The following is a 45810-nucleotide window of genomic DNA, read 5'->3' on the forward strand; positions in this document are numbered from 1 at the left end:
CACGCGGCGCTGGCGACCCACCCGGGCCTGTACCTGTCGCCGGTCAAGGAGCCCAAGTACTACCTGACCGACGGCCGGCCCCCGCCGCGCAGCGGCCAGCGCGGCCCCGGGGACGCGCACAGCGCCCAGGAGTGGATCTGGCGCCGCTCGGAGTACCTGGCGCTGTTCGCCGGGGCCCCGGCCGGGACGCCGGCGGGGGAGAGCACGCCCTTCTACCTCTACGACCGCGCCGCGCAGGCCCGGCTGGCCGCCGACGTGCCGGGGGTCAAGGTCGTCGCGATCGTGCGCGACCCGGTCGACCGCGCCTACAGCAACTGGGTGCACCTGCGCGCCGACGGCCTGGAGCCCGAGGCCGACTTCCTGACCGCGGTCCGCCGCGAGGAGCAGCGGGTCGCCGACGGGTGGGCTCCCTTCTGGCACTACCGCGGCCTGTCCCGCTACGGCGAGCAGCTGAGCAGCCTCTACGGGCACCTGCCGCGCGAGCAGGTGCTGCTGCTGCGCTACCGCGAACTGGTCGACACCCCGCGCGCGACCCTGGACCGGGTGAGCGTCTTCCTCGGCGCCGAGCCGGGGCTGGCGCACGCCGTGCCGCCGGAGAACGTCAAGCCGCACGTCGGGGACGACCCGCGGCACCGGGCGCTGGCCCGGGTGGCCCGCGCCGGCGCGGCCCTCGGCGCGCACGTGCCGCCGCGGGTGTGGCGGCAGGCGAGCCGGCCGTTGCTGGCCGCGCTGCACGCCGGGTCGGTGGCCCGGCCGCCGATGCCCGTCGAGGTCCGCCGGGAGGTGCTGGCGCCCCTCCTGGAGGACATCGCGCTGCTCGAGGAGCTCACCGGGGAGTCGTTCGCCGACTGGCGGCGGGACAGCGGCCGCGGGGACTTCCGGTCCCGGGCGGCCGGGCGGGCCTAGTCGCCGGCCGCTCCACCGGCGGCCTCGGCGGCGGCCCGCAGCGCGGTGGCGATCTCCTCCTCCGCCCGGGCGGCGTCGACGCCGAGGCCGGTGAGCAGCCCGGCGCCGGCCTCCTGCTCGAGCAGGGCCAGCAGCAGGTGCTCGGTCCCGACGTAGTCGTGACCGAGCCGCAGCGCGGTCCGGAAGGTGCCCTCGAGAGCGGCCTTGGAGCTGTCGTCGAACGGGATCAGCGCCGGGACGGGCGCGCCGGAGCCCGGCGGCAGGGTGGCGGCGGCCGCCTCCCGGACCCGGTCCAGCGACCCGGCGTGCGCGGCCACCACCCGGGCGCCGATGCCCTCGGGCTCGCGGAGCAGGCCGAGCACCAGGTGGGCGGGGGAGACCTCGACCGCCCCGGCGGCGCGTGCCTCCTCCTGGGCGGCCACCACGACGTTGCGGGCGCGGGGGGTGAACCGGCTGAACCCCTCCTGCGGGTCCATCGGCTTGTCGGCCCGGCCGACGAAGCGCTTCTGCGCCGCCTGCTTGGTCACGCCCATGCTGCGGCCGATGTCGGTCCAGGAGGCGCCCTGTCGGCGGGCCTGGTCGACGAAGTGGCCGATGAGGGAGTCGGCGATCTCACCGACGGCGTCGGCCACGAGCACCGCGTCGGTGAGCTGCTGCAGGGGGTCGGAGTGGACCTTGCGGATGGAGTCGATGAGGTCGTCGAGCCGGACCGGGATCTGCACGGGAGGCGTCATGCCGTCAACCGTAGGTTGACGCCCCGTGCAGCGTCAACCCGAAGTTGACGCTCACGACGTCGTTGAACGTTGGAACACTTGCCGAGGCGGCCGGGTTGCCGCCGGCAGGGGCACGCCCGTGCCCCTCACTGCTCCGCCGGAGGTACACATGTCGATCGTCGTCACCGGGGCCACCGGGCACCTGGGCCGTCTCGTCGTCGAGGAGCTGCTGGCGCGCGGCGTCCCGGCGGAGGACGTCGTCGCCGGCGGCCGCCGGGTCGAGGAGCTGACCGGCCTGGCCGCCCGCGGGGTCCGGGTGGCGCGGATGGACTACGACGACGCGGCGACGCTCGACGCCGTCCTGTCCGCCGGCGACCGGCTGCTGCTGGTCTCCGGCAGCGACCCGGCGGCCCGCGTGCAGCAGCACCGAACGGTGCTCGACGCCGCGGCCCGTGCCGGCGTCGCGCTGGTGGCCTACACCAGCATCCTGCGCGCCGACGACAGCCCGCTGGCCCTCGCCGGGACGCACCGGCAGACCGAGGCCGACGTGCGGGCGAGCGGCGTCCCGTTCGTCCTGCTCCGCAACGGCTGGTACACCGAGAACTACGCGCAGGCCCTGCAGGAGGCCGCGGCCGCCGGCACCGTCTCCGCCAGCGCGGGCGACGGCCGGGTGGCCAGCGCGACCCGGGCCGACTACGCCGCCGCGGCCGCCGCGGTCCTGGCCGGCGACGGGCACGAGGGCCGCGTCTACGAGCTCTCCGGCGACACCGCCTGGACCTTCGACGAGCTCGCCGCCGCCTGCGCGGAGGTGCTCGGCCGCGACGTCACCTACCGGCGGCTGAGCACCGACGAGCACGTCGCCGTCCTCACCGGGGTCGGGCTGGACGAGCCGACGGCGCGCTTCGTCGCCGGGATGGACGCCGCCATCGCGCAGGGCGCCCTCGACTCGACCACCGGCGACCTCTCCCGGCTGGCCGGCCGGCCGACGACCCCGCTGACCGAGGCGCTGCGCCCGCTCGCCTAGAACCGGGCGCCGGCCAGGGCCTCCCGCGCCCCGGCCGCCAGCCGCGTGACGAGCTCGCCGGCCGGCACCGGCTCGGCGAGCGCGTGCGCCTGGCCGGCCCACAGGTGCAGCTGCTCGGCGTCCCCGGCCGCCCGCGCCGCCGCCCGCAGCGGCTGGGTCAGCGCGTGCACCTCCGGGTAGGCGGCCGGGGCGTCGGCGGGCAGCTCCGCCGTCGCCCGGTTGACCAGGGCGCGGGCCCGCCGGCCGGTGAACACCCGCGTCACCGTGGTCGGCCGGTCCTCGGCGAGCACGGCGGCGTGCACCGGCGCGGTCCCGGCCTCCGGGCACCGCAGGAACGCCGTCCCCAGCTGGGCGAGTGACGCGCCGGCCGCGAGCACGGCGGCGACACCGCGGCCGTCGGCGATCCCGCCGGCGGCGACGAGCGGCAGGTCGCTCACCCGCCGGACCATCGCCAGCAGCGGCAGCAGCCCCAGCTCGGCGGGCTCGGCGTCGGAGCCGCCGCCGCGGTGCCCGCCGGCCTCCCAGCCCTGCACGACGAGGGCGTCGGCGCCGGCCGCGGTCGCGGCGACGGCGTCCTCGGGTGAGGTGACGGTCAGCCAGACGGGCACGCCGGCCGCGTGCAGCGCCTCCACCGAGCGGGCCGGGGGCACGCCGAAGGCGAACGAGACGACGGCCGGTCGCAGCCGGGCGAGGACGGCGACCTTCGCGTCGTGGTCGTCGTCGGTGTGCACCGGGTCGCCGAGCCGGACGCCGAGGGCGGCCGCGCGCGGCGCGAGCAGCTCCGCGTAGGCGGGGACCCGGGCGGCCTCCTCCGGCGGGGTCGGCGTCGGGCTGAAGACGTTGACGCCGAAGGGCGCCGGGCTGAGCGCGCGCAGCCGGCCCACCTCCTCGACCACGGCGTCGGCGCTGCGGTAACCGGCGGCGAGGAAGCCCAGCCCGCCGGCGTCCCCGACGGCCGCGGCCAGTGCGGCGGTGGACGGCCCGCCGGCCATCGGGGCGGCGACGACGCGGGCCGGGACCGGGGGCAGGGGCAGCGGGGTCACGCCGGCCAGCCTGCCCCCCGGCCGGTCAGCCGTCCTCGCGGTTCGGGCTCTCCAGGCGGAAGAAGGTGCTCTGGTTCCCGTCCTTGCGCTCCTCCTGGTAGATGAAGTTCAGCTCGCGGGCGTCGAAGGTGGCGAACCACTCGTCCCAGCTGACCTTGCGCAGGTCGTCGTCGTCGCCGCCGAAGTCCAGCCGCAGCACGCCGAGGTGGTCGCCGTGCTCGGTGCCCGGCACGGTCGCCGGCTCGCCGCCGCGCTCCTCGGCCCACTGCCGGATGACCTCGTGGCTCGTGGTCGCGAGGCTGCGGCCCGGGCGCTCGGGGTCATCGTCGGGGGAGGTGACCTCCTGCGAGTACTTCAGCGACTTCGAGGTCTGGTCGCCGGTGCGCAGGTGCCCGCCGTCCGGCCCGGCGTCGCCGGGCTCGCCCGCGCCGCCGGAGCCGCCGCCGGAACCGCCGTCGGAGCCGGACCCGCCGGCCGACCCGCCGCCGCGGGCCTGCTCGGACAGCGCGGAGACCAGCTCCTCCTTCTTCATCGACGACGTGCCCTCGATGCCGGCCTCCTTCGCGCGGTCGCGGAGCTCGTCGACCTTGAGGTCGCGCAGCCCGGTCTCGCTCAGGTCCGGCGTGTTCGGTGTCGTGTTGGCCATGACCGGGGGCTACCCGCCCCGGCGTGCCCACACGCGGCGGGCGTCGGCCAGCCGTGACCGGGGTAGGTGCGGACGGTCCTGCTCCGCAGCCCCGACCCCAGGGAGAACGGCATGACCACGAAGGTGGAGAAGTCGATGCAGGTCGACGTCCCGCTGCGCACCGCCTACGACCAGTGGACCCAGTTCGAGGAGTTCCCGCAGTTCATGGGCGGTGTGCGGGAGGTGCGCCAGCTCGACGACGCCCACCTGCACTGGGTCGCGGAGATCGGCGGCGTCCGCCGCGAGTGGGACGCCACGGTGCTCGAGCAGGTCCCCGACCGGAAGGTCGCCTGGGCCGCCACCAGCGGGGCGACCAACGCCGGCGCCGTCTGGTTCGAGCCCGCCGGGCCGGACTCGACGATCGTGCACCTGGAGCTCGAGTACGAGCCCGAGGGGCTGGTGGAGAAGGCCGGCGACGCGCTCGGCGTCGTGGAGCAGCAGGTGCGCTCGGACCTCGAGCGGTTCAAGGCGCTGGTGGAGCGGGAGGGCGCGAGCGGCGGCTGGCGGGGTTCGGTCAACCCGCACCTGGACGCCGGTGTGCCCGGCGCCGCCGCGGCCGTGGGCTCGCACGGCGACAGCGGCAGGGCAGGCGTGTCCGGGAAGGCCGTGGCCGCCGGTGCTGCCGCCGCGGTGGCCGGGGTCGCGGCCGCGGCGGTCGCGGCGAGCCGGTCCTCCGGCGAGGAGGAGCAGCCTCCGGGGCAGCCTGCTGCGGTGCCGCCGCCGGTCGTGGCCGAGACGGTCGCGGTCGAGCACGGCGTCGCGGTCGAGCACGGCGTCGCGGTCGAGCACGGCGTCGCGGCGTCCGCCGAGGAGGGCGCGCCCGCGCAGCCGCCCGTCGTCTTCGAGGAGGGCGTGCTGCTCGACGGCCCGGAGGACCCCGGCGGACCGGACGCGCGCGACCGGGTTTGACCCGCCGGGCCGCGGGGGCACCTGCGCGGCCATGGCTCCGGACGGCGTCTCCGCCGAGATCACCCTGACCGTCGACGGGCAGCAGCAGCGCCTGACCGTCGACACCCGGACGACGCTGCTCGACGCGCTCCGCGAGCGGCTGGGCAACACCAGTCCGAAGAAGGGCTGCGACCACGGCCAGTGCGGGGCGTGCACCGTGCTGCTGGACGGCGACCGCGCGCTGAGCTGCCTCGCCCTGGCGGTCGCCCACGACGGAGCGGAGGTCACCACCGCCGACGGGCTCGCCGGCGACGGCGGCTTGCACCCGGTGCAGCAGGCCTTCATCGACCACGACGCCTTCCAGTGCGGGTACTGCACGCCCGGCCAGGTCTGCTCGGCCGTCGGTCTGCTGGACGAGGTGCGGCGCGGCTGGCCCAGCCACGCGAGCGCGGACCTCACCGCCGAGCCGCGGCTCACGCACGACGAGGTGGCCGAGCGGATGAGCGGCAACCTCTGCCGCTGCGGGGCCTACGCGAACATCGTCCCGGCGGTGCAGCAGGCGGGCGGCGCGGCGTGAAGCCCTTCGCCTTCGCCCGGCCGGCCGACGAGGCCGAGGCCGTGCGCACCGTGGCCGCCGAGCCGGGCGCGGTGTTCCTCGCCGGCGGCACCAACCTCGTCGACCACCTCAAGCTCGGCGTCGCCCGCCCCGACCTCGTGGTCGACGTCCGTCGGCTGACCTCCCGGGAGGTGACCGACACCGACGACGGCGGCCTGCGGATCGGCGCCGCCGTCACCAACAGCGAGCTGGCCGCCGACCGCCGGGTCCGCGAGCGCTACCCGGTGCTGGCGCAGGCGCTGCTGGCCGGGGCGACCGGGCAGCTGCGCAACCTCGCCACCGCCGGCGGCAACCCGCTGCAGCGCACCCGGTGCGTCTACTTCACCGACGTCAGCACCCCGTGCAACAAGCGGGAGCCCGGCAGCGGCTGCTCGGCCGTCGGCGGCTACACCCGCTACCACGCCGTCCTCGGGGTGCCCGCCGCCCTGCCGGACCCGGGCGACCCGGCCACCTGCATCGCCACCCACCCCTCCGACATGGCGGTCGCCCTGGCCGTGCTCGACGCGCGGGTGCAGGTGCTCGGCCCGGCCGGCACCCGCACCGTCCCGTTCGCCGAGCTGCACCGGCTGCCCGGCGACGACCCCTCGCGCGACACCGTGCTCGAGCACGGCGAGCTCGTCACGGCCATCGACCTGCCGCCGCTGCCGGCCGGCGCGCGCTCGGCCTACCGCAAGGTCCGCGACCGCGCGTCCTACGCCTTCGCGCTGGTGTCGGTCGCCGCCGTGGTGGCCGGTGGGGAGGTGCGGCTCGCCCTCGGCGGGGTGGCGCACACGCCGTGGCGGGCGACCCGCGCGGAGGAGGTCCTGGCCGGGAGCCCGCTGACCGACGACGCCGTCCGGCACGCCCTGGAGGTCGAGCTCACCGCCGCCCAGCCCCAGCCCGGGGTGGACGGCGGCAACGGCTTCAAGATCCCGCTGGTGACGCGCACCGCCGTCGCCACCGTCCGCGACCTGACCACGGAGGCACGGGCATGACCGAGCTGCTGGAGCCCCGCGCGATCGGCCGCGACACCGTCCGCCGCGACGGCGAGGCCAAGGTGCGCGGCACCGCCACCTACGCCATCGAGACGCCGGTCGAGCACCCGGCGTTCGTGCACCCGGTGCAGGCGACGGTCGCCCGCGGCCGGGTCACCGGCGTCGACACGTCCGCCGCCGAGGCGCTCGACGGCGTGCTGACCGTCCTGACGCACGAGAACGCCGAGCGGCTGGCCTCCACCGACGACCGGGAGTTCGCCGTCCTGCAGGGCGACGAGGTGGCCTTCCGCGGGCAGGTCGTCGCGCTCGTCGTCGCCGAGACCTCGGAGCTGGCCCGGCAGGCCGCCGACGCCGTCCGGGTGACCTACGCCGAGCAGCCGCACGACAGCACCCTGCGGGAGGACCACCCCGAGCTGTACGCGCCGGAAAAGGTCAACGCGGGCCATGAGACCGACACCGCCGAGGGCGACGTCGCCGCCGCGATGGCGACCGCGCACGTGACCGTCGAGGAGACGTACTCCACGGCGATGTACCACAACAACCCGCTCGAGCCGCACGCGACGACGGCGCTGTGGGACCCGGCTGCGGACGTCCCGTTGACGCTGTGGGACTCCACCCAGGGCGTCCACCCCGACCGGGCCGCGGTGTGCGAGGTGTTCGGGCTGGAGCAGGAGCAGGTCCGGGTCGTCTGCCCGTACGTCGGCGGCGGGTTCGGCTCGAAGGGCACCCCGCACGCGCACGTCTTCCTCGCTGCGATGGCCGCTCGCGCGCTGCCCGGCCGGCCGGTGAAGCTGGGCCTGACCCGGCAGCAGATGTTCTCCCTCGTGGGCTACCGCACCCCGACGATCCAGCGGCTGCAGCTGGCCGCCGACCGCACCGGCCGGCTGCAGGCGATCGCGATCGACGTGGTCGAGCAGACCTCGCGGATCAAGGAGTACGCGGAGCAGACCGGCGTCCCCACCCGGATGATGTACGCCTCGCCGAGCCGGCGGACGACGCACCGGCTGGCCCCCCTCGACGTGCCCGTCCCCTCGTGGATGCGGGCGCCGGGGGAGTGCCCGGGCATGTTCGGCCCCGAGGTCGCGATGGACGAGCTGGCCGAGCGGCTGGGCATGGACCCGGTCGAGCTGCGCATCCGCAACGAGCCCGAGGCCGACCCGGAGACCGGCAAGCCGTGGTCGAGCCGCAACCTCGTGCAGTGCCTGCGCGAGGGCGCGCAACGGTTCGGCTGGGCCGACCGCCCCCCGGCCCGGCACCGCGACGGCGCCTGGTTCGTGGGCACGGGCGTGGCGTCGTCGGTCTACCCGACGATGCGCCAGGCGACGTCGACCGCGCGGATCCGCTTCACCGACGGCCGGTACGTCGCCGAGATCGGCGCCGCCGACCTGGGCACCGGCGCCTGGACGGTGCTGCCGCAGATCGCCGCCGACGCGCTCGGCGTGGACCTCGACGACGTCGACGTGCGCATCGGCGACACCCGCTACCCGATCGCCTCGGTGGCCGGCGGCTCTTCCGGCACCAGCACGTGGGGGTCGGCGCTGACCGTGGCGGCGCGGGAGTTCCGCTCGAAGTACGGCCGGTCGCCGTCGGACGGCGACGAGGTCTCCGGGGACGTCGACCAGGCGGCGCAGGACGACGCGCACGCCGCCTACGCCTTCGGCGCCCAGTTCGCGGAGGTGCGGGTGCACGCCGACACCGGCGAGATCCGGGTGCCGCGGCTGCACGGCGTCTTCGGGGCGGGCCGGATCATCAACCCGCGGACGGCGCGGTCGCAGTTCCTGGGCGGGATGACCATGGGCCTGTCGATGGCCCTGCACGAGAACAGCGTCTGGGACGACCGGATCGGTCAGGTCGCCAACCACGACCTCGCCGAGTACCACGTGACCGTCAACGCCGATGTCGGCGACATGCAGGCACATTGGCTCGACGAGCACGACCCGCACGTCAACGCCATGGGCAGCAAGGGCATCGGCGAGATCGGCATCACCGGGACGGCGGCGGCGGTGGTCAACGCGGTGCACCGCGCCACCGGCATCCGCGTCCGCGACCTCCCGGTGACGCTGGACAAGGTGCTGAGCGCCCTGCCGTGACCGGGCCGGCCGGCTGCGTGCCGGCCGGCCCGGGCGGTCAGGCGATCCGGCGGGCGCTGTTGTAGCCGCCCATCGAGTCCACCGACGCGATCTGCACCGGCTGCCCGTACGTCGAGGCGTGCACCATCTGCCCGTTGCCGATGTACATGCCCACGTGGCTGACCGGGCTGTAGAAGAACACCAGGTCTCCGGGCTGGAGATCGGCCCGCGACACGGGTGTGCCCATCTGCGACTGCATCCGGCTGGAGTGCGGCAGCGAGACGCCGGCCGCCCGGTAGGCGAAGGACGTCAGTCCCGAGCAGTCGAAGGAGTCCGGCCCCGCCGCGGCCCACACGTAGGGATCGCCGCGCTGGGCCAGCGCGGTGTCCACGGCGACCTGCGCGGCCGCGCCCGGCGCCCGGACCGACACCGGCGGCGGGGGCGCGGCGGCCGGGGCCGCCGGGCGCGCCGGCTGGGCGGGGGCCGGCGCGGGTTCGGCGGGCGCGGGATCCGCGGACTCCCCGGCGGCCTGCTCGGCGGCGGCCTCCGCGGCGTCCTCCGCGGCCTGCTCCGCGGCGGCCCGGGCGGCCGCCTCGGCGGCAGCGCGCTCGGCGGCCTCGCGCGCCGCGCGCTCCTCGGCGACCAGCCGGTCGTAGTCGGCCTGGAAGGCGGCGACCTGCTCCTCGAGGTCCGCCTGCTGGGCGCTGACCTCGTCGAGCAGCGACTGCGCCTGGCCGGCGGCCGCGTCGGCCTCGGCGCGCGCAGCCGTGGCGGCCTCGTCGGTGGCGACCGCCTCGCCGAGGACGCCGTTGTTGTGGTCGGCGATCGTCTGCAGGGTGCCCAGGCGGTCGAGCAGCTCGTCGGCCGACCCGCTGGAGAGCATCGCCTCCGCGGCCCCCAGCGGGTCGCCGGTCCACACGCTGCGGGCGACCTCCCGCACCTGCGCCCGCGCGTCGGCGAGGGCGGACTCGGCCGCGGCGACCGCCCCGGCGGCGGCCGTGGCGTCGGACTGGGCGGCGCGCAGCCGCTCGCGGGCCTCGTTGAAGTCCTCGGTGACCACCTCGAGGTCGTGGGCGCGGGCGGCGAGGAGCGCGCCGGCCTCCTGCGAGGTGGTGGGCGCGGGATCGTCCGGAGCGGCGAGCGCCGGCGCGGGGGTCCCCACGAGGGCGCCGGCGGCGGCGAGGGCGAGGAGGGTGCGGGTGCCGGGGAGCCGGCGGGCGGGGACGTGCGAGGGCGCCATGGGGCGGCGGTGTTCCTCTCTTCCACGGCCGCCTACCGGGTGAGCTGACGGGTTCGGGCGGGAAGACGCCCGGCACCGCGGCCCGGCCGGGCCGCTGGGTGCTTCACCCCGGGACTGCGGTGGGTCCCCGGTCCTCCGCCCGGCCGGCTGCCGGGAGGTGGTTCGGCGGCGCCCGGCCGGCTGTTCCTGGTGGAACGGGACGCACCGCCCGGACCCGGGGAACGCTAGGCGGGGCCGACGACGACCCGCCCGGTCGCGGAACGGATCCGGACGTCTCCGCCGGCCGGGCAGCGCGCGTTCGTCACGCTGGGCAGCCGCCGTGCCCGGCACCGTGACGGCAGCGGACCGGCACTCAGCCGGCCTGCGCCGCCCCGGCCGCGCGCCGCACCAGGTCGTCGTAGGCCGACGGGTGGTCGGCGTCGACCACGGGGTAGCCGGCGTCGGAGGAGTGCTGCTCGGTGCCGGGGTTGTGCACGTCGGACCCGTCGGCGAGGAAGAAGTGCGGGCTGCCCTGCACCTCGCCGGCGTGCGCCCGGTAGTCGGCCATCATCGGTCCACGGGCCCGGCCGTCGTCCAGCGCGGCGGCCAGCGCGTCGGCGTCCACCGCGTCGCAGCCGCGGGCCACGTCCACGACCTCGTGCAGCATCGAGATGCACCGGCTGTCGCGGAAGAACGCCAGGCGCAGGGCCATGTCCAACTGCTCGGCGGCGGCCGGCGACTGTGCTTTGGCCGCGTGCACCGCCTCGTTCGCCAGCAGCACCGTCACCGGCCAGTCCGAGGGCTGGCCCTGCCACGGGGTGATGCCGAGGTCGGGCTCGAGCTGCCCGACGACCGGCAGCTCGGCGTTCAGCATCCGCATCGGGATCGCGAAGGAGTTGACGTCCTCAAGCAGGAACAGCCGGTGGTCGACGCGCACGGCGTCGTCGAGGCCGAGGCGCGAGCGGGCGGCGTAGAAGCGGTGCAGGGCCACGGTGGACCAGGCGCAGACCACATCGGTGTAGACGGCCACGGTCCCGGGCGCGACGTCGACGGTCATGGGGCCGCACGTACCCGGCGGCGGCCGCGGTGCACGTCGTGGTTGCGGCGCCCTCGCGCCGGGCGGCTCACCCGACGAGGCGGTCGCCAGAGCCGACGTCGTCCTGACGATGGTGCTGGACGCCGGCACGGTGTGGCTGCAGACGTCGACCGTCGGCATCGAAGGCGCCGACAGGACGGTCGAGCTGGCGGGCGAGCTGGACCTCGTGCTGGTCGACTGCCCGGTCCTCGGCACCAGGGAGCCGGCCGAGAAGGGCGCGCTCGTGCTGCTCGCGTCCGGCCCGGAGGAGGTCCGCGAGCGGCTGGCGCCGGTGCTCGACGCCCTCGGCTCGAAGACGCTCTGGCTCGGCGCGGCCGGCGCCGGCAGCCGGATGAAGATGGCCGGCAACGCCTGGCTGTTCATGGTGACCGCGGGCGTCGCCCAGTCGGTCGCGCTGGCCCGCGGGCTCGGCCTGGACCCGGCGGACTTCCTGCGCGCCATCGAGGGCGGCCCGCTGGACACGCCCTACGCCCACCTCAAGGGCGGTCTCATGATCGAGGGCGACTACCCGGTCAGCTTCGGCCTGACCGGAGCCGCCAAGGACGCCCGGCTGATCCGCTCCGCCCTGCAGGCGGTCGGCCTGTCCGACCGGCTCACCGCCGCCGTCCTGGAGACCATGGACACCGCCGCCGACCGGCTGCCCGACCCGCACGTGGTCGACCTCTCCGCCCTGGTCACGGGCCTCGAGCCCGGGAGCTGACCGTCCCGGGGTCCGGTCGTGGCGCCGGACCCCCGGGACGGCGCGGATCAGGCGGAGCGGTCGGGATGGAGGAGGACCTTCGTCCACCCCTCGGCGCGGTCGTCGAAGTGGCGGTAGCCGTCGACGGCCTCGTCGAGCCGCAGCTCGTGGCTGACGATCCAGGACGGCGTCGCCCGGCCGCTGGTGATGAGGTCGCGCAGCTGCCGGTTGTAGCGCTTGACCGGTGCCTGGCCGGTACCCATGGACTGCCCCTTCGTGAAGAAGGTGCCGTACTGCCACGGGATCCGGCCCTCCTTGGCGAGGTCGGTGGCGGCGCCCGGGTCCTGCGGCATGTAGACCCCGACGACGCCGATCCCGCCGGTGGACCGGACCACCTGCGCGAGGTTGTCCAGCACCAGCTCGGGGTGCTCCTGGCCCGAGGGATCGTGCGCCTGGTAGCCGACCGCCTCGACGCCGCGATCGACCCCGCGGCCGCCGGTCGCGTCCAGCAGCTGCTCCACCGGGTCGTGCGCGCTGAAGTCGACCGGGGTGGCGCCGAACTTCTCGGCCAGGGCGAGCCGGTCGGTCTCCTTGTCGACGACGAACACCTGCGAGGCGCCGCGGAGCACGGCACTGTGCGCGGCCATCAGGCCGACGGGGCCGGCGCCGAACACCGCGATCCGGTCACCGGGCCGGAAACCGGAGAGCTCGACGCCGTGCCAGCCGGTCGGGAAGACGTCGGAGAGCATCGTGTAGTCGTTCTCGTGCTCGGTGCCCTCGGGAAGGGTGAGCAGGTTGACGTCCGCCCACGGCACCCGCAGGTACTCCGCTTGGCCGCCGTCGTAGGGGCCCATGTTGGCGTAGCCGTAGGCCGCGCCGTCCATGCCCTCGGTGGGGTTGGCCCGCAGGCAGAACGACGTCCAGCCGGTTAGACAGTTGCGGCAGGTGCCGCAGGCGATGTTGAACGGAACCGAGACCCGGTCGCCGACCCGGATGCGGTCGACACCGGGCCCGACCGCCTCGACGACGCCCATGTTCTCGTGGCCGAGGACCTTGCCCTCCTCCACGCTCGTCCGGCCCTCGTACATGTGCAGGTCCGAGCCGCAGATGTTGGTGGTGGTGATGCGGACGACGGCGTCGGTGGGCGCCTGGATCGTCGGGTCGGGCACCTCCTCGACGGCGACGGACTTCGGGCCGCGGTAGACGACAGCCTTCACAGGGGGACCTCCTGGGGGTTCGGGGAGCGGTGCGCGCAGACGCGACGGGACACCGGGGACCGGGCAGCGGCGGCTCGTCTCACGAACGGTGCCGGACCCCGGGACTACCCAGCACTGGTTGGCACACGCACCGATCCGGGCGTGTACCTGCGAGGACGAGGGGTAGGTGGTGCACGACGGAACACCTGCCGAGGCAGGGACCGGCCGCCGGGACGAGGCGGCTGCCGGCCGTTCCCCGACCCCCATCGCGAGGAGCCCCCGTGGCGCTGTCCTACCCGACCCAGCCCGGCGACATCGACCACCTGATCGCCGATGACCACGCCGTCGTCGAGCGGCAGTTCCAGCACCTCGAGGCCGGCCGCGGCAACCGGCGCGTGCTCGTCGATCAGATCTCGCTGGAGCTCGCGCTGCACGCCTTCGCCGAGGAGACCGTGCTCTACCCGATCTGGCCCGAGGTCGGCATGCGCGACGAGCACGACGACGCCGAGCACGAGCACCAGGAGATCAAGGAGCTGCTCGTCGTCCTGGGCCGCACGGAGCCCGGTGAGGCCGAGTTCGAGCAGGCGCTGACGAAGCTCATGGAGGTCGTGCGTCACCACGTGCACGACGAGGAGGACGAGGAGCTGCCGGAGTTCCGGCAGAAGGCCGGCGCGGAGCGGATGGCGCAGCTGGGCGGGGAGTTCCTGGCCGCCAAGCGGCAGGCGCCCACCCGGCCGCACCCGCACGCCCCCGACGAGGGCATCGCCGAGCGCATCGCCGGTTTCCTGGCCAAGCCACTGGACCAGGTGCGCGACCTGCTCTCGGGCCGGCAGAAGGAGATGGCCACCGACCCCTCGGGGCTGTTGAACCCGCAGGCGCAGGCGATCGTCGACGCGCACTCCTCCCTCGGCCCGCTGCCCTTCGAGATCCTCGAGCCGGCGCAGGCCCGCAAGCAGCCCGGCCCCGACGACGCCGTCAAGAAGGTGATGGCGGAGAAGGGGATCGAGGGCCCCGAGCCGGTCGGCTCGGTCGAGGACCGCACGATCCCCGACGCCGCCGGCGGGCAGATGCGGCTGCGCGTCTACACCCCGGCCGACGCCAGCGCCGGCCCGCTGCCGGTCGTGATGTGGGTGCACGGCGGCGGCTGGGTGCTCTTCGACATCGACACCTACGACGCCTCCTGCCGCGGTATCGCCAACAAGACCGGCGCGATCGTCGTCAGCCCGGACTACCGGCGGGCCCCGGAGGCGGTGTTCCCGGCCGCCCACGACGACGTCCTCGCCGCCTGGCACTGGACCGCCGAGCACGCCGCGGAACTCGGCGGCGACCCGAGCCGGATGGCGATCGGCGGCGAGTCGGTGGGCGGCACGATGACCGCGGCCACCTGCCTGCAGCTCGCCGGCTCCGGCCCCCGGCCCATGGCCGCCGTCTGCGTCTACCCGCTCACCACCGGCGAGCAGATCGGCGAGTCGATGGAGGACGCCGCCGACGGCCGGCCGCTCAACCGCCCGCTCCTGTCGTGGATGGCGATGCACGCGTTCCAGGGCGTGCCGGAGGGGGCGAAGGACCCGCGGGTCGACCTGCTCAACTGGTCCGACGAGCAGCTGCGGACCATGCCGCCCACGCTGGTCATCACCGACGAGCGCGACGTGCTGCGCAGCGAGGGCGAGCTGTTCACCGAGAAGCTCCAGGCCGCGGGCGTGCCGACCACCCACCGCTACTACGCCGGCGTCATGCACGAGTTCTTCGGCGCCGCCGCCGTGCTCGACGAGGCCGAGCAGGCCCAGCGCGAGGCGGCGCAGCACCTGCGGCGGGCCTTCGAGGCCCCGGTGACCGCCGGGGCGGGCCGGTGACGGGGCAGCCGGCCACCCACGAGACCCTCGGCGGGCTCGAGGTCGTCCACCTCTTCCCCGGCGCGATGCCCACCGGCGTGACCGTCTCGCACACCGGCCGCGTCTTCGTCTGCTACCCGAAGTGGGGCGACGAGGTCGGGTTCACCGTGGGCGAGCTGCGGGACGGCAGCGAGGTCGCGTTCCCGGGCCAGGAGCTCAACGACAACCGCTCCGACGCCGACCCCGAGCGGTTCGTCTCGGTGCAGAGCGTCGTCGTCGACCCGGCCGACCGGCTGTGGGCGCTCGACACCGGCAGTCCGATGTTCCAGCCCACCGAGCACGGCGGCCCGAAGCTGGTCTGCGTCGACCTGGCCACCGACGAGGTGGTGCAGACCATCCTGTTCCCGACCGACGTCGCGCTGCCGACCACCTACCTCAACGACGTCCGGTTCGACCTGCGCCGGGGCGACGCGGGGACGGCGTTCATCACCGACTCCTCCGACCAGGGGCCGAACGGGATCATCGTGGTCGACCTGGCGTCGGGGGAGTCGTGGCGCCGGCTGCACGAGCACCCGAGCACCAAGGCGGTGCCGCCGCCGGACCTGCGCATGGTGGTGGAGGGCCAGGAGTTCACCGAGCGCGCCGAGGACGGGACGACGTCGCCCATCTGCATGGGCGCCGACGGGATCGCCATCTCCGCCGACGGCGACCGGCTCTTCTACTGCCCGATGGCCGGCCGCCGCTGGTACAGCGTCTCGGTCGACGCGCTGACCGACCGGACCCAGGACGACGACGCCGTCGCCGCCACCGTCCGCGACGAGGGCGACAAGGGCTGCGTCAGCGACGGCCTGGAGACCGACGACGCCGGCCGGCTCTACGTCACCGACGGCGAGCACGACGCGATCCACCGGCGGCTGCCCGACGGGAGCTGGGAGACCGTCGTCTCCGACCCGCGGCTGCTGTGGCCCGACACGATGTCCGTCGCCGACGGCTTCCTCTACGTCACCGCCAACCAGCTCTACCGGCAGGACAAGTACCGCGGGGGCGAGGACGAGCGGCGCAAGCCCTACGTCCTGTTCCGGACGCCGATCGACGCCGGCCCCGTCCGCCTGCGCTGAGAGCTGCGAGGTCAGTGGCGGGCGTTCACCCCGTCGACGTCCTCCAGCGCCGACCGGTTCCCGGCCTGCTGGGCGGAGACGACGCTCAGGGACCCGTCGGTCTCCAGGACGACGGCGGCCACGGACGACAGATCACCGGAGCCGGTGGCGCGGACGGCCTGACGCAGTTCGCTCATGGTGATCCGTTGCTGCCGGAGCGCCTCGGGGCGCGGGACGCCGTCCTCGAGCAGGAGGGTGGGTCGGGCGGTGACCACGCTGCGGCCGCCCGGCAGCGAGGTGGTCGTCCGGGCGACCGCGAACTGCAGGGCGGCCAGCAGGGCCAGCGCCACGGCCCCCTCGCTCCAGGAGACGTCGCTGCTGAGCAGGATGGTGGCCAGGGTCGACCCGAACGCCACGCTGACCACCAGGTCGAAGGCGTTCAGCTTGGCCAGCGTCCGCTTGCCGGACACCCGCAGCACGACCAGGAGGGCGGCGTAGGCCGCCGTCCCGACGGCGAGGACGCGGACGATGTCGGACCAGGAGTCGAACCACATGCAGCTGCCCCTACCCAGGCCTCGAGCGGTCGCCCCTGAGGGGCTCGGCGGATGACGGACGGACTCGGCTGGGTGGTGACCGCGGTCGGCGCGGTGCTGGTCCTGGTGGTGCTGCGTGACATCTTCCACACGATCTGGCACCCCAGCGGCAGTGGCGGGCTCAGCGACGCGCTCATGCGCGGGGTCTGGCGGGTCGTGGGCCGCCGGCGTACCTCAGGCACGCTCTCCGGCCCGCTGGCGATGGTGGCCGTCGTCCTGGCCTGGGTGGTGCTGCTCGTCGCCGGCTGGGCGCTGGTGTACTGGCCGCACTTGCCCGAGGGGTTCGTGTACGGCACCGGGCTCGTCCCGTCGTCCCGGGCCGCGCTGGGGGACGCCGTCTACCTGTCGACGGTCACACTGGCGACGCTCGGCTTCGGGGACATCGTCCCGGTGACGGGGTGGCTGCGCGCCGCCGTGCCGGTGCAGGCGCTGGTCGGCTTCGGGCTGCTCACCGCCGCCGTCTCCTGGATCCTGCAGGTCTACCCGGCGCTGACCCGGCGGCGTGCGCTGGCGGTCCGCCTGTCGCTCCTGCGCCGCGTCGACACGCCGGGTCTCGTGGCCGATCGGCGGTCGGCGCTCGCACCGCTGCTCCTCCACGACGTCGCGGCCGCGCTCGCCCAGTCGCGGGTCGACCTGACCCAGTACAACGAGACCTACTACTTCCGGGACGGCGACCCCGACGCCTCCCTGCCCGCCATGCTCGGCGTGGCGCTGTACCTGAGCGAGCAGGCCCGGTGCTCGCCGGAGGCGGACACCCGTTACGCCGGGGGGTTGCTGGCCGCTGCGGTCGGGGACTACCTGCGCGTGGTGGACGAGGAGTTCCTCCACCTCGGTAGCGAGGTGCAGGCGCTCGCCTCGGCCTACGCGGCGGACCACGGCCAGGAGGTCGCGGACGCGCCGTGACTACTCGTCGGCGTGAGCGGGCAGCACGGGCGCGCACGGAACGACCCGACCGTCAGGAGGACCGCCGTGGGGCGCATCGACCGGATCGCCGAGCCCTGGGGGACACGCACGCCGTACGGGCCGGGGGAGACCTGGCCGACGCGCGTCGACTCGTACCTCGACGGCGACCTGACCGAGGACGACGTGGACCGCTGGGTGCAGACCGCGTCGATCCTGCACTCCAACGGGGACGCCTACGACATGGCGGTGAAGGACGGCCGGATCGTCGGCGTCCGCGGCCGGGCCGTCGACCGGGTCAACCACGGGCGGCTGGGCCCCAAGGACCTGTTCGGCTGGCAGGCCAACAACTCCCCGGACCGGCTCACCCGGCCGCTGATCCGGCGGGACGGCGAGCTGGTCGAGTGCGACTGGGACACCGCGATGGACGCCGTCGCCGGCCGGTGCCGGGAGCTGCTCGACGAGCGCGGCCCGAGCTCGATCGCCTTCTACACCACCGGGCAGTTGTTCCTGGAGGAGTACTACACGCTCGGGCTGATCGCGCACGGGGGGATCGGCACCAACCACGTCGACGGCAACACCCGGCTGTGCACCGCGACGGCGGCGGCCGCGCTCAAGGAGACCTTCGCCTCCGACGGGCAGCCCGGCTCCTACACCGACGTCGACCACGCCGACGTCATCTGCCTGTACGGGCACAACATGGCCGAGACCCAGACCGTGCTGTGGACCCGGGTGCTGGACCGGCTCGCGGGGCCGAACCCGCCGCAGGTCGTCTGCGTCGACCCGCGCGAGACCCCGGTGGCCCGGGCGGCGACGGTGCACCTGGCCCCGCGGCCCGGCACCAACGTGATGCTGATGAACGCGCTGCTGCACGAGATCATCGGCAACGGCTGGGTCGACCAGGCCTACGTCGACGCCCACACCGTCGGCTTCGAGGAGCTGGCGGAGCGCGTCCGCGACTACCCGCCGGAGGTCGCGGCGGAGGTGTGCGACGTCCCGGTGGAGCGGATCCGGGAGGCGGCGCGGGTCATCGGGCACGCCGAGCGGCTGCTCTCCACGGTGCTGCAGGGCTTCTACCAGTCCCACCAGGCCACTGCCGCCGCCGTCCAGGTCAACAACGTCAACGTCGTCCGGGGCATGCTCGGCAAGCCGGGCTGCGGGATCCTGCAGATGAACGGCCAGCCCACCGCGCAGAACACCCGCGAGGCCGGCGCAGACGGCGACCTGCCGGCCTTCCGGAACTGGTCCAACGACAGCCACGTCCAGGACCTGGCCCGGGTCTGGAACGTCGACCCGATGGACATCCCGCACTACTCGCCGCCGACGCACATCATGCAGCAGCTGCGCTACATCGAAGAGGGGTCGATCCGGTTCTTCTACGTCACCGCGACCAACCCGGCGGTGTCGCTGCCGGAGCTGACCCGGATCCGGTCGCTGCTGTCGCAGGAGCGGCTCTTCCTCGTCGTGCAGGACATCTTCCTGTCCGAGACCGCCCAGCTCGCCGACGTCGTCCTCCCGGCCGCGACGTGGGGCGAGAAGACCGGCACGTTCACCAACGTCGACCGCACCGTGCACCTGTCGGAGAAGGCGGTCGACCCACCGGGGGAGGCACGGCCGGACCTGGAGATCCTCGTCGACTTCGCCCGGCGGCTGGACCTGCGGGACAAGGACGGCGCCCCGCTGGTGAAGTGGAACGACCCCGAGGGCGCGTTCGAGGGGTGGAAGGAGTGCAGCCGTGGGCGGCCCTGCGACTACACCGGGCTCTCCTACGACAAGCTGCGCGGCGGCAGCGGCATCCAGTGGCCCTGCAACGACGAGAACCCCGACGGCACCGAGCGCATCTACGTCGACGGGCGGTTCTGGGCCGAGCCGGACCACTGCGAGAGCTACGGCCGCGACCTGGTCACCGGAGCCCCGCTGGACGAGACCGAGTACAGGGCGCTCAACCCGTCGGGGAAGGCGGTGCTCAAGGCCGCCGGGTACCTGCCGCCCCACGAGCTGCCCGGCGAGGACTTCCCGTATCAGCTGATCACCGGCCGCACGCTGTACCACTTCCACACCCGCACCAAGACCGGGCGCGCCCCGCAGCTGCAGGCCGCCGCCCCGGAGGTGTGGGTGGAGATGTCGGCCTCCGACGCCGCCGACCACGGCTGGACCGAGGGCGACCTGCTCGAGGTGGCCACCCCCCGCGGGCGGGTCCAGGCCCGGCTGCGGATCAGCGGCATCCGGCCCGGCGTCCTCTTCCTCCCCTTCCACTACGGCTACTGGGACGAACCGGGCGGCCACGGACCCGACGGGGAGCGGGGGCGCGCGGCGAACGAGCTGACGCTCACCGACTGGGACGCCTGCTCGAAGCAGCCGATCTTCAAGACGGCGGCGGCCGCGGTGACCCGCCTGGCGGAGGCCACCGGGCCCGCGCCGGCTCCCACCACGAGCGGCTCGCAGCCGGTGGGAGCGGACGTGCCGCCGACCCGCGGCGGGGACGCCGCGCTGGCGACCGAGCGGGACGGTGTCCGGTGAAGCTCGGGCTGGCCATCGAGGAGCTGCACCGCTCGGAGAACCACCTGGCGCGGGTCCTGCTCGCCGTCTCCGACCGGCACAAGGCCGATCACGAGGTCTTCTACGTCGCCGGCGACATCGCCCGATGGTCCCAGCGGCACGTCACCGAGCTGGCCCGCATCGGCCGCGACCTCGGCGTCGACCTGGACCCCGAGCCCGAGGGCGAGCCCGGCATCCTCGAGCGGCTCCAGCAGGCCACGTCCGACCTGCTCGGCCGCCGCCCCGAGCCCGGCCTGCTGCTGCTCGCCGATCTCCGGCACGTGCACCGCGAGGCGGCCGGGGTGTCACTCGACTGGGAGCTGCTCGCCCAGGCCGCGCAGGGTGCCCGGAAGCGGGAGCTGCTGGAGCTGGCCGAACGCTGCCACCCCGACACGCTGCGGCAGATGCGCTGGGCCAACGCCAAGCTGAAGGAGTCCGCGACCCAGGCGCTGGTGAGCTGATGTCCGAGCCCGTGGGCACGCGCGTCGTCCTCCGGCCCCTCGCCACCCCGCTGCCGCTGGGCTTCCTGGCCCTCGCGCTGGCCACGACCGTCTTCGCCACGGTGCAACTGGGCTGGGTCCCACCGACCGAGGGGCGGGTGGCCGCCCTGACGGCGCTGGTGGCCACCGTGCCGCTCCAGCTGACCGTCGCCGTCGTCGGCTTCCTCGCCCGGGACCCGGTGGCCGCCACCGGCATGGGCGTGCTCAGCGGCACCTGGGCGGTCGTCGGCCTGGCCACCCTGACCTCCCCGCCGGGCACCGCGAGCGACGGCCTCGGCGTGCTGCTGCTCTGCTCCGGTGTCGCGATGCTCGTGCCGGCGGTCGCGGGCGTGGCGAAGGCGGTGCCCGCCGCGGTGATGGCCCTGGCCGGCATGCGGTTCGCCGTCACCGGCGCCTACCACCTGACCGGGTCGGCGACCTGGCGCGAGGCGGCCGGCTGGGTCGGCCTGGCGCTCGCCGTGCTCGCGGTCTACGCCGCCCTCGCGCTGGAGCTCGAGGGGGTGCGCGGCCGCACGGTCCTGCCGCTGGGCCGCCGCGGGCCGGCCGCGGCGGCCGTCCGCGGGGACGGCGGGCTCGCCCCGGCCGACCTGGCCGGCGAGCCGGGGGTCCGCCCGCAGCTGTAGGACCTCAGCCCAGCGCGGCCAGCAGGTCGCGGCAGGCCTGCTCGCAGCTCCGGCACGCCTCGGCGCAGACCCGGCAGTGCTCGTGCATCTCCGCGTGCTCGGCGCACTCGTCGCCGCAGGCCCGGCAGGCGGTGGCGCAGGCCTCGAGCACCGCCCGTGCCACGGCCGAGTCGTGCCCCGCGGCCCGGGACAGCACCCGGGCGGTCACGGCGCAGACGTCGGCGCAGTCGAGGTCGGTCCGGATGCAGTGCCGCAGGTCGGCGACCGACTCCTCGGCCAGGCAGGCGTCGGCGCACGCCGTGCAGGCCTCCGCGCAGGCCAGGCAGGCGTCGATGCAGGCGGCGAGCAGCTCGGCGTCGGGGCCGCTGCCGGCGTGCGGGTGGGTGGCGAGCATCTGCGCGGTGACGGTCATGGGGACGCCGTACCCGCCACCGGGGGGGTTCAGTGCAGGTGCGCGCGCCAGTCGGCGGGCACCCGGCCGCGCGGTCCGGGCGCGGGCTGGTCGAGCGGGTGGTGCTGCGGCGGGGCGAGCTCGGCGCCGCGCACGGGCCGCTCGGCGGTGAAGTCCCAGAACCAGTCCTCGCCCGGTTCGTAGCTGCGGATGACCGGGTGCCCGGCCTCCGCGGCGTGCGCGCGGGCGTGCCGCGACGGCGAGGAGTCGCAGCAGCCGACGTGCCCGCAGGCGGCGCAGCGGCGCAGGTGGAACCACCAGCCGCCGGTGGCCTCGCACTCCACGCAGCCGGGGCCGCTGGGCGGGACGGACGGGTCGACGGCGGGCGCGCTCACGGTGCCACCGTAGGCAGCGCGGGCCTGCGGCAACAGGCTGTCGGGGAGGGCCGCCCGAGGGCTAGCGTGGGCCGCCCGCCGATGCCGCCGGGCGCCCCTGCACACCCGCGACAGGAGGCCGCCCATGAGCCGACCCGTCCTGCTCACCGTCGACGACGACCCGCAGGTCTCCCGCGCCGTCGCCCGGGACCTGCGCCGCCGCTTCGGCGAGGACTGCCGCATCGTGCGCGCGTCCTCCGGCGCCGAGGCCCTGGAGGCGCTGCGCGAGCTCAAGCTGCGCGGCGAGCCGGTCGCCGTCCTCCTGGCCGACTACCGGATGCCGCAGATGAACGGCATCGACTTCCTCGAGCAGGCGATGGACCTGTTCCCGCGGGCCCGCCGCGCGCTGCTCACCGCCTACGCCGACACCGACGCCGCGATCGCGGCGATCAACCTGGTCGACGTCGACGCCTACCTGCTCAAGCCGTGGGACCCGCCGGAGGAGAAGCTCTACCCGGTCGTCGACACGATGCTCGACGCCTGGCGGGCCAGCCCGGCCGCCGCGGCCGAGGACGTGAAGCTGGTCGGCCACCGCTGGTCGCCGGCGTCGTTCCGCGCGCGCGACCTGCTGGCGCGCAACGCCGTCCCCTACCGCTGGTTCAGCGTCGAGGAGCCCGAGGGGCAGCGGCTGCTCGAGGCCGCCGGGGCGACCGCGGACGAGGTCCCCGTCGTCGTCACCCCCGACGGGCAGGTGCTGCGCGCGCCGGCCGACGCGGAGCTCGCCGCCGTCGTCGGGCTCACCGTCGACCCGCGGGAGGAGTTCTACGACCTGGTGGTCGTGGGCGGCGGCCCGGCCGGGCTGGGCGCCGCGGTCTACGGCGCGTCGGAGGGGCTGCGCACCGTGCTGGTCGAGCGGGAGGCCACCGGCGGGCAGGCCGGGCAGAGCAGCCGGATCGAGAACTACCTGGGCTTCCCCGACGGCGTCTCCGGCGGGCAGCTGGCCGACCGTGCCCGCCGCCAGGCCGGCAAGTTCGGCGCCGAGCTGCTGCTCACCCGCGACGTCGTCGCGCTGGAGACGCACGGGCCCAAGCGGGTGCTGCGCTTCGCCGACGGCAGCGCCATCGCCGCGCACGCCATCGTCCTGGCCACGGGGGTCTCCTACCGCAGCCTCGGCGTCGACGGCGCCGACGACCTGACCGGCCGCGGCGTCTTCTACGGCTCCGCGCTCACCGAGGCCGCGGCGTGCAAGGGCCGGGACGTGTTCGTCGTCGGCGGCGCCAACTCCGCCGGGCAGGCCGCCGTCTTCTTCGCCCGGCACGCGAAGTCGGTGACGATGCTGGTGCGCGGCCCCTCGCTGGAGGCGTCCATGTCGCACTACCTCATCGAGCAGATCGCGCAGATCCCCGAGATCACGGTGCGCACGTGCACGACCGTCGTGGGCGCGCACGGCAGCGATCACCTGGAGTCGCTGACCCTGCGCGACGAGCAGACCGGGGCCACGGAGACCGTGCCGGCCAGCCACCTGTTCGTCTTCATCGGCGGGGCGCCGCGCACCGGCTGGCTGGACGGCGTCGTGGTCCGCGACGAGCGCGGGTTCATCCCGACCGGGCCGAGCCTGCTGACCGACGGCGACCGGCCGCGCGGCTGGGCGCTGGACCGCGACCCGTGGCTGCTGGAGTCCAGCGTGCCGGGGGTGTTCGTGGCCGGCGACGTGCGCGCCGACTCCGTGAAGCGGGTCGCCTCCGCCGTCGGCGAGGGCGCGCTCGCGGTCACGCTGGTGCACCGGTACCTGGGGGAGCGGTGACGGCCGCCGTGTCGTCGGGGAGCGGGGCCCGGCTCGCGCCGGACGAGCTGCGCGGGCTGTTCCTGTTCGAGGACCTGGACGCCGACCAGCTGGCCTGGGTGGCGGCCAACGGCGACGTCGTGGAGTGCCCGGCCGGCACCGAGGTGTCCGTGGAGGGCGAGCCCGCGGAGTGCTTCTTCGTGCTGCTCGCCGGGACGATGACGATGGTGCGCCGGGTCGGCGGCAGCGAGGTCGAGACGGTGCGCACCGACCACCGCGGCGTCTACTCCGGCGCGGTGCAGTTCTACGCCGGGGACCGGATCACCCAGGTGTACCCGGCCACGGTCCGGGCGGTGACCGACTGCCGGTTCCTGGCGCTGCCCGCCGGGCCGTTCGCCGCGGTGTTCCGGCAGTGGTACCCGATGGCGGTGCACCTGCTGGAGGGCATGTTCGTCGGCAACCGCAACGCCGCCGAGCTGGTCGGCCAGCGGGAACGGCTGCTCGCGCTGGGGAAGCTGACGGCGGGGCTCACCCACGAGCTGAACAACCCCGCCGCCGCGGCCGCCCGGGCCACGGCCGCGCTGCGCGAGCGGATCTCGGGGATGCGGCGCAAGCTCGCCAAGCTCTCCGACGGGCACATCCCCGGCGAGATGCTCGGCGCGCTCACCACGCTGCAGGAGGACTTCGTCGCGCGGATGGGCCCGGCCGCCGAGCTCGGCCCCGTCGAGCGCGCCGACCTCGAGGACGATCTCGGTGACTGGCTCGAGGAGCGCGACGTCGAGCGCGCCTGGGACCTCGCCGGCGTGTTCGTCGGCGCCGGGCTGGGCCCGAACGACCTCGAGCGGGTGGCCGACGCCGTCGGCCCGGACTTCCTCCCGGCGGCGCTGCAGTGGCTGGCCTACACGGTGGAGACCGAGTCGCTGGTCACCGAGATCGCCGAGAGCACCGGGCGGATCTCGGCGCTGGTCGACGCGGCCAAGCAGTACTCCCAGATGGACCGCACCCCGCACCAGGCCACCGACCTGCACGTGGGCCTGGACGCCACGCTGACGGTGATGAGCGGCAAGATCGCCCCCGGTGTCACCGTGGTGAAGGACTACGACCGGTCGCTGCCGCCGGTGCCCGCCTACGCCGGGGAGCTCAACCAGGTCTGGACCAACCTGGTGCACAACGCGCTCGACGCGATGGGCGGGTCGGGCACCCTCACCCTGCGGACGGCGCGCGACGGCGATCGCGTGCTGGTGGAGATCGGCGACACCGGCCCAGGGATCCCCGACGCGCTGCGCCGGCGGGTGTTCGAGCCGTTCTTCACCACCAAGCCGGTCGGCCAGGGCACCGGCCTGGGGCTGGACGTGTCGTGGCGGATCGTCGTCAACCGGCACGGCGGCGACCTGCGGGTCGAGTCACAGCCGGGCGACACCCGGTTCCAGGTGCGGTTGCCGCTCGAGGAGCCGGCGGGCCGGTGACCGACGCGGTGCGGCCGGCCGGGCTGGACCCGGCCGGGTTCGACGTGGCCGGGTTCGACGTGGCCGGGTTCGACGTGGCCGGGTTCGACGTGGCGGGGCTCGACCCGGCCGGCGACCCGGTGCTGGCCGGCGAACTGCTGGTGTTGCAGCACGAGGCGTACGCGGTCGAGGCCGCGCTGATCGGCGACGACCGCATCCCGCCGCTGCACGAGGACCTCGCGGCCCTGCGGGCGGCGCCGCTGCGCTGGGCCGGGGTGCGGGCCGGCGGCCGGCTGGCCGGGGCGGTCGCCTGGACCGACGAGGCCGGCCTGGTCGACGTCCACCGCCTGGTCGTGGCGCCGGCGGCCGCCCGCCGCGGGATCGGGTCGGGGCTCGTCCGCTGGCTGCTCGCGGCGGCCGGCGCGCGGCCGACCGTCGTCGCCACCGGCCGGGACAACGCCCCGGCGCGGGCGCTCTACGAGCGGCTCGGCTTCGTGCCGACCGGGGACCGCGAGGTGCTGCCCGGGTTGTGGGTCACCGGCTACCGGCACGACCCCTGACGGCTCCCGCCGGGGCCGGCATCCCGCCGTCAGCGTCGACGGCGGGGGAGGAGGCCGTCGAGGAAGGCCGACCACAGCACGCTGCCGAGCGGCTTGCGGCTGACCCGGCCACCCCGTGGGCGGGCGACGCTCCCGGTGGCTCTCCTGGCCGGCGCCCGTCGCGCCCGCTCGGGGAGCCGGCGGGGTGGCTGGTCCCGGCGCTGTGCCTGGTCCCGGCGCTCTGTCTGGTCCCGACGCTGTGTCGCCTTCGTCATGGCGGCGTCCCGTCTCCGTGTCGCTCGCCCGCGCGGGGCCGCGGACGACGCGGCCCGCTCATCCTCCCGCCGGATGCGGTCGCGGGGTGCCCGTCGCGTCCGGGCACGCGGGCCGCCGGAGCGGTCCGGCGATCCCGTGACGCCGCGGGACGGCGCGGTGACCCAGCGACGCCGCCGTGCACCGCGCACCGAGCGCCGGACGACCACGTCCCGCGTGCGGCCCGGCCGGGGGGACGATCCGCCCGTGGCGTGCAGGACGCCACGCCCAGGGGACCGGGGAGGGGACCATGACGACGTCGATCCCGGGGATGCCGGGGAGCGACCCGCTGCGCCCGCTGACCGACGAGCTCGGCGCGGTGGTGCACCGGGAGGTGGAACGGGTCCGGCGCGAGGTCACGCGCCCGTACCGGGAGTCCCGTGAGGGTGTGCGGTTGCTGGGCGGGGCCACGGTGCTGGGCTCGATGGCGGCCGGCGCCGGCACGGCGGCGGTCATCCGGCTGCTGGACCGCCGGATGCCCCCGGTGGCGTCGGCGGCGGTGACGGCCGCCGTGCTGGGTGCCGGTGCCTCCGCCGTCGCGGCGGCCGGGCGCGCCCGGATGCGCACGGCGTGGGCGCCGGCGGACCGGGAGGCGCGCACCTGACCGGGGCCTCGCGGCGGGCCGGTGTGCTGGACTGAGCGCGTGAGCAGCGCCGACCCCGATCCGGGGACCGAGCCCGAGGTCCGGGACGAGACGCGCTACCGGATCCTGCAGGCCGGCATGCGGTGCACGGCCCAGTACGGCCGCGCGAAGACGACGATGCGCGACGTCGCCCTGGCCGCCGGGGTCTCCCGGGCGACGCTGTACCGCTACTTCGCCGACCGCGGCGCGCTGTTCACCGGTATCCGGCAGTACGAGCACGAGCACGACCGGGCGGAGTTCGACCGGCTCGCGGCCGGCGCCCGCACCCTGGCCGACGCCGTCGCCGCCCTGGCCGAGGTGCTGGCCGGCACGTCGGCGCGCTACCGGGTGGGCGCGCACCTGGCCGCCGGCGACGAGAGCCTGGCCACCTACATGGCGCTGCGGTCGGGCCGTGAGCGGGAGCGGGCGGCCGCCCTGATCCGCCCGTTCGTCGTCCGCGCGGCGCAGGCGGGTGAGCTGCGCCCGGAGGTGAGCGCCGAGGAGGCCGAGGAGTGGATCGCACTGGCCGTCGTCCAGGCGACCTCCCTGGCGCCCCTGCGCTCGGTCGACGCGGACGACCCGGCCGCCGTCGGCCGCTGGCTGGCGCGGATGGCCTGCTCGGGCCTCACCGCCTGAGGACCCGTCGGCCGGACCGCGCGCGTCCCCGGCGTGTCGGGGGCCCGGCGCGAGCGACTACCTGGTCGCCGGGCCCGGCGCGCGGGATCCTCGCCCCATCGTCGCGGGCGCCCCGGGGGTCGGTGCGGCGCGACGGCCTCGGAGGAGGGGCCGTCATGGAGTGGGGAGTCGTCTCGGTCGTCGGCTTCGCCGCGGCCACCGCCGTCGTCGTCTGGCTGGCACGGAGCAACACGGCCCGCTCCGAGCGCCGCGCCCGAGCCGCCCGGGAACGGGCCGCGCGGCGCGAGGCCGTGGTCCGGCGCCGGCAGGCCGAGGTCCTGGTCTCGGTGTGGCGCACGCCGTCCCGCCCCGGTCGCGGCCGGCTGCGCCGGGCGGCGGCCCTGGTGCGCGTCCGGCTGCCGCGGGCCGGGCGTCCCCGCGGCCGCCCCCGGCGGGTGGGCGTGCCGCACGTCGGGCTGCCGCACCTGCACCTGCCGCACGTGCACCTGCCCGAGCGGGTCGTCGCCAGGATGCGGCACCGCGCCGGCGACCGGGCCGGCTCCGGCCCCGAGGACCGGCCCGACGACCGGTCCGGCTCCGGCCCCGAGGACGCGTCTCCCCCGCTGCGCTAGCGGGGCGCCCGGTCGGCCACGGTGAGCCGGACGCCGTCCGACAGGCGGTAGGGGTTCGTGGCCACCAGCGCGCCGACCACCCGCCGCAGCCGCGACACCTCCGCCCGCACGGTGACCACGTGGTCGGCGTCGCCGAACAGCAGCGCCGACAGCCGCCCGGCCGAGAGCCCGGCCGGGCCCGCGGCGGCGAGCAGGGCGAGCAGCTCGGCGTGCCGCGGGGAGAGGGCGGCGCGCCAGGGCTCGCCGTCGGCGCGGACCTCGAGCACCGGCCGGTCCCCGCCGACGAGGGTCGCCTCGATCGGCCGGCCGGCCCCGCGCGGACGCACGAGCCAGCCCTCGCCGATCCGCTCCGGGGTGCACAGACCCAGCCCGGGGACGGCGAGCGCGTGCCCGGCCCGCGGCACCTCCACCCGCTCGCGGACGGCGACCCCCGCGTGGTGCGCCACCCAGCCGTGCTCGTCGACGAGCAGCAGCGGCCCGCGGACCGTGGCCAGCACGGTCTCCGCCGACCGGCGCAGGCGCTCGAGCCGCAGCTCGTGGTGGCGCCACAGCTGCGCCTCGGCCAGGCGCACCGCCGTCTCGACCAGCGCCGTCAGCGCGGGGTGCAGGGTGAGCGCGGGCCCGCTGACGTCGACCACGCCGAGCAGCTCGCCGGTGCGCGGGTCGTGCACCGGGAAGGCGGTGCAGTACCAGGGGTGCTGCGCCTGCTCGAAGTGCTCGGCGCTGAACAGCTGGACCGGGGCGTCCTCGGCCAGCGCCGTCCCGATCGCGTTGGTGCCGACGGCGGACTCGGTCCACAGCGCGCCCTCGCTGAAGCCGAGGTCGTCGGCCCGCCGCCGCACGCCCGCCGCGCCCTCGCGCCACAGGATGACGCCGTCGGCGTCGGTGACCACGAGCAGGAACCGCGAGGCGTCGGCGACGCTGCCCAGCACCTGCCGGAGCTCGCCGATGACGGCGTCGAGCGGGGACTCCCGCCGGCGGCGCTCCCACTCGGCCGGGGGCAGGGGGTCCCGCGCGTTGGTGCGGCCGGGGTCGAGGCCGGCGCCGAGCACCCGCTGCCAGGAGCGCGCCACCACGGCGCGCGGGCGCATCGGCGGCCGGCCGCCGGCGAGCACCGCGTCGTGCACCCGCCGCAGCGCCCGCGCGTGCGTGGGCAGGTCGGTGCCGGGCGTGATCGCGCCGAAGTCGCCCACCGGCGTCCCCTCCTGCAATCCGGTGCAACCCTCCCCGGCGTCGCGCCGCCGGCGGTGTGCTGCCGGTCACACCCTAGTGAGGAGATGCAATGACGCAGACCCTGGACGCGCCCCCCGCCACCGCCGCCCAGCGCGCCGAGTCGTGGCTCGCCGCGTTCGCCGACGCCCTCCGCGCACGGGACGTCGAGCGGGCCGCCGGGATGTTCGCGGCCACCAGCTTCTGGCGCGACCTGATCGCCTTCTCCTGGAACATCACCACCGCCGAGGACCGCGACGGTGTGCGCGAGCTCCTCACCGCCACGCTGGACCGCACCGACCCGACCGCCTTCACGGTGAGCGAGCCGCCGGACGAGGCCGACGGCGTCACCACCGCCTGGTTCACCTTCGAGACGGCGGTCGGCCGCGGCAAGGGCCTGGTGCGGCTGGTCGAGGAGGACGGCGAGCCCCGCGCCTGGACCTTCCTGACGACGATGCACGAGCTCAAGGGCCACGAGGAGCCGCGCGGACCCCGCCGTCCCCTCGGCGCCGAGCACGGGGTCAACCGCGAGCGCGAGACCTGGCTGGAGCGGCGGCAGCGCGAGGAGGCCGAGCTCGGGGTCGCCACGCAGCCCTACGTGCTGGTCGTCGGCGGCGGCCAGGGCGGCATCGCGCTCGGCGCCCGGCTGCGCCAGCTCGGCGTCCCCTCGCTGGTCGTCGACAAGCACCCGCGGCCGGGCGACCAGTGGCGCGGCCGGTACAAGTCGCTGTGCCTGCACGACCCGGTCTGGTACGACCACCTGCCCTACGTGCCGTTCCCCGACAACTGGCCGGTGTTCGCGCCCAAGGACAAGATCGGTGACTGGCTCGAGTCGTACACGCGGGTGATGGAGATCCCGTACTGGTCGAGCACGGTGGCCCGCTCGGCGACGTACTCGCCGGAGGCGGGGGAGTGGACCGTCGAGGTGGAGCGGGAGGGCAAGCCACTCACGCTGCGGCCCCGGCACGTCGTCCTCGCGACCGGGATGTCCGGCAAGCCGAACGTGCCCGAGATCCCGGGGCAGGACGTGTTCCGCGGCGACCAGCAGCACTCCTCGCAGCACCCCGGCCCGGACGCCTACGTGGGCAAGCGGGTGGTCGTGGTCGGCAGCAACAACTCGGCCTTCGACATCTGCGGCGCGCTGTGGGAGCACGGCGTCGACGTGACGATGGTCCAGCGCTCCTCGACCCACATCGTCAAGAGCGACAGCCTCATGGAGATCGGCCTCGGCGGCCTGTACTCGGAGGAGGCCGTGGCCGCCGGCGTGACCACGGAGAAGGCCGACCTGACGTTCGCGTCGCTGCCGTACCGGATCATGCACGAGTTCCAGATCCCGCTGTACGAGCAGATGCGGGAGCGGGACGCCGACTTCTACGACCGGCTGGAGCAGGCCGGGTTCTGGCTGGACTGGGGTGACGACGGCTCGGGGCTGTTCATGAAGTACCTGCGCCGCGGGTCGGGCTACTACATCGACGTGGGCGCCGCGGACCTGGTGGCCAACGGCGACGTCAAGCTGGTGCACGGGCAGGTCACCCGCCTGACCGAGGACGTCGTCGTGCTCGACGACGGGACCGAGCTGCCGGCCGACCTCGTCGTCTACGCCACCGGGTACGGGTCGATGAACGGGTGGGCCGCCGACCTCATCTCTCAGGAGGTCGCCGACCGGGTCGGCAAGGTGTGGGGGCTGGGCTCGGACACCACCAAGGACCCCGGCCCTTGGGAGGGCGAGCAGCGCAACATGTGGAAGCCCACCCAGCAGGAGGGGCTGTGGTTCCACGGCGGCAACCTGCACCAGTCGCGGCACTACTCGCTCTACCTCGCGCTGCAGCTGAAGGCGCGGTTCGAGGGGATCCCGACGCCGGTGCACGCCCTCCAGGAGGTGCACCACGCCTCCTGACCGGACGTCGTCCCGGCGGGTGGTAGGAACCCCGCCGGGACGACGCACGGGAGGTCGGCGGGGTGTACGGGGTGGCGGCGCCGGAGCGGCTGGGGACCACGGAGCTGTCCGGTGGCCGGCGGCTGGGCTGGAGCGAGTGGGGTCCGCCCGACGGGCGGCCGGTGCTGCTGTGCCCCGGGGCGGCGACCAGCCGCTCCCTGGGGTTCGGCACCGACGTGCTGGCCGGGCTCGGCGTCCGGCTCGTGTCGGCCGACCGGCCGGGCCTGGGCGTCTCCGACCCGCTGCCGGGGCGCGACCTCGTCTCCTGGGTCGACGACGTCGCCGGGCTGTGCGCCGACCGCGGCCTGGGCCGCCCGGCGGTCGTCGGCTTCTCGGCGGGGGCGCCGTTCGCACTCGCCTGCGCCGCGGCCGGGGTGGTGTCGGCGGCGGCGGTCGTGTCGGGCACCGACGAGCTCGCCGACCCCGCCGTCCGCGGGCGCCTGGTGCCCGACGTCGCCGGGCTGGTCGACCTGGCCGGCGCGGACCCGGCCGGCGCCGCCGCCGTGTTCGCCGGCCTGGCCAGCCCGGAGGCGATGGAGCAGATGGTGCTCGGCGGCAGCTCCGACGCCGACCGTGCGGTCTACGCCGAGCCCGGGTTCGCGGCCGCGTACCGGCGGGCGATGGCCGAGGCCTTCGCGCAGGGGCCGGAGGGCTACACCACCGACACCGTGCTGACCATGCGCCGGTGGCCGTTCGACCCGGCGGCGGTCCCCGTGCCCGTCGACCTCTGGTACGGCGCCCTGGACGCCAGCCCGGTGCACTCCCCGGACGCGGGTGCCGGCCTGGCCGCCCGCCTGCCCACCGCGCGCCGGACCGTGCTCGCCGACGCCGGTGGTGCCCTGCTGTGGACCCACGCCGAGGCCGTGCTGACCGCCCTGCTGGAACGGGCCTGAGGCCAGGGGCCCGTCGTCCTCCCGCCGTCCGGGCCGCCCCGTCGTCCTCCCGCCGATCCCCGAGCCGCCACATCGGCGGTGGATTCCCGACGTTGCGGGTGCTGGCGGGCCGGCACCGTGCGGAGAACACCCGCAACGTGGGATCGGCCGGCTCTCCTGGCCGCTGAGCTGCGGGAACTGTCGGACCTCGTACGTATGTTCGCATCATGACGGAGGTGCTGGACCGGGAGTCGCGCGTCGAGCGCGCCCTGGTGGAGCACCTGCTCGACCTGGCGGCGTCGGTGTCACGGTTGCCGGTCGATCTCCTGACGCGGTCGGGGAAGGCTCTGGCGCTCGAGCGCCTGGTGGCCGAGCGGGCGCGGTTGGCCGCCTACGAGGCCGAGCTGGTGCTGGGCCTGGCCGACGAGTCCCTGGACACCGAGGACCCACCGGCCGGTGCCCGCGGTTCGCGGGGAGGCTGGTCGGCGGAGCGGCAGCTGCCGGGGATCTCCGAGTTCTTCCCCGCCGAGCTGGGGTTGGTGCTCAACTGCGGGCGGGGGACGGCGGCGAACCTGGCCATCCGGGCGTGGACGTGGCGGGCCAACCTGCCGGGCACCTTCGCCGCCCTGGCCGCCGGGGTGCTGGACGAGGCGCGGGGCAAGGCGCTGGCCGAGGTGCTCGAGCACGCCGACCCCGACATCGCCCGCCGGGTCGAGGCCGCCCTCCTGGACGAAGCGGTGGACCTGTCGCTGCGGCGGTTGCGGGAGAAGGCCGCGGCGCTGCTGCTGGAGTACGCCCCCGAGCAGGCGGAGGAGGCCCAGCAGGAGGCGGAGAAGGCCGCGGACGTGCGGATCTTCCCCTCCACGAGGGAGGGCATGGCCACCGTCGCCGTCGACCTGCCCGCCGACGAGGCGGCCGCCGCCTACTCGGTGATCGACCAGCTGGCCGGGCTGGCCAGGGCCGACGGGGATCCCCGGCCGATCGGGCAGCTGCGCACGCGGATGTGGCTGGCCGGCGTGCTGCGGTTCTGGCACCCGGAGCTGCCGCCGGTGACCGCGCGCCTGCAGGTCACCGCCAGCCTCACCGCGCTCGAGGGCGCGTCGGACGAGGCGGGGGAGGTGTCCGGGCTGGCGATCACCGCCGTCCACCTGCGCCGGCTGCTGCACCGCCTGGACGCCATCGGTCTGCGCGCACCCGCCGGCGGCTCGGTCACCCTGGCGGTCACCGACGACGGGGCGCTGCTGACCACCTGCACGCTGGACCAGCTGCGCACCCTGGCCCGCGCCGGGTGCCGCACCCATCCGGTCCAGGAGTGCGGCTGTCCGGTGCTGGGCCCACCGCCGGAGGTCGACGGCTACACCCCGAGCCGGCCGCAGCAGCGGTTCGTGCACGCCCGCGACCGCACCTGCCGCTTCCCCACCTGCGGGCAGCGGGTGGGCTGGGCCGACGCCGACCACGTCGTCCCGCACGCGTGCGGCGGCGAGACCGACTGCTCGAACCTGTGCTGCCTGTGCCGCAGCCACCACCGGCTGAAGACCTTCGCCCGCGGCTGGCACTTCGCCATGGCCGACGACGGCACCCTCACCGTCACCACCCCGTCGGGCATCACCCGCACCACCCGACCACCCGGCCTGCGGCCACCACCCGGCCCGCCCGATGAACCCGGCCCGCCCGACGACCCCGGTCCGCCCGATCCGGGCCCACTGGAGGTGGCCGGGACCCACGGACCGAGGCCGGAACCGTTCCCGCGACCGCCAGGCATCCGCGAACTGATCAGACGATCACGGATCGGCCCGGACGCGCCGTCGCTCGACCACGGCGACGACCCACCGCCGTACTGACGGACCCGCCCTGTGTAGGCGTCTCGCCGACCCGGCGACTCCGATCCACCGGCTCGGCGGTTCGCCGGCTCGGCGGTTCGCCGGCTCGGCGGCTCACCGGCTCGACGGTTCGCCGGCTCAGCGATTCACCGACAGGAGGACACGTCGCCATGCCGTCTCGTCGCAATGCCGTCTCGTCGCCATGCCGTCTCATCGCCGTGCCGTCATGTCGACGTGTCTCCTCGGGATGCCGGGAGGTTCCTCAGCGGAGGAGGGAGCGGAACAGCGTGACCAGCCGGTCGGCGTGCGCGTCGAAGGTGTGCCGGTCCCGCGCCGCGAGCGCGGCGGTGGCGCCGGCGCGGGTGCGGACCTCGTCGGTCAGCAGGTCCGCGACGTCGTCGGCGGTGCGGTACAGCAGGCCGGTGCCCTCGGCGCGGAGCACCCGCTCCACCGAGACCAGCGACCCGGGGTTGGCCCGCTGCAGCAGCGGCAGTCCCGCCGCGAGGCAGACCGGCAGCCGGGCGGGGGAGTTGAGGTCGTCCCACGTGGCGATGCGCAGGTCGCCGCCGTTGGCGCTGTCGAACCGGTGCAGCCAGCCGGCGTCGTACCGCGACAGCTCGCTCACCCACCGGTCGGGGCCGATCGGCGGGTGCACGTGCACGTGGTCCGGTGCGCGGGTGAGCGCCTCGTCCAGCCAGCCGGTCCACGACCCGGTCGGCCCAGGCGCCCGCACCTGCCCGTACAGGTGGGTGTGCACGCCGCGCCGTGCGAGGTCCAGCACCCACTCGAGGTCCAGGCCGGAGGGGCGGCCGACGAGGACGGTGTGCGGCTGTCCGTCGGCGTCGGAGAGCTTCGGGGACCGTGGGGCGTCGTGCCACTCGCGCAGCGGCAGGTCGCCGTCCAGCACCCCGAGCCGCGCCGGGTCGACCCGGCCGGCCAGTGCGAGGGCGAACCAGTCGCGCTCCTCCTCGCTGCAGAACAGGCAGGCGTCGGCGGAGGTCACCAGGTCGGCCACCAGCGGCCACTCGCCGCGCACGATGCTCCGCTGCGGCGCCTCCTTGAAGTGCCAGACGAACGGCACGTCCGGGAAGGCCGAGCGGACGGCGTGCGCCAGCGGCACCGACCGCCAGTTCAGCTGCGCCCACACGACGTCGGGCGCCAGCGCGCGGACCGCCTCCCGCCACCCGGAGCCGGCGAGGTCGTGCACCGCACCGAGGTCGGCCACGTGCCCGAACGGCAGCGGGCCGACGGTCGAGTCGCCGAGCCCGGACGCCGTCCACAGCCCCGTGAGCCGGTGCCCGCGCTCGACCAGCGCCAGCACCCGCTCGGGGTTGAACGCCAGCTCGCCGACGACGAGCACGCGCAGACCGTCGTCCGCCGGCTCGTACGCGCGCCGGCGGAAGCGTGCGTACCGGTCGACCTCGTCGACGTCGGCCCCGTCGGTCGAGGAGAACCGCAGCGGCTCCGCGACCCGGTACCGCGCCCGGAAGACGTTCAGGCCGCCGTCGAACGCCGCCCGGATCGCCCGCGACCGCTGCCCGGGGTGCCGGGTCCACGAGCAGGTGACCCGGCCGGTGTCCGCTCGGGCGCCGGCCGCGCCGAGCCGGTGCCAGAACAACCGGTCCAGGTCGTCGGTCTCGAGCTCCGCGCGCTCGGTCCAGCGGTCGGCGGTGCGCCGGTGCGCGACCTGCACCAGCTGGTCGTAGTCGGTGCCCGACGGCTCGGTCAGCCCCGAACGCGCCCGCACCACCCCCGGGTCGGCCAGGCAGCCGAGCAGCGCCTCGAGGTGGCCGGGCGCCCACACGTCGTCGGCCGGCAGGTACGCGACGACCGGGGCGCTCGTGGCGTCCACGGCCGTGTTGAGGGCTGCTCCCAGCCCGCGGTTCGCCGCGTGCCGGACCAGCCGGATCCGCGGGTCCGGTGGCACGGCGGAGGCCACGACGGCGGGGTCGGACGAGCCGTCGTCGACGACCACCGCCTCCCAGTCCGCGACCGTCTGGTCGAGCAGCGACCCCAGCGCCCGGGGCAGGAAGGCGGCGTGCGGCGAGCCGGGGGAGTCGTGCACGGGCACCAGGACGGCCACCCGCGGCGCCCCCGCCTGCGGGCCGGTTCCCCGATCGGTGGCGCGGTCGGTTCCGCGGCCGGTCACGCGGCGACGGCCTCCCGGACCCGGCCGCCCAGCCGTGCCCGCGCCCGGATGCGCGCGTACACGCCGGCCACCCGCCCGGCCAGCCGCGGCCACGCGTACTCCCCGGCCCGCGCCCGCGCGCCCGCGGCCAGCCGCGCACGCAGCTCCGGGTCCCCGACCACCCGGTCGAGCGCGACCGCCAGCGCGGGCGCGTCCAGCGGCGGCACCAGCAGCCCGGTGACGCCGTCCCGCACCACCGTGGGGATCCCGCCGACGTCGCTGGCCACCACCGGCAGCCCGGCCGCCATGGCCTCGGTCAGCACCGAGCCCATCTCCTCGTAGGCCGAGGGCAGCACCAGCACGTCGAGCGCCGCCAGGACCCCCGGCACGGCGTCGTGCGCCACGAACCCGCGCAGCGTGATCCGCTCGCGTGCCGGGCTGGCCTCGACCGCCCGCTCGACGAGCGCCCGGTCCGGGCCGTCGCCGACCACGACCAGCTCCGCGCGCTCCCGCATCAGCCCGAACGCCTCGACCAGCACGTCCGGCCGCTTCTGCGGGGCCAGCCGGCCGACGTAGCCGATCCGCGGGCGGCCGACCCCGGCGAGCACGTCCGTGCCGGTCGCGGCGAACAGTGCCGGGTCGAACCCCGACGGGATCGTGTGCACCTTCCGCGCCGGGACGCCGTCGGCACGCACCGCCGCCGCCGTCCGCTCGGTGAGGACGACGACCGCGTCCGCCCGGCGCAGCGCGCTCCGCTCGACCCACCCGCCGACCGCGCGCAGCAGCCGCGCCCGCGGCGACCCCCCGGTGAGCGTGTGCCCGACGCTGCAGTGCAGCGTGACCACGAGCGGGCAGCGGTGCCGCCACGCGGCCAGCCGCCCCAGCGGCAGCACCGCGAGGTCCTCGCCCTGGTGGGCGTGCACGACGTCGACCGGCGCGGTGCCGCGGCGCGCGACGTGCGGCAGCGCGGTCAGCGCCCACAGCTGGCGGAGGCGGGGGATCGGCAGCCCGGTGCGGTGCACCGTCGCCGACCGCCCGAGCCGGCCGGTGCCCGCCCGCGCGGCCAGCCGCGAGGTCACCACGGTCTGCCGGTGCCCCTGCGCGTCGAGGCAGCGGGTCAGGGTCGCCGTGTGGTTCTGCATGCCGCCGATGGGGTCGAAGCGCGCGGCCCGCCCGTCCAGCGCACCGGGGAGCGCCGCGGCCGACCCGTCCCGCGGTGGCGCGGCGGCACCCTCCGGTTCGAAGACGCTGCACAGGCGCAGCACGTGCAGGGGCTCGACCTGCTCCCGGTCGTCGTCGACGCGGTGCGGCACGCGGACCTCCGTTGCTCGGCGGGATCCGTAGTGCACCACGAGATGGCGTGCGCCGCCGGGGTTGGGTCGGCCGCGGGCGGGGCAGGAGCGCCGCCGTGCCGCCGCCGCTCGCCGATCCCGCCGTCCGCCGCGTGCTGCTCGTGCGGATGCGGGTCGGCCTCGGTGACCTGCTCTGCACGCTGCCCGCGCTGCGCCGGCTGCGTGCCGCCCGCCCCGACGTGCACGTCGCGCTGGCCACCTGGGAGCGGATGCGGCCGGTGGTCGAGCGGCTCGGCCCGGCGGACGGCCGTCCGCTGGTCGACGAGCTGCTGCCCTTCCCCGGTGCCGAGGGCATCCCCGACGGCCCGGTCGACCCGGCCGGCTGGGCCGCCTTCGCCGCCGCGGGCGGCCGGTTCGACCTCGCGCTGCAGGCCTACGGCGACCGGCCGGCCGCCAATGGGGTGACCGCAGCCCTCGGCGCCCGGCTCACCGGCGGGTTCGCGCCCACCGGCTGGCCGGTGCCCCCCGGCGCCGAGGACCTGCACCTGCGCTACCCGCTCGACCTGCACGAGGCGCAGCGGCACGTGCGGCTGCTCGAGCACCTCGGCCTGCCCGCCGGCGGCCCGCTCGACATGACCTTCGACCTGCGTCCGGCGGACGAGGCCGAGCACGCCGCGACCCTCGCCCGGCACGGCCTGACCCCCGGCGGCTACGCCGTCCTGCACCCCGGGGCGTCGGCGGCCACCCGCCGCTGGCCGGTCGCGCGCTACGCCGCCGTCGGCGACGCCCTGGCCGCCGACGGGCTGACCGTCGTCCTCACCGGCACCCCCGGGGAGACCCAGCCGGCCGCGGTGGCCGCCGCGATGCGGGCCCCGGCGGTCGACCTCAGCGGCGCGACCAGCCTGGGCGGGCTCGCCGCGCTGCTGCGCGACGCCGCCGTCCTCGTCGGCAACGACACCGGGTCGGCGCACCTGGCCGCCGCGGTCGGCGGCCGCAGCGTGACGGTGTTCCTCCCCGGCGACCCGGTCCGGTGGGCCCACCGGGGGCCGCGGCACCGCGCGCTCGTGCCGCAGGTCGCCTGCGCCCCCTGCCCGCACCTGGTCTGCCCGATCGAGTTCCGCTGCGCCGAGACGATCCGGCCGGACGCCGTCCTCGCGGCGGCCCGGGAGCTCGCCGCGTGAGCCCGCGCATCACGCTGGTCAGCGACACCGAGACCTGGGGCGGCGCCGACGTCCACCTGACCGCCCTGCTGCGCGAGCTGCCGGCCCTCGGCTGGGAGGTGCGGCTGGTCTGCGCCGAGCCGCTGGCCGCCCGCCACGCGGCGTGGGACCCGGTGGTGGTCCCGCTCGCCCGCCACTCTGCGGCGTCCCCCGCCGTGCGGGAGGCCATCGCGGCGACCCGCCCCGACCTCGTCTGGGTCAACCTGGTCGACCCCGGGTCGAACGCCGCAGCGATCACCGCCGCGCAGTCGGTGGCGCCCACCGTGGGGGTGCTGCACCTCGTCGGCGACACCGGCACCGGCACGGCCCGGCAGCGGCTGGTCGACCTCTACGCCGGCTTCGCGCTGGTGGTCACCCCGGCCGGCGAGATCCGCGACCAGGTCGTCACCGACCTGCGGTTGCCGGCCGACCGGGTGCACGTGGTGCCCAACGGGGTGGTCGTCCCCGCCACCGCGCCCGGGCCGGCCGGCAACGCGGTGCCGCGGCTGGCCGCCTTCGGCCGGCTGACCGCGCAGAAGGGCTTCGACGTGCTGCTGGCGGCGGTGCGGGAGCTGGTCGACGAGGGGCTGGCGTTCGACGTGGTCCTCGGGGGCGCCGGCCGGGACGAGGCCGCCCTGCGCGCGGCCGCCGAGGGCCTGCCGGTCACCTTCCCCGGGTTCGTCGAGGACGCCGCGGCGTTCCTGCGCCAGTTCGACCTGTTCTGCCTCTCCTCCCGCCGCGAGGCGCTGCCGCTGGTCCTGCTGGAGGCGATGGCCGCGGGCCTGCCCTGCGTGTCGACCGACGTCGGCGACGTGCGGACCGCGGTGGGGGACGACGCCGTCGTCGTCCCGGTGGAGGACGCCGGAGCGCTCGCCGCGGCGCTGCGCGGGCTGCTCACCGACCCGGCCCGCCGCGCCGACCTCGGCGCCCGGGCACGGGCCCGCGCGGTGCGGCAGTTCGGCGCCGACCTCATGGTGCGCCGCATCTCGGACCTGCTGCTCCCCGTCCTCGACCCGGCCGCGCGGCCGGCCGCGGGCTAGCGTCGGCGAGGTGGGTGCCCGCGAGCTCGTCGTCCTCGGGACGGCGAGCCAGGCGCCCACCCGCCGGCGCAACCACAACGGCTACCTGCTGCGCTGGGACGGCGAGGGGCTGCTGTTCGACCCCGGCGAGGGCACCCAGCGGCAGATGGCGCACGCCGGCGTGGCCAGCAGCGCGATCACCCGCATCTGCCTCACGCACTTCCACGGCGACCACTGCCTGGGCCTGCCCGGCGTCGTCCAGCGGCTGAGCCTGGACCGCGTGCCGCACCCGGTGCACGCCCACTACCCGGCGTCGGGGCAGGAGTTCTTCGACCGGCTGCGCGCCGCCTCGCTCTTCGACGACCGCACCGACCTGCGCCCGGCCCCGCTGACCGGGGACGGCGTCGCGGCCACCGGCGACTGGGGCCGGCTCGAGGTGCGCCGGCTGGACCACCGCGTCGACGCCTTCGGCTACCGGCTGGTCGAGCCCGACGGGCGGCGGATGCTGCCCGAGGCGCTGGCCGCCCGCGGGATCGCCGGCCCCGACGTCGGCCGGCTGCAGCGCGCGGGCTCGCTCGTGGTCGGCGGGCGCACCGTCGGGCTGGAGGAGGTCAGCGAGCACCGCCGCGGCCAGCGGGCCGCCTTCGTCATGGACACCCGGCTGTGCCCCGCGGTCGGCGAGCTGGCCGACGGCGCCGACCTGCTGGTCGTCGAGTCCACCTTCCTGCAAGAGGACGTCGACCTGGCCGCCGCCTACGGCCACCTCACCGCCCGCCAGGCCGCGACCGTGGCCGCCGAGGCGGGGGTGCGCCGGCTGGTGCTCACCCACTTCTCGCAGCGCTACCCCGACCCGCGCCGGTTCGCCGACGAGGCGGCGGCCGTGTTCGACGGCGACCTGGTCGTCGCCGAGGACCTGCAGACGGTGCCCGTCCCGGCCCGCTGATCCTGCTGATCGGCCGTTACGGGAGGCCGCTGGTCGGGCAGGGTGTGCGGCATGGATGCTGCGCCCTCATCGGTGGCCCTCACGACGGCTCTCGACATCACCGCGACCCCCGAGTGGGAGGCCCTCGCCGACCACCACGCGCAGCTGCGCGACCGCACCCTGCGCGAGCTGTTCGCCGAGGACCCCGACCGCGCCCGCCGCATGACCCGCCGTGTCGGCGACCTCGTCGTCGACCACTCCAAGCACCGCGTCACCGACGAGACCCTGCGGCTGCTGGTCGCCCTGGCCGAGCGGGCCGGGCTGCCGGAGCGGATCGCCGCGATGTTCGCCGGCGAGCACGTCAACGTCACCGAGGACCGCGCCGTCCTGCACGTGGCCCTCCGCGCGCCGAGGTCCACCGAGCTCGTCGTCGACGGGCAGGACGTGACCCGCGACGTGCACGAGGTCCTCGACCGGATGGCCGCCTTCGCCGAGCGCGTGCGGTCCGGCGAGTGGAAGGGGCACACCGGCCGGCCGATCCGCGCCGTGGTGAACATCGGCATCGGCGGGTCCGACCTCGGCCCGGCCATGGCCTACACCGCGCTGCGCGCCTTCGCCGACCGCGGCATCACCGCCCGGTTCGTCTCCAACATCGACCCGACCGACTTCGCCGAGGCCACCCGCGACCTCGACCCGGCCGAGACGCTGTTCGTCGTCTCCTCCAAGACGTTCACCACGCTCGAGACGCTCACCAACGCCTCGGTCGCCCGCGACTGGCTGCTGGCCGGCCTCGGCGGCGAGCAGAGCGCCGTCGCCAAGCACTTCGTCGCCGTCTCCACGAACACCGACGCCGTCCGGGAGTTCGGCATCGACCCCGAGAACATGTTCGGCTTCTGGGACTGGGTGGGCGGCCGCTACTCGTTCACCTCGGCCATCGGCCTGTCGCTCATGGTCGCCATCGGGCCGGACGCCTACCGCGAGATGCTCGCCGGGTTCGCCGCCGTCGACGAGCACGTGCGCACCGCCTCGCTGGCGGAGAACCTGCCGGTCCTGCAGGGGCTGATCAACGTCTGGTACACCGACCTCTTCGGCGCCCAGACCCACGCCGTCCTGCCCTACAGCCAGTACCTGTCCCGGCTGCCGGCCTACCTGCAGCAGCTGACGATGGAGAGCAACGGGAAGTCGGTCCGGTGGGACGGCGAGGCGGTGACCACCGCGACCGGCGAGGTCTACTGGGGCGAGCCCGGCACCAACGGCCAGCACGCGTTCCACCAGCTGCTGCACCAGGGGACGGCACTCGTGCCCGCGGACTTCATCGGGTTCGGGCGGCCCAACCACGACATCGGCGAGATGCACGACCTGCTGATGGCCAACATGTTCGCCCAGTCGGCGGTGCTCGCGTTCGGCCGCACGGCCGAGGAGGTCGCCGCCGAGGGGACGCCGGCCGAGCTCGTGCCGCACAAGGTCATGCCCGGCAACCGGCCCAGCACGACGATCCTCGCGCCGCAGCTGACGCCGTCGACCCTCGGGCAGCTCGTCGCCTTCTACGAGCACACGGTGCTCACGGAGGGCGTCATCTGGCAGATCGACTCGTTCGACCAGTGGGGCGTGGAGCTCGGCAAGGTCATGGCCCGCCAGCTCGCCCCGGCGCTGACCAGCGAGGAGCCCCCGGAGCTCGACCAGGACGCCTCCACCGCCGAGCTCGTGCGCACCTACCGGCGGCTGCGCGGCCGCGCCTGAGGGGCCTTTCGCGCGCGAAAGGCTGTCGCCGTGTCGGCATGTCGTCAAGACGTCATGACGTATCGTCGACCGGGTGCGCATCGGAGTCCTCACCGGCGGCGGTGACTGCCCGGGTCTGAACGCTGTGATCCGCTCGGTGGTCCGGACCGCGACCAGCCACTACGGGAGCGAGGTCATCGGCTTCCGCGACGGCTGGCGGGGGCTGCTGGAGGACCGCAGCACCCCGCTGGACGTCGCCGCCGTCGACGGGCTGCTGACCCGCGGGGGGACGACGCTCGGGTCGGCCCGCGTCGCGCCGGAGAAGCTGCGCGCCGGCATCGACGAGATGATCGGGACGCTCGACCAGCACGGCGTCGACGTGCTCGTCCCGATCGGCGGCGAGGGGACGCTGACCGCGGCGCACCTGCTGTCGGAGGCCGGCGTCCCCGTGGTCGGCGTCCCGAAGACCATCGACAACGACATCGACGGCACCGACCTCACCTTCGGCTTCGACACCGCGGTCAGCATCGCCACCGAGCTCATCGACCGGCTGCACACCACCGCCGAGTCCCACCAGCGGGTGCTGCTGGTCGAGGTGATGGGCCGGCACGCCGGGTGGATCGCGCTGCACGCCGGCCTGGCCGCCGGCGCCCACCTGACGCTGGTGCCCGAGCAGCCCTTCGACGTCGACGAGGTCACGCGCCTGGTGACCGAGCGGTTCGCGCGCGGCGACTCGCACGTCATCGGCGTGGTGGCCGAGGGGGCGCAGCCGCTGCCCGGCCAGATGGCCTTCCGCGTGGGCGGCCTCGACGAGTTCGGCCACCGGCGCTTCACCGGCGTCGCGCAGCAGCTGGGGGAGGAGCTCGAGCGGCGCACCGGCAAGGAGGTGCGGGCGACGGTCCTCGGCCACGTCCAGCGCGGCGGCACGCCGACCTCGTTCGACCGCGTGCTGGCCACCCGCTTCGGGCTGCACGCCGCCGTCGCCGCGCACGAGGGGCAGCACGGGCAGATGGTCGCCCTGCGCGGCACCGAGATCGAGCTGGTGCCGCTGGCCCGGGCGGTGGCCCGGCTGAAGACCGTGCCGGCGTCGCGGATGGCGGAGACGCGCGCGTTCACCGGCTGAGTCCCTGTCCCACCCACCGCCCCCGCCCTCGCCCTCCCCCCGGCCGTGGCGGACACTCGGTCGCATGGGCACGGTGACCCTGCGCCGGGACGACTTCGCGGCGGCGGTCGAGGGGCCCGGCATCGTCCTCGTGGACTTCCGGGCCGCCTCCTCGGGCTCCAGCCGCGCCTTCGCCACGGTCTTCGACACCGCCGGCGCGCGCCACCCCGACCTGCTCTTCGCCGCCGTCGACACCGAGGCCGAGGAGCAGCTGACCGCCGAGGTGGGGGTGCGCGCCGCGCCGACGCTCATGGTGTTCCGGGACGGCGTCCTGGTCTTCGCCGAGCCCGGGTGGCTGCCCGGCGACTCCGTCGACCTGCTCATCGCCACGGTGCGCGAGCTCGACATGGTCGCCGTCCGCGAGACCTTCCCCGACCCACCGGACGAGCGCTCCCCGGGGATCGGACGGACGATCGGTCGGTGACCCGCTCCGCCCCCGCTCCCCGCACCACCGACCAGGACGGGGGGTACGAGCCGGACCCCCGGCGCTGGCAGGCGCTGTGGGTGACGCTGGTCGCCGGCTTCATGAGCCTGCTCGACGTCAGCATCGTGTCGGTCGCGCTGCCCTCGATGCAGGAGGGGCTGGGTGCCTCGCCGGCCGCTGTGCAGTGGGTGGTGTCGGGCTACGCGCTCACCTTCGGGCTGATGCTCGTGCCGGCGGGCCGGCTCGGCGACGCCTACGGCCGGCGGCGGCTGTTCCTCGTCGGGCTGGCCGGCTTCGTGCTGGCCAGCGCGGCGGCCGGGGCCGCACCCAGCGTCGAGTGGCTCGTCGCCGCCCGGTTGGTGCAGGGGCTGGCGGCCGGGTGCCTGGCGCCGCAGAACTCGGCGCTGATCCAGCAGCTGTTCCGCGGCGCCGAACGGGGGCGGGCGTTCGGTCTGTTCGGCGCCACCATCGGCGTCTCGACGGCGGCCGGCCCGGTGGTCGGCGGCCTGATCCTGGCGCTGGCCGGCGACGCGAGCGGCTGGCGGTGGGTCTTCTACGTCAACGTGCCCATCGGGGCGCTGGCGTTCGTGCTGGCACTGAAGCTGCTGCCGAAGGCGGCGAAGGGCGACCGCGGGCACATCGACCTGGTCGGCGTCGGGCTGCTCGGGTCCGGCGCGCTGGCGCTGCTGTTCCCGCTGGTGCAGGCCGAGGCGGGCGGGCTGTCGACGCTGTGGTGGCTGTTCCCGGTCGGGGCGCTGCTGCTGGCCGCGTTCGTGCGGTGGGAGCAGCGCGTCGTCCGCTCGGGCGGGCAGCCGGTCTTCGACCCCCGGCTGGTCACGCAGACCCGCGGCTACGCGGCCGGCGCCTCGCTGGGCACGGTCTACTTCCTCGGCTTCAGCGGGATCTGGCTGGTGCTGGCGCTGTTCTTCCAGACCGGGCTGGACTACACCCCGCTGCAGTCGGGCCTGTCGGTGACCCCGTTCGCGCTGGGGTCGGCCTGCACCGCGGTGCTGGCCGGCCGGCTGGTCGAGCGGTACGGCCGGGCGCTGACCGTGTTCGGCCTGGCCGGCGTCGCCGTCGGGCTGGCCGCCGCCGCGACGATCCTGCTGCTCGTGCCGCCGCAGTCGGCCGGCTGGGCGGTCGCGCCCGCGCTGCTCCTCGGCGGGCTCGGCGGCGGCTTCGTCATCTCGCCGAACATCACCATGACGCTGCGCAACGTGCCGGTGCACATGGCCGGGGCGGCCGGGGGCGGCCTGCAGACGGCGCAGCGGTTCGGCGCGTCGATCGGCACCGCGGCGCTGCCCGGCCTCTTCTACGTCGTCCTCTCCTCCGCCGGCGGCGACTACGCGGTGGCGGCGGCCGCGGGACTGGCGGTCGCGCTGGTCACCACGCTGGCCGCCCTGGTGCTCGGCGTCCTCGACCTGCGGCGGGACCGGCGGGAGGACGCCCGCGAGCGGGCCGGGCGGCAGCCGCAGCCCGAGCCGGACCACCGCGAGTTCCACGGCGCGCACGCCTGGCACGGCTGACCGGTCCTCGTCCCCGCGGCGCCCGTACGGTAGGGATGTCGGTATGCCGCTGTTCTCCTTCGAGGGCCGATCCCCGCAGGTCCACCCGGACGCCTTTGTGGCGCCCACCGCCACGCTCGTCGGCGACGTCGTCGTCGAGGCCGGGGCCTCCATCTGGTACGGCGCCGTGCTGCGCGCCGACTTCGGCCGGATCATCGTGCGGGAGGGCGCGAACGTCCAGGACGGCTCGGTCCTGCACGGCGGCGAGCCGACGGTCATCGGGCCGGGCGCGAGCGTCGCGCACGGCTGCGTGGTGCACGGCGCGCAGATCGGCGAGGGTTCGCTGATCGGCAACAACTCGACGGTGCAGGACGGCGCCCGGATCGGTCACCACACCCTGATCGGCGCCGGGAGCCTGGTCGCCCCGGGCGCGGAGATCCCCGACGAGGTGGTCGCGGTCGGGTCGCCGGCGAAGGTGCGCGGGCCGCTCACCGAGGGCACCCGGCACTGGGTCACCGACAACGGCGGCCACTACCGGGAGCTGGCCAAGCGGCACGCCGCGGGCATCGAACAGGTCGGCTGAGCGCAGGTCGGCTGAGCGGAGTCGTGGGGGGGGGGGGGGGGGGGGGGGGGGGGGGGGGGGGGGGCGGGGGGGGGGGGGGGGGGGGGGGGGGGGGGGGGGGGGGGGGGGGGGGGGGG

42 protein-coding genes and 1 riboswitch (1 of these 43 only partly in view) are annotated in these 45810 nt (G+C 75.9%); of the genes, 30 read left to right on the forward strand and 12 right to left on the reverse strand.

Annotated elements, in window-relative coordinates; translation table 11 throughout:
* On the forward strand, positions 1-906 hold the 3' portion of the coding sequence (locus tag ACI8AX_RS08795; protein ID WP_456549421.1) for a sulfotransferase family protein. The gene continues 72 nt to the left of window position 1, outside the view; only the last 906 of its 978 coding nucleotides appear in the window; its start codon lies beyond the left edge, outside the window; it ends in the stop codon at positions 904-906.
* Here ACI8AX_RS08795 and ACI8AX_RS08800 read toward each other — a convergent pair.
* On the reverse strand, positions 903-1640 hold the full coding sequence (locus ACI8AX_RS08800; protein WP_456549422.1) for a Clp protease N-terminal domain-containing protein: 738 nt from the start codon (positions 1638-1640) through the stop codon (positions 903-905). The two genes, ACI8AX_RS08795 and ACI8AX_RS08800, sit on opposite strands and share 4 nt — an antisense overlap.
* A 148-nt stretch (positions 1641-1788) precedes the next feature.
* Between ACI8AX_RS08800 and ACI8AX_RS08805 the strand changes: the two genes are divergently transcribed.
* The gene (locus ACI8AX_RS08805; RefSeq protein WP_456549423.1) at positions 1789-2643 is read left to right on the forward strand and encodes an SDR family oxidoreductase; all 855 of its coding nucleotides are present in this window, start codon (positions 1789-1791) and stop codon (positions 2641-2643) included.
* Here ACI8AX_RS08805 and ACI8AX_RS08810 read toward each other — a convergent pair.
* Both ACI8AX_RS08810 and ACI8AX_RS08815 read right to left on the reverse strand, forming a co-directional pair.
* The gene (locus ACI8AX_RS08810) at positions 2640-3686 is read right to left on the reverse strand and encodes a nitronate monooxygenase (protein ID WP_456549424.1); all 1047 of its coding nucleotides are present in this window, start codon (positions 3684-3686) and stop codon (positions 2640-2642) included. The genes ACI8AX_RS08805 and ACI8AX_RS08810 overlap by 4 nt on opposite strands.
* A 25-nt stretch (positions 3687-3711) precedes the next feature.
* Positions 3712-4332, reverse strand: a complete 621-nt coding sequence (locus ACI8AX_RS08815) for a Rho termination factor N-terminal domain-containing protein (protein ID WP_456549425.1) — start codon at positions 4330-4332, stop codon at positions 3712-3714.
* 111 nt (positions 4333-4443) lie between these two features.
* Between ACI8AX_RS08815 and ACI8AX_RS08820 the strand changes: the two genes are divergently transcribed.
* From ACI8AX_RS08820 to ACI8AX_RS08835, 4 genes are read left to right on the forward strand one after another with little or no spacing between them, the layout of a single operon-like run.
* On the forward strand, positions 4444-5280 hold the full coding sequence (locus ACI8AX_RS08820) for an SRPBCC family protein (protein WP_456549426.1): 837 nt from the start codon (positions 4444-4446) through the stop codon (positions 5278-5280).
* Between the two features lie 31 nt (positions 5281-5311).
* Positions 5312-5836 (forward strand): 2Fe-2S iron-sulfur cluster-binding protein, encoded by a 525-nt coding sequence (locus ACI8AX_RS08825; protein WP_456549427.1) that lies wholly within the window; start codon positions 5312-5314, stop codon positions 5834-5836.
* Positions 5833-6849, forward strand: a complete 1017-nt coding sequence (locus ACI8AX_RS08830; RefSeq protein WP_456549428.1) for an FAD binding domain-containing protein — start codon at positions 5833-5835, stop codon at positions 6847-6849. Before ACI8AX_RS08825 ends, ACI8AX_RS08830 begins: the two co-directional genes overlap by 4 nt.
* Positions 6846-8939 carry a xanthine dehydrogenase family protein molybdopterin-binding subunit gene (locus ACI8AX_RS08835; RefSeq protein ID WP_456549429.1) on the forward strand — a complete coding sequence of 698 codons (2094 nt, stop codon included), beginning with the start codon at positions 6846-6848 and terminating at the stop codon, positions 8937-8939. Before ACI8AX_RS08830 ends, ACI8AX_RS08835 begins: the two co-directional genes overlap by 4 nt.
* Positions 8940-8976: 37 nt before the next feature.
* Here ACI8AX_RS08835 and ACI8AX_RS08840 read toward each other — a convergent pair whose 3' ends face one another.
* Together ACI8AX_RS08840 and ACI8AX_RS08845 are read right to left on the reverse strand one after the other, a co-directional pair.
* The gene (locus ACI8AX_RS08840) at positions 8977-10158 is read right to left on the reverse strand and encodes a C40 family peptidase (RefSeq protein WP_456549430.1); all 1182 of its coding nucleotides are present in this window, start codon (positions 10156-10158) and stop codon (positions 8977-8979) included.
* A gap of 34 nt (positions 10159-10192) precedes the next feature.
* A riboswitch (cyclic di-AMP (ydaO/yuaA leader) is annotated at positions 10193-10290 on the reverse strand.
* A 220-nt stretch (positions 10291-10510) separates the two neighbouring features.
* On the reverse strand, positions 10511-11194 hold the full coding sequence (locus ACI8AX_RS08845) for a DsbA family protein (protein ID WP_456549431.1): 684 nt from the start codon (positions 11192-11194) through the stop codon (positions 10511-10513).
* On the opposite strand from ACI8AX_RS08845, the gene ACI8AX_RS08850 reads away from it, so the two are divergent.
* Positions 11193-11933, forward strand: a complete 741-nt coding sequence (locus ACI8AX_RS08850) for an NAD(P)-dependent oxidoreductase (RefSeq protein WP_456549432.1) — start codon at positions 11193-11195, stop codon at positions 11931-11933. The genes ACI8AX_RS08845 and ACI8AX_RS08850 overlap by 2 nt on opposite strands.
* Positions 11934-11980: 47 nt before the next feature.
* Here ACI8AX_RS08850 and ACI8AX_RS08855 read toward each other — a convergent pair whose 3' ends face one another.
* Positions 11981-13129, reverse strand: coding sequence for a glutathione-independent formaldehyde dehydrogenase (locus ACI8AX_RS08855; protein ID WP_456549433.1), 1149 nt, complete (start codon positions 13127-13129; stop codon positions 11981-11983).
* Positions 13130-13389: 260 nt separating this feature from the next.
* Here ACI8AX_RS08855 and ACI8AX_RS08860 point away from each other — a divergent pair, with 260 nt between their 5' ends.
* Both ACI8AX_RS08860 and ACI8AX_RS08865 read left to right on the forward strand, forming a co-directional pair.
* Entirely contained in the window at positions 13390-14961 is a 1572-nt protein-coding gene (locus ACI8AX_RS08860) for an alpha/beta hydrolase fold domain-containing protein (protein ID WP_456549434.1), read from the forward strand.
* A complete protein-coding gene (locus ACI8AX_RS08865; RefSeq protein WP_456549435.1) occupies positions 14958-16058 on the forward strand; it encodes an L-dopachrome tautomerase-related protein in 1101 nt (366 codons plus the stop codon). Before ACI8AX_RS08860 ends, ACI8AX_RS08865 begins: the two co-directional genes overlap by 4 nt.
* 11 nt (positions 16059-16069) lie before the next feature.
* Here the strand turns inward: ACI8AX_RS08865 and ACI8AX_RS08870 are convergent, their stop codons facing one another.
* Positions 16070-16591 carry a DUF421 domain-containing protein gene (locus tag ACI8AX_RS08870; protein WP_456549436.1) on the reverse strand — a complete coding sequence of 174 codons (522 nt, stop codon included), beginning with the start codon at positions 16589-16591 and terminating at the stop codon, positions 16070-16072.
* A gap of 51 nt (positions 16592-16642) precedes the next feature.
* Here ACI8AX_RS08870 and ACI8AX_RS08875 point away from each other — a divergent pair, with 51 nt between their 5' ends.
* The 4 genes from ACI8AX_RS08875 to ACI8AX_RS08890 all read left to right on the forward strand — a co-directional run bounded on the left by ACI8AX_RS08875 (position 16643) and on the right by ACI8AX_RS08890 (position 21191).
* Complete coding sequence (locus ACI8AX_RS08875) at positions 16643-17533, forward strand: potassium channel family protein (RefSeq protein ID WP_456549437.1); 891 nt, start codon at positions 16643-16645, stop codon at positions 17531-17533.
* A 66-nt stretch (positions 17534-17599) separates the two neighbouring features.
* Positions 17600-20050, forward strand: a complete 2451-nt coding sequence (locus tag ACI8AX_RS08880) for a molybdopterin oxidoreductase family protein (protein ID WP_456549438.1) — start codon at positions 17600-17602, stop codon at positions 20048-20050.
* Positions 20047-20529: a hypothetical protein gene (locus tag ACI8AX_RS08885; protein WP_456549439.1), complete on the forward strand. Its 483-nt coding sequence runs from the start codon at positions 20047-20049 to the stop codon at positions 20527-20529. The genes ACI8AX_RS08880 and ACI8AX_RS08885 overlap by 4 nt, the downstream gene beginning before the upstream one ends.
* Positions 20529-21191 carry a hypothetical protein gene (locus ACI8AX_RS08890; RefSeq protein ID WP_456549440.1) on the forward strand — a complete coding sequence of 221 codons (663 nt, stop codon included), beginning with the start codon at positions 20529-20531 and terminating at the stop codon, positions 21189-21191. Before ACI8AX_RS08885 ends, ACI8AX_RS08890 begins: the two co-directional genes overlap by 1 nt.
* 4 nt (positions 21192-21195) lie before the next feature.
* On the opposite strand, the gene ACI8AX_RS08895 is transcribed toward ACI8AX_RS08890, so the two are convergent.
* Together ACI8AX_RS08895 and ACI8AX_RS08900 are read right to left on the reverse strand one after the other, a co-directional pair.
* Positions 21196-21603, reverse strand: a complete 408-nt coding sequence (locus ACI8AX_RS08895) for a four-helix bundle copper-binding protein (protein WP_456549441.1) — start codon at positions 21601-21603, stop codon at positions 21196-21198.
* A gap of 29 nt (positions 21604-21632) precedes the next feature.
* Positions 21633-21977 (reverse strand): UBP-type zinc finger domain-containing protein, encoded by a 345-nt coding sequence (locus ACI8AX_RS08900; RefSeq protein ID WP_456549442.1) that lies wholly within the window; start codon positions 21975-21977, stop codon positions 21633-21635.
* 124 nt (positions 21978-22101) lie between these two features.
* Between ACI8AX_RS08900 and ACI8AX_RS08905 the strand changes: the two genes are divergently transcribed.
* The 6 genes from ACI8AX_RS08905 (at position 22102) to ACI8AX_RS08930 (ending at position 27904) form a co-directional block, all read left to right on the forward strand.
* Positions 22102-23760, forward strand: coding sequence for an FAD-dependent oxidoreductase (locus ACI8AX_RS08905; protein ID WP_456549443.1), 1659 nt, complete (start codon positions 22102-22104; stop codon positions 23758-23760).
* Positions 23757-25205 carry an ATP-binding protein gene (locus ACI8AX_RS08910; protein ID WP_456549444.1) on the forward strand — a complete coding sequence of 483 codons (1449 nt, stop codon included), beginning with the start codon at positions 23757-23759 and terminating at the stop codon, positions 25203-25205. Before ACI8AX_RS08905 ends, ACI8AX_RS08910 begins: the two co-directional genes overlap by 4 nt.
* Positions 25202-25744, forward strand: coding sequence for a GNAT family N-acetyltransferase (locus tag ACI8AX_RS08915; RefSeq protein WP_456549445.1), 543 nt, complete (start codon positions 25202-25204; stop codon positions 25742-25744). The genes ACI8AX_RS08910 and ACI8AX_RS08915 overlap by 4 nt, the downstream gene beginning before the upstream one ends.
* A gap of 541 nt (positions 25745-26285) precedes the next feature.
* On the forward strand, positions 26286-26639 hold the full coding sequence (locus tag ACI8AX_RS08920; RefSeq protein ID WP_456549446.1) for a phage holin family protein: 354 nt from the start codon (positions 26286-26288) through the stop codon (positions 26637-26639).
* Between the two features lie 39 nt (positions 26640-26678).
* Positions 26679-27293 (forward strand): TetR/AcrR family transcriptional regulator, encoded by a 615-nt coding sequence (locus ACI8AX_RS08925; RefSeq protein WP_456549447.1) that lies wholly within the window; start codon positions 26679-26681, stop codon positions 27291-27293.
* A 155-nt stretch (positions 27294-27448) separates the two neighbouring features.
* On the forward strand, positions 27449-27904 hold the full coding sequence (locus tag ACI8AX_RS08930; protein WP_456549448.1) for a hypothetical protein: 456 nt from the start codon (positions 27449-27451) through the stop codon (positions 27902-27904).
* Here the strand turns inward: ACI8AX_RS08930 and ACI8AX_RS08935 are convergent.
* A complete protein-coding gene (locus ACI8AX_RS08935; protein WP_456549449.1) occupies positions 27901-29097 on the reverse strand; it encodes a GAF domain-containing protein in 1197 nt (398 codons plus the stop codon). The genes ACI8AX_RS08930 and ACI8AX_RS08935 overlap by 4 nt on opposite strands.
* Positions 29098-29186: 89 nt before the next feature.
* Between ACI8AX_RS08935 and ACI8AX_RS08940 the strand changes: the two genes are divergently transcribed.
* The 3 genes from ACI8AX_RS08940 (at position 29187) to ACI8AX_RS08950 (ending at position 33762) form a co-directional block, all read left to right on the forward strand.
* Entirely contained in the window at positions 29187-31010 is a 1824-nt protein-coding gene (locus tag ACI8AX_RS08940; protein WP_456549450.1) for an NAD(P)-binding domain-containing protein, read from the forward strand.
* 62 nt (positions 31011-31072) lie between these two features.
* On the forward strand, positions 31073-31942 hold the full coding sequence (locus ACI8AX_RS08945) for an alpha/beta fold hydrolase (protein WP_456549451.1): 870 nt from the start codon (positions 31073-31075) through the stop codon (positions 31940-31942).
* A 206-nt stretch (positions 31943-32148) separates the two neighbouring features.
* Complete coding sequence (locus ACI8AX_RS08950; protein ID WP_456549452.1) at positions 32149-33762, forward strand: HNH endonuclease; 1614 nt, start codon at positions 32149-32151, stop codon at positions 33760-33762.
* A 241-nt stretch (positions 33763-34003) separates the two neighbouring features.
* Here the strand turns inward: ACI8AX_RS08950 and ACI8AX_RS08955 are convergent, their stop codons facing one another.
* Together ACI8AX_RS08955 and ACI8AX_RS08960 are read right to left on the reverse strand one after the other, a co-directional pair.
* Complete coding sequence (locus ACI8AX_RS08955; RefSeq protein WP_456549453.1) at positions 34004-35890, reverse strand: glycosyltransferase; 1887 nt, start codon at positions 35888-35890, stop codon at positions 34004-34006.
* On the reverse strand, positions 35887-37182 hold the full coding sequence (locus tag ACI8AX_RS08960; protein WP_456549454.1) for a glycosyltransferase: 1296 nt from the start codon (positions 37180-37182) through the stop codon (positions 35887-35889). Before ACI8AX_RS08960 ends, ACI8AX_RS08955 begins: the two co-directional genes overlap by 4 nt.
* Before the next feature lie 95 nt (positions 37183-37277).
* Here ACI8AX_RS08960 and ACI8AX_RS08965 point away from each other — a divergent pair, with 95 nt between their 5' ends.
* The 8 genes from ACI8AX_RS08965 (at position 37278) to ACI8AX_RS09000 (ending at position 45694) form a co-directional block, all read left to right on the forward strand.
* Positions 37278-38342: a glycosyltransferase family 9 protein gene (locus ACI8AX_RS08965; protein WP_456549455.1), complete on the forward strand. Its 1065-nt coding sequence runs from the start codon at positions 37278-37280 to the stop codon at positions 38340-38342.
* The gene (locus tag ACI8AX_RS08970; RefSeq protein ID WP_456549456.1) at positions 38339-39400 is read left to right on the forward strand and encodes a glycosyltransferase; all 1062 of its coding nucleotides are present in this window, start codon (positions 38339-38341) and stop codon (positions 39398-39400) included. The genes ACI8AX_RS08965 and ACI8AX_RS08970 overlap by 4 nt, the downstream gene beginning before the upstream one ends.
* 10 nt (positions 39401-39410) lie before the next feature.
* A complete protein-coding gene (locus ACI8AX_RS08975) occupies positions 39411-40322 on the forward strand; it encodes a ribonuclease Z (RefSeq protein WP_456549457.1) in 912 nt (303 codons plus the stop codon).
* Between the two features lie 51 nt (positions 40323-40373).
* Positions 40374-42041: a glucose-6-phosphate isomerase gene (gene pgi, locus ACI8AX_RS08980; protein ID WP_456549458.1), complete on the forward strand. Its 1668-nt coding sequence runs from the start codon at positions 40374-40376 to the stop codon at positions 42039-42041.
* A gap of 73 nt (positions 42042-42114) precedes the next feature.
* Positions 42115-43143, forward strand: a complete 1029-nt coding sequence (locus ACI8AX_RS08985; RefSeq protein ID WP_456549459.1) for an ATP-dependent 6-phosphofructokinase — start codon at positions 42115-42117, stop codon at positions 43141-43143.
* A 64-nt stretch (positions 43144-43207) separates the two neighbouring features.
* The gene (locus tag ACI8AX_RS08990; protein ID WP_456549460.1) at positions 43208-43606 is read left to right on the forward strand and encodes a thioredoxin family protein; all 399 of its coding nucleotides are present in this window, start codon (positions 43208-43210) and stop codon (positions 43604-43606) included.
* Entirely contained in the window at positions 43603-45132 is a 1530-nt protein-coding gene (locus ACI8AX_RS08995; protein WP_456549461.1) for an MFS transporter, read from the forward strand. The genes ACI8AX_RS08990 and ACI8AX_RS08995 overlap by 4 nt, the downstream gene beginning before the upstream one ends.
* A 43-nt stretch (positions 45133-45175) precedes the next feature.
* Positions 45176-45694, forward strand: a complete 519-nt coding sequence (locus ACI8AX_RS09000; RefSeq protein ID WP_456549462.1) for a gamma carbonic anhydrase family protein — start codon at positions 45176-45178, stop codon at positions 45692-45694.
* Positions 45695-45810 lie beyond the last annotated feature (116 nt).

The sequence above is a fragment of the Blastococcus sp. SYSU D00813 genome (assembly GCF_054050735.1).

Bases quoted from the DNA above. Each gene is read 5' to 3' on its own strand.
- ACI8AX_RS08800 (WP_456549422.1), bottom strand. From the start codon at position 1,640: ATGACGCCTCCCGTGCAGATCCCGGTCCGGCTCGACGACCTCATCGAC.
- ACI8AX_RS08805 (WP_456549423.1), top strand. From the start codon at position 1,789: ATGTCGATCGTCGTCACCGGGGCCACCGGGCACCTGGGCCGTCTCGTC.
- ACI8AX_RS08815 (WP_456549425.1), bottom strand. From the start codon at position 4,332: ATGGCCAACACGACACCGAACACGCCGGACCTGAGCGAGACCGGGCTG.
- ACI8AX_RS08820 (WP_456549426.1), top strand. From the start codon at position 4,444: ATGACCACGAAGGTGGAGAAGTCGATGCAGGTCGACGTCCCGCTGCGC.
- ACI8AX_RS08825 (WP_456549427.1), top strand. From the start codon at position 5,312: ATGGCTCCGGACGGCGTCTCCGCCGAGATCACCCTGACCGTCGACGGG.
- ACI8AX_RS08835 (WP_456549429.1), top strand. From the start codon at position 6,846: ATGACCGAGCTGCTGGAGCCCCGCGCGATCGGCCGCGACACCGTCCGC.
- ACI8AX_RS08840 (WP_456549430.1), bottom strand. From the start codon at position 10,158: ATGGCGCCCTCGCACGTCCCCGCCCGCCGGCTCCCCGGCACCCGCACC.
- ACI8AX_RS08850 (WP_456549432.1), top strand. From the start codon at position 11,193: ATGGGGCCGCACGTACCCGGCGGCGGCCGCGGTGCACGTCGTGGTTGC.
- ACI8AX_RS08845 (WP_456549431.1), bottom strand. From the start codon at position 11,194: ATGACCGTCGACGTCGCGCCCGGGACCGTGGCCGTCTACACCGATGTG.
- ACI8AX_RS08870 (WP_456549436.1), bottom strand. From the start codon at position 16,591: ATGTGGTTCGACTCCTGGTCCGACATCGTCCGCGTCCTCGCCGTCGGG.
- ACI8AX_RS08875 (WP_456549437.1), top strand. From the start codon at position 16,643: ATGACGGACGGACTCGGCTGGGTGGTGACCGCGGTCGGCGCGGTGCTG.
- ACI8AX_RS08890 (WP_456549440.1), top strand. From the start codon at position 20,529: ATGTCCGAGCCCGTGGGCACGCGCGTCGTCCTCCGGCCCCTCGCCACC.
- ACI8AX_RS08895 (WP_456549441.1), bottom strand. From the start codon at position 21,603: ATGACCGTCACCGCGCAGATGCTCGCCACCCACCCGCACGCCGGCAGC.
- ACI8AX_RS08905 (WP_456549443.1), top strand. From the start codon at position 22,102: ATGAGCCGACCCGTCCTGCTCACCGTCGACGACGACCCGCAGGTCTCC.
- ACI8AX_RS08920 (WP_456549446.1), top strand. From the start codon at position 26,286: ATGACGACGTCGATCCCGGGGATGCCGGGGAGCGACCCGCTGCGCCCG.
- ACI8AX_RS08930 (WP_456549448.1), top strand. From the start codon at position 27,449: ATGGAGTGGGGAGTCGTCTCGGTCGTCGGCTTCGCCGCGGCCACCGCC.
- ACI8AX_RS08940 (WP_456549450.1), top strand. From the start codon at position 29,187: ATGACGCAGACCCTGGACGCGCCCCCCGCCACCGCCGCCCAGCGCGCC.
- ACI8AX_RS08950 (WP_456549452.1), top strand. From the start codon at position 32,149: ATGACGGAGGTGCTGGACCGGGAGTCGCGCGTCGAGCGCGCCCTGGTG.
- pgi (WP_456549458.1), top strand. From the start codon at position 40,374: ATGGATGCTGCGCCCTCATCGGTGGCCCTCACGACGGCTCTCGACATC.
- ACI8AX_RS08990 (WP_456549460.1), top strand. From the start codon at position 43,208: ATGGGCACGGTGACCCTGCGCCGGGACGACTTCGCGGCGGCGGTCGAG.
- ACI8AX_RS09000 (WP_456549462.1), top strand. From the start codon at position 45,176: ATGCCGCTGTTCTCCTTCGAGGGCCGATCCCCGCAGGTCCACCCGGAC.